Source organism: Caldovatus sediminis, from assembly GCF_014644455.1.
In the GTDB taxonomy this organism is placed as follows: domain Bacteria; phylum Pseudomonadota; class Alphaproteobacteria; order Acetobacterales; family Acetobacteraceae; genus Caldovatus; species Caldovatus sediminis.
The window spans coordinates 1-54,473 of the sequence record NZ_BMKS01000005.1; the positions used below are offsets into that span (position 1 = coordinate 1).

General features: G+C 75.9%; 54 protein-coding genes (1 of these 54 running past the window's edge). 26 read left to right on the plus strand and 28 right to left on the minus strand.

The window, feature by feature from the left end; all coding sequences use genetic code 11:
- Positions 1 to 137 precede the first annotated feature (137 nt).
- The 3 genes from IEX99_RS09430 to thrC are packed head-to-tail and all read right to left on the minus strand — an operon-like array spanning position 138 to position 4,174.
- Entirely contained in the window at positions 138 to 1,481 is a 1,344-nt protein-coding gene (locus IEX99_RS09430; protein ID WP_188899792.1) for a TldD/PmbA family protein, read from the minus strand.
- Positions 1,478 to 2,743: a M16 family metallopeptidase gene (locus tag IEX99_RS09435; protein WP_188899793.1), complete on the minus strand. Its 1,266-nt coding sequence runs from the start codon at positions 2,741 to 2,743 to the stop codon at positions 1,478 to 1,480. The genes IEX99_RS09430 and IEX99_RS09435 overlap by 4 nt, the downstream gene beginning before the upstream one ends.
- A 21-nt stretch (positions 2,744 to 2,764) precedes the next feature.
- Positions 2,765 to 4,174, minus strand: a complete 1,410-nt coding sequence (gene thrC, locus IEX99_RS09440) for a threonine synthase (RefSeq protein ID WP_188899794.1) — start codon at positions 4,172 to 4,174, stop codon at positions 2,765 to 2,767.
- Positions 4,175 to 4,340: 166 nt separating this feature from the next.
- Between thrC and IEX99_RS09445 the strand changes: the two genes are divergently transcribed.
- Together IEX99_RS09445 and IEX99_RS09450 are read left to right on the plus strand one after the other, a co-directional pair.
- Entirely contained in the window at positions 4,341 to 5,390 is a 1,050-nt protein-coding gene (locus IEX99_RS09445; protein WP_188899795.1) for a hypothetical protein, read from the plus strand.
- Complete coding sequence (locus tag IEX99_RS09450; RefSeq protein ID WP_188899796.1) at positions 5,387 to 6,520, plus strand: hypothetical protein; 1,134 nt, start codon at positions 5,387 to 5,389, stop codon at positions 6,518 to 6,520. Before IEX99_RS09445 ends, IEX99_RS09450 begins: the two co-directional genes overlap by 4 nt.
- Here the strand turns inward: IEX99_RS09450 and IEX99_RS09455 are convergent.
- From IEX99_RS09455 to IEX99_RS09520, 14 genes are all read right to left on the minus strand, one after another.
- Positions 6,508 to 7,311, minus strand: a complete 804-nt coding sequence (locus tag IEX99_RS09455; RefSeq protein WP_188899797.1) for a sulfotransferase domain-containing protein — start codon at positions 7,309 to 7,311, stop codon at positions 6,508 to 6,510. The two genes, IEX99_RS09450 and IEX99_RS09455, sit on opposite strands and share 13 nt — an antisense overlap.
- A gap of 111 nt (positions 7,312 to 7,422) precedes the next feature.
- Positions 7,423 to 8,922 (minus strand): carboxypeptidase M32, encoded by a 1,500-nt coding sequence (locus IEX99_RS09460; RefSeq protein WP_188899798.1) that lies wholly within the window; start codon positions 8,920 to 8,922, stop codon positions 7,423 to 7,425.
- Complete coding sequence (locus IEX99_RS09465; protein ID WP_229677908.1) at positions 8,919 to 9,635, minus strand: SURF1 family protein; 717 nt, start codon at positions 9,633 to 9,635, stop codon at positions 8,919 to 8,921. The genes IEX99_RS09460 and IEX99_RS09465 overlap by 4 nt, the downstream gene beginning before the upstream one ends.
- Before the next feature lie 59 nt (positions 9,636 to 9,694).
- Positions 9,695 to 10,087, minus strand: a complete 393-nt coding sequence (locus IEX99_RS09470; protein ID WP_188899800.1) for a DUF983 domain-containing protein — start codon at positions 10,085 to 10,087, stop codon at positions 9,695 to 9,697.
- A gap of 18 nt (positions 10,088 to 10,105) precedes the next feature.
- The gene (locus IEX99_RS09475) at positions 10,106 to 11,008 is read right to left on the minus strand and encodes a cytochrome c oxidase subunit 3 (protein ID WP_188899801.1); all 903 of its coding nucleotides are present in this window, start codon (positions 11,006 to 11,008) and stop codon (positions 10,106 to 10,108) included.
- Positions 11,009 to 11,171: 163 nt separating this feature from the next.
- The gene (locus tag IEX99_RS09480) at positions 11,172 to 11,825 is read right to left on the minus strand and encodes a cytochrome c oxidase assembly protein (protein WP_188899802.1); all 654 of its coding nucleotides are present in this window, start codon (positions 11,823 to 11,825) and stop codon (positions 11,172 to 11,174) included.
- A gap of 15 nt (positions 11,826 to 11,840) precedes the next feature.
- Positions 11,841 to 11,981: a hypothetical protein gene (locus IEX99_RS09485; RefSeq protein ID WP_188899803.1), complete on the minus strand. Its 141-nt coding sequence runs from the start codon at positions 11,979 to 11,981 to the stop codon at positions 11,841 to 11,843.
- Positions 11,978 to 12,961 (minus strand): heme o synthase, encoded by a 984-nt coding sequence (locus tag IEX99_RS09490; RefSeq protein WP_188899804.1) that lies wholly within the window; start codon positions 12,959 to 12,961, stop codon positions 11,978 to 11,980. The genes IEX99_RS09485 and IEX99_RS09490 overlap by 4 nt, the downstream gene beginning before the upstream one ends.
- A 45-nt stretch (positions 12,962 to 13,006) precedes the next feature.
- Entirely contained in the window at positions 13,007 to 14,599 is a 1,593-nt protein-coding gene (gene ctaD / locus IEX99_RS09495) for a cytochrome c oxidase subunit I (RefSeq protein WP_188899805.1), read from the minus strand.
- 26 nt (positions 14,600 to 14,625) lie between these two features.
- Entirely contained in the window at positions 14,626 to 15,576 is a 951-nt protein-coding gene (gene coxB / locus IEX99_RS09500) for a cytochrome c oxidase subunit II (protein WP_188899806.1), read from the minus strand.
- Between the two features lie 432 nt (positions 15,577 to 16,008).
- Positions 16,009 to 16,446, minus strand: coding sequence for a phasin family protein (locus tag IEX99_RS09505; RefSeq protein ID WP_188899807.1), 438 nt, complete (start codon positions 16,444 to 16,446; stop codon positions 16,009 to 16,011).
- Between the two features lie 165 nt (positions 16,447 to 16,611).
- Positions 16,612 to 17,238, minus strand: a complete 627-nt coding sequence (locus tag IEX99_RS09510) for a TetR family transcriptional regulator (RefSeq protein WP_229677909.1) — start codon at positions 17,236 to 17,238, stop codon at positions 16,612 to 16,614.
- A 27-nt stretch (positions 17,239 to 17,265) separates the two neighbouring features.
- Complete coding sequence (proC, locus tag IEX99_RS09515; protein ID WP_188899808.1) at positions 17,266 to 18,084, minus strand: pyrroline-5-carboxylate reductase; 819 nt, start codon at positions 18,082 to 18,084, stop codon at positions 17,266 to 17,268.
- 114 nt (positions 18,085 to 18,198) lie between these two features.
- Positions 18,199 to 19,476, minus strand: a complete 1,278-nt coding sequence (locus tag IEX99_RS09520; protein WP_188899809.1) for a cation:proton antiporter — start codon at positions 19,474 to 19,476, stop codon at positions 18,199 to 18,201.
- A gap of 372 nt (positions 19,477 to 19,848) precedes the next feature.
- Between IEX99_RS09520 and IEX99_RS09525 the strand changes: the two genes are divergently transcribed.
- From IEX99_RS09525 to IEX99_RS09555, 7 genes are all read left to right on the plus strand, one after another.
- Positions 19,849 to 20,232 carry a hypothetical protein gene (locus IEX99_RS09525; protein ID WP_188899810.1) on the plus strand — a complete coding sequence of 128 codons (384 nt, stop codon included), beginning with the start codon at positions 19,849 to 19,851 and terminating at the stop codon, positions 20,230 to 20,232.
- A gap of 101 nt (positions 20,233 to 20,333) precedes the next feature.
- The gene (gene hrpB / locus IEX99_RS09530) at positions 20,334 to 22,850 is read left to right on the plus strand and encodes an ATP-dependent helicase HrpB (RefSeq protein WP_229677910.1); all 2,517 of its coding nucleotides are present in this window, start codon (positions 20,334 to 20,336) and stop codon (positions 22,848 to 22,850) included.
- Positions 22,851 to 22,990: 140 nt separating this feature from the next.
- Positions 22,991 to 24,118, plus strand: a complete 1,128-nt coding sequence (locus IEX99_RS09535) for a S1C family serine protease (protein ID WP_188899811.1) — start codon at positions 22,991 to 22,993, stop codon at positions 24,116 to 24,118.
- A gap of 78 nt (positions 24,119 to 24,196) precedes the next feature.
- Positions 24,197 to 24,874, plus strand: coding sequence for a winged helix-turn-helix domain-containing protein (locus IEX99_RS09540; RefSeq protein ID WP_188899812.1), 678 nt, complete (start codon positions 24,197 to 24,199; stop codon positions 24,872 to 24,874).
- Positions 24,875 to 24,894: 20 nt separating this feature from the next.
- The gene (locus IEX99_RS09545; protein ID WP_188899813.1) at positions 24,895 to 26,415 is read left to right on the plus strand and encodes a sensor histidine kinase; all 1,521 of its coding nucleotides are present in this window, start codon (positions 24,895 to 24,897) and stop codon (positions 26,413 to 26,415) included.
- 58 nt (positions 26,416 to 26,473) lie between these two features.
- Positions 26,474 to 26,740: a hypothetical protein gene (locus IEX99_RS09550; protein WP_188899814.1), complete on the plus strand. Its 267-nt coding sequence runs from the start codon at positions 26,474 to 26,476 to the stop codon at positions 26,738 to 26,740.
- A gap of 105 nt (positions 26,741 to 26,845) precedes the next feature.
- A complete protein-coding gene (locus IEX99_RS09555; RefSeq protein ID WP_188899815.1) occupies positions 26,846 to 28,060 on the plus strand; it encodes a YbfB/YjiJ family MFS transporter in 1,215 nt (404 codons plus the stop codon).
- On the opposite strand, the gene IEX99_RS09560 is transcribed toward IEX99_RS09555, so the two are convergent.
- Together IEX99_RS09560 and IEX99_RS09565 are read right to left on the minus strand one after the other, a co-directional pair.
- Positions 28,055 to 29,461: an amidase gene (locus tag IEX99_RS09560; RefSeq protein ID WP_188899816.1), complete on the minus strand. Its 1,407-nt coding sequence runs from the start codon at positions 29,459 to 29,461 to the stop codon at positions 28,055 to 28,057. The two genes, IEX99_RS09555 and IEX99_RS09560, sit on opposite strands and share 6 nt — an antisense overlap.
- Positions 29,458 to 29,667 carry a hypothetical protein gene (locus IEX99_RS09565; protein ID WP_188899817.1) on the minus strand — a complete coding sequence of 70 codons (210 nt, stop codon included), beginning with the start codon at positions 29,665 to 29,667 and terminating at the stop codon, positions 29,458 to 29,460. Before IEX99_RS09565 ends, IEX99_RS09560 begins: the two co-directional genes overlap by 4 nt.
- A gap of 370 nt (positions 29,668 to 30,037) precedes the next feature.
- Here IEX99_RS09565 and IEX99_RS09570 point away from each other — a divergent pair, with 370 nt between their 5' ends.
- On the plus strand, positions 30,038 to 31,228 hold the full coding sequence (locus IEX99_RS09570; RefSeq protein WP_188899818.1) for a CaiB/BaiF CoA transferase family protein: 1,191 nt from the start codon (positions 30,038 to 30,040) through the stop codon (positions 31,226 to 31,228).
- 197 nt (positions 31,229 to 31,425) lie between these two features.
- Here the strand turns inward: IEX99_RS09570 and IEX99_RS09575 are convergent, their stop codons facing one another.
- The gene (locus IEX99_RS09575; RefSeq protein ID WP_188899819.1) at positions 31,426 to 31,881 is read right to left on the minus strand and encodes an STY0301 family protein; all 456 of its coding nucleotides are present in this window, start codon (positions 31,879 to 31,881) and stop codon (positions 31,426 to 31,428) included.
- Between the two features lie 351 nt (positions 31,882 to 32,232).
- Here IEX99_RS09575 and IEX99_RS09580 point away from each other — a divergent pair, with 351 nt between their 5' ends.
- The 5 genes from IEX99_RS09580 (at position 32,233) to IEX99_RS09600 (ending at position 36,673) form a co-directional block, all read left to right on the plus strand.
- Positions 32,233 to 32,760, plus strand: a complete 528-nt coding sequence (locus IEX99_RS09580) for a CHAP domain-containing protein (protein ID WP_188899820.1) — start codon at positions 32,233 to 32,235, stop codon at positions 32,758 to 32,760.
- A 277-nt stretch (positions 32,761 to 33,037) separates the two neighbouring features.
- Complete coding sequence (typA, locus tag IEX99_RS09585; RefSeq protein ID WP_188899821.1) at positions 33,038 to 34,867, plus strand: translational GTPase TypA; 1,830 nt, start codon at positions 33,038 to 33,040, stop codon at positions 34,865 to 34,867.
- A gap of 165 nt (positions 34,868 to 35,032) precedes the next feature.
- Positions 35,033 to 35,365, plus strand: coding sequence for an AbrB/MazE/SpoVT family DNA-binding domain-containing protein (locus IEX99_RS09590; protein ID WP_188899822.1), 333 nt, complete (start codon positions 35,033 to 35,035; stop codon positions 35,363 to 35,365).
- Positions 35,289 to 35,753, plus strand: a complete 465-nt coding sequence (locus IEX99_RS09595) for a PIN domain-containing protein (RefSeq protein WP_188899823.1) — start codon at positions 35,289 to 35,291, stop codon at positions 35,751 to 35,753. The genes IEX99_RS09590 and IEX99_RS09595 overlap by 77 nt, the downstream gene beginning before the upstream one ends.
- Positions 35,754 to 35,842: 89 nt before the next feature.
- Positions 35,843 to 36,673 carry a hypothetical protein gene (locus IEX99_RS09600; RefSeq protein ID WP_229677911.1) on the plus strand — a complete coding sequence of 277 codons (831 nt, stop codon included), beginning with the start codon at positions 35,843 to 35,845 and terminating at the stop codon, positions 36,671 to 36,673.
- Positions 36,674 to 36,676: 3 nt separating this feature from the next.
- On the opposite strand, the gene IEX99_RS09605 is transcribed toward IEX99_RS09600, so the two are convergent.
- Entirely contained in the window at positions 36,677 to 37,135 is a 459-nt protein-coding gene (locus IEX99_RS09605; RefSeq protein ID WP_308421481.1) for an STY0301 family protein, read from the minus strand.
- Positions 37,136 to 37,287: 152 nt separating this feature from the next.
- On the opposite strand from IEX99_RS09605, the gene IEX99_RS09610 reads away from it, so the two are divergent.
- Together IEX99_RS09610 and IEX99_RS09615 are read left to right on the plus strand one after the other, a co-directional pair.
- Positions 37,288 to 38,145 carry an alpha/beta hydrolase gene (locus IEX99_RS09610; RefSeq protein WP_188899826.1) on the plus strand — a complete coding sequence of 286 codons (858 nt, stop codon included), beginning with the start codon at positions 37,288 to 37,290 and terminating at the stop codon, positions 38,143 to 38,145.
- Between the two features lie 337 nt (positions 38,146 to 38,482).
- Positions 38,483 to 39,265 (plus strand): 3-ketoacyl-ACP reductase, encoded by a 783-nt coding sequence (locus IEX99_RS09615; protein ID WP_188899827.1) that lies wholly within the window; start codon positions 38,483 to 38,485, stop codon positions 39,263 to 39,265.
- Positions 39,266 to 39,276: 11 nt separating this feature from the next.
- Here the strand turns inward: IEX99_RS09615 and IEX99_RS09620 are convergent, their stop codons facing one another.
- Positions 39,277 to 40,212 (minus strand): sugar ABC transporter substrate-binding protein, encoded by a 936-nt coding sequence (locus tag IEX99_RS09620; RefSeq protein ID WP_188899828.1) that lies wholly within the window; start codon positions 40,210 to 40,212, stop codon positions 39,277 to 39,279.
- A 235-nt stretch (positions 40,213 to 40,447) separates the two neighbouring features.
- Here IEX99_RS09620 and IEX99_RS09625 point away from each other — a divergent pair, with 235 nt between their 5' ends.
- Entirely contained in the window at positions 40,448 to 41,170 is a 723-nt protein-coding gene (locus IEX99_RS09625; RefSeq protein WP_188899829.1) for an AzlC family ABC transporter permease, read from the plus strand.
- Positions 41,167 to 41,469, plus strand: coding sequence for an AzlD family protein (locus IEX99_RS09630; protein WP_188899830.1), 303 nt, complete (start codon positions 41,167 to 41,169; stop codon positions 41,467 to 41,469). Before IEX99_RS09625 ends, IEX99_RS09630 begins: the two co-directional genes overlap by 4 nt.
- A gap of 82 nt (positions 41,470 to 41,551) precedes the next feature.
- Here the strand turns inward: IEX99_RS09630 and IEX99_RS09635 are convergent, their stop codons facing one another.
- A complete protein-coding gene (locus IEX99_RS09635; protein WP_188899831.1) occupies positions 41,552 to 43,969 on the minus strand; it encodes a mechanosensitive ion channel domain-containing protein in 2,418 nt (805 codons plus the stop codon).
- A 200-nt stretch (positions 43,970 to 44,169) separates the two neighbouring features.
- Between IEX99_RS09635 and IEX99_RS09640 the strand changes: the two genes are divergently transcribed.
- The 4 genes from IEX99_RS09640 (at position 44,170) to IEX99_RS09655 (ending at position 47,160) form a co-directional block, all read left to right on the plus strand.
- Positions 44,170 to 44,364 (plus strand): twin transmembrane helix small protein, encoded by a 195-nt coding sequence (locus IEX99_RS09640; protein ID WP_188899832.1) that lies wholly within the window; start codon positions 44,170 to 44,172, stop codon positions 44,362 to 44,364.
- A 181-nt stretch (positions 44,365 to 44,545) separates the two neighbouring features.
- A complete protein-coding gene (locus IEX99_RS09645) occupies positions 44,546 to 45,295 on the plus strand; it encodes an electron transfer flavoprotein subunit beta/FixA family protein (RefSeq protein WP_188899833.1) in 750 nt (249 codons plus the stop codon).
- 3 nt (positions 45,296 to 45,298) lie between these two features.
- The gene (locus IEX99_RS09650; RefSeq protein WP_188899834.1) at positions 45,299 to 46,234 is read left to right on the plus strand and encodes an electron transfer flavoprotein subunit alpha/FixB family protein; all 936 of its coding nucleotides are present in this window, start codon (positions 45,299 to 45,301) and stop codon (positions 46,232 to 46,234) included.
- Between the two features lie 17 nt (positions 46,235 to 46,251).
- On the plus strand, positions 46,252 to 47,160 hold the full coding sequence (locus IEX99_RS09655; RefSeq protein ID WP_188900139.1) for a 3-hydroxybutyryl-CoA dehydrogenase: 909 nt from the start codon (positions 46,252 to 46,254) through the stop codon (positions 47,158 to 47,160).
- 128 nt (positions 47,161 to 47,288) lie between these two features.
- Here the strand turns inward: IEX99_RS09655 and IEX99_RS09660 are convergent, their stop codons facing one another.
- Together IEX99_RS09660 and IEX99_RS09665 are read right to left on the minus strand one after the other, a co-directional pair.
- A complete protein-coding gene (locus tag IEX99_RS09660; RefSeq protein WP_188899835.1) occupies positions 47,289 to 47,756 on the minus strand; it encodes a hypothetical protein in 468 nt (155 codons plus the stop codon).
- Positions 47,757 to 48,117: 361 nt separating this feature from the next.
- On the minus strand, positions 48,118 to 48,753 hold the full coding sequence (locus tag IEX99_RS09665) for a RecX family transcriptional regulator (RefSeq protein ID WP_188899836.1): 636 nt from the start codon (positions 48,751 to 48,753) through the stop codon (positions 48,118 to 48,120).
- Between the two features lie 502 nt (positions 48,754 to 49,255).
- On the opposite strand from IEX99_RS09665, the gene IEX99_RS09670 reads away from it, so the two are divergent.
- Positions 49,256 to 49,867, plus strand: coding sequence for a PRC-barrel domain-containing protein (locus tag IEX99_RS09670; protein WP_229677951.1), 612 nt, complete (start codon positions 49,256 to 49,258; stop codon positions 49,865 to 49,867).
- Positions 49,868 to 50,085: 218 nt separating this feature from the next.
- Complete coding sequence (locus tag IEX99_RS09675; RefSeq protein ID WP_188899838.1) at positions 50,086 to 50,850, plus strand: metallophosphoesterase family protein; 765 nt, start codon at positions 50,086 to 50,088, stop codon at positions 50,848 to 50,850.
- A 4-nt stretch (positions 50,851 to 50,854) separates the two neighbouring features.
- On the opposite strand, the gene IEX99_RS09680 is transcribed toward IEX99_RS09675, so the two are convergent.
- Positions 50,855 to 51,178, minus strand: coding sequence for a 2Fe-2S iron-sulfur cluster-binding protein (locus IEX99_RS09680; protein ID WP_188899839.1), 324 nt, complete (start codon positions 51,176 to 51,178; stop codon positions 50,855 to 50,857).
- 77 nt (positions 51,179 to 51,255) lie between these two features.
- Positions 51,256 to 52,425 carry a zinc-binding dehydrogenase gene (locus IEX99_RS09685; protein ID WP_188899840.1) on the minus strand — a complete coding sequence of 390 codons (1,170 nt, stop codon included), beginning with the start codon at positions 52,423 to 52,425 and terminating at the stop codon, positions 51,256 to 51,258.
- Positions 52,426 to 52,601: 176 nt separating this feature from the next.
- Here IEX99_RS09685 and IEX99_RS09690 point away from each other — a divergent pair, with 176 nt between their 5' ends.
- Positions 52,602 to 53,609 (plus strand): isopenicillin N synthase family dioxygenase, encoded by a 1,008-nt coding sequence (locus tag IEX99_RS09690; protein ID WP_188899841.1) that lies wholly within the window; start codon positions 52,602 to 52,604, stop codon positions 53,607 to 53,609.
- Here IEX99_RS09690 and IEX99_RS09695 read toward each other — a convergent pair.
- A protein-coding gene (locus IEX99_RS09695; protein ID WP_188899842.1) for an Ldh family oxidoreductase crosses the window boundary here: on the minus strand, positions 53,594 to 54,473 show its 3' portion. Its footprint extends 203 nt past the window's final position; the window shows 880 of its 1,083 coding nt (coding positions 204–1,083); its start codon lies beyond the right edge, outside the window; the stop codon is at positions 53,594 to 53,596. The genes IEX99_RS09690 and IEX99_RS09695 overlap by 16 nt on opposite strands.

Consider the following 54,473-nt stretch of genomic DNA (forward strand, 5'->3'; position numbering starts at 1 on the left):
TGCTGCCATCACTGGAACAGCCTCGTCGATCAGCCATGGCGCATCATGTCCATCGGCCTGCGCGAATGGGCTCATGGGTTCCGATCAGTGGGAGTTGGTATCACGCTACATCCTCGACCGCGGACGGATGTCGGGGGCTACGCCCCCGCCATGGTCAGCCCCTCCACCCGCACCGTCGGCGAATCCGTCCCGCGCCTGAACGCCAGATCGTCCGCCGGGGTGAGGTGCAGGAGCATGTCCTTGAGGTTGCCGGCGACGGTGATCTCGCTCACCGGCTCGGCCAGCGCGCCGCCCCGGATCATGAAGCCCGCGGCGCCGCGGCTGTAGTCGCCGGTGACCATGTTCACGCCCATGCCGATCATCTCGGTCACGAACAGCCCCTCGGCGATGTCGGCCATGAGCTGCGCCGGCGTCAGCGGCCCGGGGGCGAGCCAGAGGTTGCTCGGCGCCGGCCCCGGCGGGCCGGAGGTGCCGCGGCTCGCATGGCCGGTCGAGGCCATGCCGAGCTGGCGCGCGCTGCGCCAGTCGAGCAGCCAGGTGGTCAGCACGCCGTCCTCGACCACCGCGCGCGGCGCGCCCGCCATGCCCTCGCCGTCGAAGGGGCGCGAGCGCAGGCCGCGGCGGCGCAGCGGGTCGTCGCGCACGACGAGGCCCGCCGCCATCACCCTTTGGCCGAGCCGGTCCTTGAGGAAGGAGGTGCCGCGCGCCACCGCCGCGCCGTTGATCGCGGCCGCGAGGTGGCCGAGCAGCGAGCCCGCCACGCGCTGGTCGAACACCACCGGCAGGCGCGCGGTCTTCGGCCGGCGCGGGTTGAGCCGCGCCACCGCGCGCTCGCCGGCGCGGCGGCCGATGGCGGCGGCGTCCTCCAGGTCGGCGCGGTGCACCGCGTTGGAGAAGTCGTAGTCGCGCTCCATCGCCGTGCCCTGCCCGGCCAGCGCGGTGGCGGAGACGGAGTGGCCGGTGCGGACGAAGGCCCCGGCGAAGCCGTTGGTGGCGGCGAGCGCGACCAGCGTGCGCGACCAGCCGGCCTCCGCCCCCTCGCTGTTGGTCACGCCGGGCACCGCGAGCGCCGCCTCCTCGGCGGCGGCGGCGCGGGCGATCAGCTCCTCGGCGGAGGGCTCCGCCGGGTCCTCGAGGTCGAGCGCGGAGGCGAGGGCGGGGTCGCCGTCCGGCGCCTCGGCGAGGCCGGCGAAGGGGTCCTCCGGCACGGTCCGCGCCATCGCCACCGCGCGCTCGGCCAGGGCCGGGAAGCCCTTCGGCGAGGGGTCGGTGGTGGAGACGACCGCCTGCCGCCGCCCGACGAACACCCGCAGGCCGAGGTCCACGCCCTCGGCGCGCTCGAGCTGCTCGATCCTGCCGAGCCGCCGCTGCACCGAGAGGGACCGGCCGTTGACCAGGACCGCATCCGCCGCGTCGGCGCCGGCGCGCCGCGCGGCGGCGACGAGCTCCTGCAGCGTCGCGACGGGATCGGTCGTCGTCATGCCGCCAGCCTCTCCGCGATCTCGGCCACGCGCGGCACCTTCCCGCCCGGCCCCATGGCGGCGAGCGTCGGCCGCCCGCGGAATGCCAGCGCCGCCGCCTCCTGCACCTGCCCGATGGTGACGGCCGCGATCCTCGCCTTCGTCTCCTCGACCGGGATGACGCGGCCGTGGACCTGGAGCTGGCGGGCGAGCTGCTCGATCCGGCTGCTCGTGGATTCGAGCGACATCAGCAGCGAGGCGCGGAGCTGCGCCTTGGCGCGCCGGAGCTCCTCCTCCGTCACGTCGCGCTGGACCTTGCGCAGCTCCTCGAGCGTGACGGGCATCAGCTCGCGGGCCTCCTCCTCGCCGGTGCCGGCGTAGATCGCGAGCATCCCCGAATCGCGGAAGGGCGAGGCGAAGGCGTAGATCGAGTAGACCAGCCCGCGCTTCTCGCGGATCTCCTGGAACAGCCGCGACGCCATGCCGCCGCCGAGCAGCGTCGAGAGGAGCTGCGTCGGCCAGTAGAGCGGATGCCGGTAGGGCACGGCGGGGAAGCCGAGCACGATGTGCACCTGGTCGAGATCGCGCTCCTCGCGGAACTCCCCGCCCTCGTAGCGGGCGGGCTCGGGCGGGGGCGGCGCCGCCTGCGGCAGGTCGGCGAAGTGCCGGCGCACCAGCTCCACCACCGCCTCGTGCTCCAGCGCGCCGGCGGCGGCGACGACGACGTGCTGCGGCCCGTAGTGGCGGCGCATGTAGCCGACCAGCGCCTCGCGCGGCATCCCCTTGATCGTCTCCTCGGTGCCGAGGACCGGGCGGCCCATCGGCTGGCCCGGATAGGCGGTGGCCTGGAAGTGGTCGAAGACGATGTCGTCCGGCGTGTCGTGCGCCTGGCCGATCTCCTGCAGGATCACGCCGCGCTCGCGCTCCAGCTCGTCGGGGACGAAGGTGGAGTGGGTCAGGATGTCGCCGAGGATGTCGGCGGCGAGCGGCAGGTCCTCCTTCAGCACCTTGCAGTAGTAGGCCGTCTGCTCGCGCGCGGTGTAGGCGTTGAGGTGGCCGCCGACGTCCTCGATCTCGCGCGCGATGGCGGCGGCGTCGCGCCGCTCCGTGCCCTTGAACGCCATGTGCTCGAGGAAGTGGGAGACGCCGTTCTCCTCGGGCCGCTCGTTGCGCGTGCCGGCGCCGACATAGGCGCCGATCGAGACGGTCTCGACGCGCGGCATGTGCTCGGTGACGACGGTCAGGCCGCCGGGCAGGCGGGTCAGGCGGACGGATTCGCTCAATTCTTCTGTCTTCTTCCGGTCTCAGGCGGGGTCGTTGCGGCGGGCGTGGGCGCGCACGGCGGCCTCGATCGCGCCGAGGTCGGGCGGCAGCACGCGGCAGCGCTCGGGTCGTTCATATAGGTCGGCCAGGCGTGGCGGCAGAGGGGGGCGACGGCCCGTGGCCCGCTCCACCGCGTCCGGGAACTTCGCCGGGTGGGCGGTGGCGACGGCGACCACGGGGACCGCCGGGTCCTCCGGCGCCAGCGCCCGCGCCGCGGCAGTGCCGACGGCGGTGTGCGGGTCGGCGAGGTAGCCGCTCCCGGCGTGCAGGCGCCGGATCTCGGCAAGCGTGCCCGCGTCGTCGAGGGCGAGGCCCTGGAACAGCGCCGTCGCCGCGCGCCAGGCGGCGTCGGGGACCGGCATGCGGCCCTCGGCGCGGAAGCGGCGCATCGCCTCGCGCGTCGCCGCGGCGTCGCGGCCGAGCAGCTCGAACAGCAGCCGCTCGAAATTGCTCGAGACCTGGATGTCCATCGAGGGCGAGAGGGAGGGCTCCACCGGTCGCACCGACATGTCGTTGGCGGCGAGCCAGCGCGCCAGGATGTCGTTGCGGTTCGAGCCGACCACCAGCCGCGCCACCGGCAGCCCCATCCGCCGCGCCGCCCAGGCGGCGAGGACGTTGCCGAAATTGCCGGTCGGGACGCTGAACGCCACCTCCCGGTCCGGCGCGCCGAGGGCGAGCGCCGCGTAGGCGTAGTAGGGGATCTGCGCCGCGACCCGCGCCCAGTTGATCGAATTCACCGCGGCGAGGCGCATCTCGCGCCGGAAGGGCGCGTCGGCGAACATCGCCTTCACCAGGTCCTGGCAGTCGTCGAAGCTGCCCTCGACGGCGATGTTCAGCACGTTGGGCGAGAGCACCGTCGTCATCTGCCGCCGCTGCACCTCCGAGGTGCGGCCGTGCGGGTGGAGGATCACGACGTCCACCGCCGCGCGGTCGCGGCAGGCCTCGATGGCGGCGGAGCCGGTGTCGCCGGAGGTGGCGCCGACGATGGTGATGCGCTCGCCGCGCCGCGCCAGCACATGGTCGAACAGCCGCCCGAGGAGCTGCATCGCCATGTCCTTGAAGGCGAGGGTGGGGCCGTGGAAGAGCTCGAGGGCGAAGGTCCGGTGGTCGAGCTGCACGAGCGGCGCCACCGCGGCGTGGCCGAAGCCCGCATAGGCCTCGCGCGCCATGGCGGAGAGCGCCGCGAAGGAGAGGGAGGCGCCGCAGAAGGGGTGGACCAGGCGCGCCGCCAGCTCGGCATAGGGCAGGCCGCGCAGGGCGCGCCATTCCGCCGGCGACAGCACGGGCCAGGATTCGGGGACGAACAGCCCGCCGTCCTCGGCGAGGCCGGCGAGCAGCACGCCCTCGAAATCGCGCGGGGCGGCCTTGCCGCGGGTGGAGACGTATCGCATGGGGCCGGCACAGTAGGGGCCGGCCCTGCGGCGGGGAAGCCTGGCGCCGGCGCGGTGCCGGGCGGGCGTTCCGTCCGGGGCTGCCGCCGCGTCGCATTCCGCGCTATGGGCCACGGAACGCATCAACCGGCGCGGGCGAGCCGCGCCGCGCACGGTACGGGCGAGGATGGACTGCTTCCTGCACATCGGGGCGATGAAGACCGGCTCCTCGGCGCTGCAGACCTGCTTCGCCCAGGGCCGCGCGGCCCTGGCCGCGGCCGGGCTGTGGTACCCCGTCTCCGGCGACGCCTCGGAGGACCGCGCGCGGCGCGGCCTGGTCAGCGCCGGCAATGGCTGGCCGGTCGCCTGGCTGCTGCAGCCCTCCATGCGCCGCTCCGATTTCGACCGCGGCGCCTGCGAGGCCTACGTCGTCGAGGCCTGCCGCGCCGCCGGCCCCCGTCCCGTGCTGTTCTCGCACGAGATGGTCGCCGGCGCCCCGGCCGAGGAGATCGCCGCCTTCGCCCGCCTGGTCGCCGGCCAGGGCCGGCGGCTGCGCGCGATCCTCTTCGTGCGGCATGTCCTCGACCACGCGGTGGCGCTGTACCAGCAGGTGCTCAAGCAGGGCCGCCTGCCGCTGAACCGGGCGCGCTTCGCCGACCTCGACGGCTTCGTCGCGCGGCACCGCACCGGCTTCGCGCGCCAGATCGAGACCTGGGCCGGGACGCTCGGCGAGACGAACCTCGCCGTCCTCTCCTACGACGAGCACCGCGCCGACATCCCCGGCGCCGTGCTGCGGATCGCGCTGCCGCCGGGGACGGCCGCGCCGGTCCTGCCGCCGGCGCCGCTCGTCAACCGCTCGCTCACCGGCCTCGAGATGCTGCTCTACGAGGCGCTCAACGCCGAGCCAGAGCCGGGGCCGCTCTGCCTCGCGGTGAGCGACGCGCTGACCAACGCGCCGGCCACGGAGCGGAGCGAGGTCTGGGTCGGCGCCGCCGCCTTCGAGGCCTTCCGCCGCCACAACGAGGCCGCCGTGGCGCGGATCAACGCGCGCTGGTTCGGCGGGCGGGAGGCGCTACGCCTCGCCTCGGGACGGGTGCGGATCGGCGAGGCGCCGCCGGTGCCGGCGCGGGACCTCGCCGCCCTCGCCGCGCGCGGCATCGCCGCGGTGCTGCACCGGGCCAGGGATGCCCGCGGCCGGGTTGGCGACGCGGCGGGCGCGGGCGCCGCCGCGCCATGAGGCTCGTCTCCACCGCCTGGATCCCCGCGACGCTCGAGGAGTTCGAGCTCGAGACCTGCCTCGGCGTGCATGTCGAGCATGGCCGCGCCTCCGCCGCGCATCCGCTGACCGTCCTGGTCATGGAGGGGTTCGCGAAGATCACGCCGCGCTACGCCGAGCACCTCGCCGCCGGGCACGTCCGTCTGGTGGACGCGGGCGCCGCGACGGAGGCGCTGGCCGCGCGGCTGCCCGGCCTCGCCGGCATCGCCAGCCGCTACGACGTGCTCTGCTTCCTGCGCTGGCCGCTGATCCGCGAGATGCTGGCCGGCGAGCCCTTCCTGCACCTCGACCTCGACCTGTTCTTCCAGCGCCCCTTCGCGGAGGTCGCGGCGCTCTTCGCCGGCCGGACCTGCCATTTCGGCAGCCCCTGCCTGGTGGCGGTGTCGGACCCGGCCTGGCTCGACGCCTATTGCGAGGCGATCGAGGCGGTCGCGCGGGACCGCGACGCGCTCGAGGCGGCGATCGGCTATCAGGGCCACCGCCGCCGCGCGCGCATCGCCAGCGACCAGGACCTGCTGCGCGGCCTCGAGCAGGCGGGGCGGCTCGGCGCGCCCGGCGCCGCCGCGCTCCGCCGCGACCATGCGGTGTTCGTCAACCCGCTCAACCCCCCGCACCCGCCCGGGGCGCCGCCCATCGTCGTGGCGCGACGGGACGGGCTGGACCTGTTCGACGGCCGGCCGGTGCTGTTCTGGCACCTGCAGAACAGCTTCGCGGACTATGTCGGCCGCTTCCTCTGCTTCGACCTCTGGCGCCGGCGTCGCCGCGGCCCGCCGCACCCGCCGGTCCGGCTCGGCAATCCGGTCGCCGCGCTGCGCCCGAGCGCCGAGAACGTCGCCTTCACCCTCCTCGACCAGCAGGCGCGCCAGCAGCGCCGCCAGGCGATCGCGCAGGGCGCGCTGACGCTCGATCGCATCCTCGGCATGACGGCGCGCGAGCCCACGGACTTCCTCGCCCGCTCGATCGCGACCCGGCACTTCGTGCTGCGCGGCGAGGGGCGCGCGCTGTTCTCGGCCGAGCACTGGTGGCAGCCAGGGGTCTTCGCGCCGCTGCCGGAGGGCGCGACGGCGCCGCCGGAGCCTCAGAGCCCGTAGCGCAGCATCGCCTCGCCGAAGCTGTCGAGGCCGCGGCGCACCTGCTCCGGGCTCAGCAGTTCCGGATAGCGGAGCTCGAGCGGCTCGGGCGAGACGAAGTGGTCGCCGAGGCGCGACCGCACGCCCTCCGGCGACATGTGCCGCAGCGCCGCCGCGATGTCCTGCTCGCGCCAGGGCAGGTCCAGGGCGCGGGCGGCGAGGCGGAAGCGCAGCAGCGGCTCGCGCGTCAGACGGTCGTAGGAGAGGACGAGGCCCGGTACCGTCCCCTGCGCGAGGAAGGCGTGCCACTCGGCGAGGTGCTGGAGCCAGGTGCCGTAGGCGTCCGCCCCGCCCTCCGCGAAGTTCGGCGCGCCGCCGAGCGCGCAGAACCGCTCGAAGTAGCGGGCGAACAGCCCCTTCTCGACGGCCTCCTCGAAGCTCCCGGCCCCCGCGCCGGTCCCCGGCACGGAGCGGTCGTTGGCGATGACGTACTTGCAGACCGAGATCGCCACGTCGAAGGGGTGGCGCTGGACGTAGAGGACGCGTCCGACCGCGTTCCACACCTCCGGGAACCGCCGCGCCACCGTCGCCGGGCGGCTGTGCGTGCGCGCCACCACGCGCTCCAGCGCCGCACGCGAGCGCGCGAAGAAGTCCGGATCAAAGCCGGTGTCGAGCTGATGGCCGGGGCGCACGGCGCCGCGCAGATGCGGCCCGAAGCGGCCGATCGCCTGGTTGTAGCCGCGCTCGGCGTTGGCGCAGACGCCGGAGGTGAAGGTGGTGCCGGAGCGCGGATAGCCTGCGATCAGGATCACGTTCCGCTCCGCCGTCCCCAAGGTCGCCATGCGCCGCCCCCGCCCCGCGTCCGGCGCACCATTCGCCGGCGCACGCCCGCGACGCAACCCTGCGGCGCCGGGATGGCGGCCTCAGCCCGCCGCCAGGTACCGCGCCCGCAGGTGGTGGAGGAAGTCCTGGGGGTCCAGCGGCTTGCCGGTCGCCGCGCGCAGCAGGTCCTGGAAGCCGAGCCGCGCGCCCTCGGCATGCACCTTCTCGCGCAGCCAGCCGGTCAGCGGCCGCACCTCGCCGCGCGCCAGCGAGGCGTCCAGCCCCGGCAGGTCGCGCCGCGCCGCGCCCATGAGCTGCGCCGCGGCCATGGCGCCGAGGGTGTAGCTCGGGAAGTAGCCGAAGGCGCCGTCGTACCAGTGGATGTCCTGCAGGCAGCCGCGCGCGTCGTCCGGCGGCGTCAGGCCGAGCAGCCGGGAAAACCCCTCGTTCCACGCCCCCGGCAGGTCGGCGACCGCCAGCGCGCCGCCGATCAGCGCGCGCTCCAGGCGGAAGCGCAGGATCACGTGCGCGGGGTAGGTCAGCTCGTCCGCGTCCACGCGGATGAAGCCGCGCTCCACGCGCCGCCACAGCCGCGCCAGGTTGTCCGGCGCGTAGGGCGCCGGGTCGCCGCCGAAGGCCGCGTGCAGCTCCGGCCCGAGGAAGGCGAGGAAGGCGTCGGAGCGGCAGGCCTGCATCTCCATGATCAGGCTCTGCGACTCGTGCGCCGCCATGCCCGCCGCCTCGCCCGCCGGCTGGCGCGCCCAGGCCTCCGGCAGGCCGCGCTCGTAGAGGGCGTGCCCGGTCTCGTGCAGCACGCCGAGCAGCGCCTTGGCGAAATTGTCCTCGGCGTAGAAGGTGGTGATGCGCACGTCGCTCGGGATGCCGCCGCAGAACGGGTGCAGCGACTCGTCGAGCCGCGCGTGGGCGTAGTCGAGGCCGAGCCGCTCCGAGAGCCGGCGGCAGAGGGCGCGCTGGGCGGCGACGGGGAAGGGCCCGCGCGGCGGGATCGGCGCCGGCCGCGCCGCCTGGATCGCCTCGGCGCGCGGCAGGGCGTCGCGCAGGAAGGCCTCGTAGCGGGCGAAGATCGGCTCCACCTCGGCGGCGGTGACGCCGCGCTGGTAGCCGTCCATCAGCGCGTCGTAGGGGTCGAGGCCGAGGGCGGCGGAGAGCGCCTGCGCCGTCTCGCGCTGCAGCCCCACCACCTCCTCGAGGTGCGGGCGGACCATCGCGAAGTCGGCGCGCGCCTTGGCCTCGCGCCAGACCTTCTCGCAGGCGCTGTTGGCCCGCGCCGTGGCCTCGACCAGCGCCGTCGGCAGCGCCGTGGCGCGCGCATGGGCGCGGCGCATCAGCGCCAGGTTGGCCTCGTCCCACGCGCCCTGCGCCTCGGCGGCGGCGAGGTCCTCGGCGACCTCCGGCGCGGTCAGCAGCTCGTGCGACAGGCCGGCGATCACCGCGAGCTGCTCGCCGCGCGCCGCGGCGCCGCCCGGCGGCATCATCGCGCTCGCGTCCCAGTGCAGCATGGCGGCCGCCTCGCCGAGCGCGGCGATGCGGGCGAAACGGGCCTTCAGCCGGGCATAGGCGGCGGCGCGGGGAGTGCTCATGCGGGGCCGGGATCCTTCAGGAGGCGACGGGCCCAGGCGAGGAAGACGAGGACGAGCGCGAGGGCAAGCCCGTACCAGGTGATCGCGTAGCCCAGATGCGGATTGGTCGGGCGCGGCAGGGCCGTGGCCGGGACGGGGAACGGGCCGCGGGCGGGGGCGTCGCCTTCGGCCAGCGCCACCAGCCCGAAGGGCTCGACCGCGGGCAGGCCCAGCGCGGCGCCGATCGCCCCCGGATCGAAGACGAAGAAGCGCCGGCGCGCCGGGTCGTCGGCCGGCGACACCCACTCCCGCGCCTGCCCGGGCCGGGCGTAGCCGACGACCGTCACCTCGCCCTCGGGCCGCGCGATGCCCGCGGCCGGGTCCGGCGCGGCGCCGTCGGGCGCGAGCGGCACCCAGCCGCGGTCCACCAGCAGGGCCGGGCGGCGGCCGCCCTCGCGCTCCAGCGGGGTGAGCAGGTGCGCGCCCATCCGGCCGTCGCGGACCGCGAAGCCGAGCAGCGCCTCGCGGCCGTGCAGGAAGCGCCCGACGGCGGCGAGCTTCGCGTAGGGCTCCGGGGGGCCGGCGAGGGCGTCGAGCGGGACGGGCGGCCCCGCCTCCATGGCCTCCAGCCGGGCGAGGAGGTCGGTCTTCCAGGCGAGGCGCTGCGCCTGCCAGGTGCCGAGGCCGAGCAGCGCCAGCAGCACGGGCAGGACGGCCAGCGCGGCCAGGAGCACCCCGCGCCAGGGCCGCCGCGGCCCCGCAGGCACCGGCGCCCGGCCGCCGCCCGGCCCGCTCACACCCCCCCGGCGGAGCGGCGATGGCGCCATTGCAGCGCGATCAGCGCCGCCTTGGCGACGCGCATGGTCAGCACCGAGACCGGCAGCACCACTGCCGGCCACAGCGCCGCGTGGACCCAGAGCGGCGGCTCGAACCGGAACTCGACCACGAAGGCGGCGAGCATCGCGAGCGCGCCGACCACGAAGATCGCCGCGACCGCCGGCCCGTCGCCCGCATCCTGCGCGCGCAGGTCGAGCCCGCAGACGGCGCAGCGCTCGCGGACGGCGAGCAGGCCGTGGAACAGCGCGCCGCGCCCGCAGCGCGGGCAGCGGCCGAACAGCGCCGCCGTCGAAAGCGGCGCGGCCCCGCCGGGGTCCGGCGGGGCCGCGGATGAGGGCTCGCCGGGCATCGCGCCCCGGAACGCGCCTCAGTGCGCGGCGATCTCGCCTGCACCCCACCAGTAGATGCAGACGAAGAGGAACAGCCAGACCACGTCCACGAAGTGCCAGTACCAGGCCGCCGCCTCGAAGCCGAAGTGGCGGCGCGGCGTGAAGTCGCCGCGGATGGCCCGCACCAGGTTCACGGTCAGGAAGCAGGTCCCGATGATGACGTGGAAGCCGTGGAAGCCGGTGGCGAGGAAGAAGGTCGAGGGATAGACCCCGCCCTCGTAGAACTTGAACGGCGCCACCGAGTACTCGTAGGCCTGGAAGCCGGTGAAGGCGATGCCGAGCAGGACCGTCAGCGCCAGCCCGGTGATCAGGCCCTTGCGGTCGTTCTCGAGCAGCGCGTGGTGCGCCCAGGTGACGGTGGTGCCGGAGAGCAGCAGGATCAGGGTGTTCAGGAAGGGCAGGTCGAACGGATCGAAGGTCTTGACGCCTTGCGGCGGCCAGACCGCGACCTCGGCGCCGGCGACGTGCTCCGGGTAGAGGGCGTAGTGGAAGTAGGCCCAGAAGAAGGCGACGAAGAACATCACCTCCGAGGCGATGAACAGCGCCATGCCGTAGCGCAGGCCGATGCGGACCACCGGGGTGTGCAGGCCGGGCGTCTTCGCCTCGCGGATCACGTCGCGCCACCACAGCGCCATGACGGCGAGGGTGGCGGCGAGGCCGACGAATAGCAGCCAGGTCTGGCCGTAGTGGCCGAGCAGGATGAAGCCGCTGACCAGCGCGGCGCCGGCGAAGGCGCCGAGGATCGGCCAGGGAGAGGGGTCGACCAGGTGGTAGGGATGCTTGTGCGGCGGCGGCGGCTCGTACTCGTCGGCGGCGCTCGTCGCCGCCGGGCCGTGCTGGGCCGGGATGGGGGTCGCGGTGGTCGCGGCGGTGCTGGCCATGGTCTGTCCTGGTCTCAGGCGGCGGGGCGGCGCAGGGGGCGGGCCGATGCCCGGGTGGTGCGTCGCAACGACATGTCGTGCTGGATGCAGGTCGGGCGCATGAATGCCGAAAAGCCGTGCCCGATCAAGCCCGGGAGCCGGGATGCCGGCGCGGCGGCGCGCATCAATTGGCCCGCGGCGCGGCGCCGCCGGGGGCGGCCGCGTCGCGCCGCCCGACATGCGCGCCGGCGTTCGCCAGCGCCCCGGCCCGTTCGGCGTCGGAAAGGCTGCGGAAGAAGCTGTAGTGGATGGTGATGGTGCGCACCTCCCGCGTGCTCGGGTCCTCGGCGAGGCGGGGATCGACCCAGAAGGCGAGCGGCATCTCCACCTCCTGGCCCGGCGCGAGGGTCTGCTCGTCGAAGCAGAAGCACGCGATCTTGTTGAAGTAGCGCCCGACCTTCTCGGGCGTGACGTTGTAGGTGGCGACGCCGGTGACCGGGCGGTCGGCGAGGTTGCGCGCGGTGTAGAAGGCCAGCGCCTCCTCGCCGACGCGCAGGCGGACCGGGCCCTGCGCCGGCGCGAACCGCCAGGGAAGGTCGGGGTGGGTGGTGGCGTCGAAGCGGACGGTGACCACCGCCTCGCCCGGCTGCCCCGGCGCGGCGCCGGCGGAGATCATCGGCGTGCCGCCGTAGCCGGTGACCTGGCAGAACAGCCGGTAGAGCGGCACCGCGGCGAAGGAGAGGCCGACCATGCCGAACACGACCGCGAAGGCGCCGGCGGCGAGCCGGCGGTTGCGGCGCGCGAGGTCGGCGGCGGGGCGGCGCGGCGGAGGCGGCATGGCGCGGCGTCTCCCTCAGGACAGTCCGGCGGCGCGCGAGAGCCGCGCGACGCTGATCAGATAGAACAGCACCACGAGCGCGAGCAGCGCGACGAGCAGCGCGATGTTGCGTCCGCGCCGCCGCCGCTCGAAGGCCTGGCGCTCCTCCGGCGTCATCCCGCGGCTCCGCCGAGGGCCAGCCGGTCGGCCGCGAGCGCGGCGAACAGCACGGCGAGGTAGACCAGCGAGTAGCGGAAGCAGCGCCGCGCCGGCGCGTCGCCGGTGAGGCTGCGCCCATCGGCGTCCTGCGCGTCGCGCAGCACCCGCCAGCCCTGGCGCAGGAAGCCCGCGCCGAGCAGTGCCGCCGCGACCGCGTAGGCGGGCCCGGCGAAGCCGAGCGCCCAGGGCGCGAGGCCGAGCGGGGCGAGCAGCAGGCAGTAGAGCATGATCTGCCGCCGCGTCTCGCGCGCCCCCGCGACGACGGGCAGCATCGGCACCCCGGCGCGGGCGTAGTCCTGGTGGGCGAAGAGCGACAGCGCCCAGAAGTGCGGCGGCGTCCAGACGAAGACGATGGCGAAGAGCACCAGCGGCTCGAGCCCGACGGCGCCGGTCGCCGCCGCCCAGCCGATCACCGGCGGGAAGGCGCCCGCCGCGCCGCCGATGACGATGTTCTGCGGCGTGCGCCGCTTCAGCCACATCGTGTAGACGAAGACGTAGAAGGCGATCGAGAGCGCGAGCACCCCGGCCGCCAGCCAGTTGGTCGCGAGCCCCATCACCACGACGGAGGCCGCGGCCAGCGTCACGCCGAAGCCGAGCGCCGCCTCGGGCGCGATGCGCCCGGCCGGGATCGGGCGGTCCGCGGTGCGGCGCATCCGCGCGTCGATGTCGCGGTCGTACCACATGTTGATCGCGCCCGCAGCGCCGGCGCCGACCGCGATGCACAGCACGGCCGCGAGCGCGAGCGTGGGGTGCAGCCGCTGCGGCGCCAGCAGCAGCCCGACGAGGCCGGTGAAGACGACGAGCGACATCACCCGCGGCTTGAGCAGCGCGATCCAGTCGCGGACCTCGGAAAGGTCCGCCGTCGTGCCGGGCGCGGAAAGCCGAAGGGGGGCGCCGCTGCCCCCCTTCGCCGCGTCCTCCACGGCGCTTTCGCTCATCGCCGCGTCTGCTCCGTCGCGTCGGGTGCGGTCCGCCGCGCGCGCTCAGCGCACGCGCGGCAGCTCCTCGAAGGTGTGGAAGGGCGGGGGCGAGCTCACCTGCCACTCGAGCGTGGTCGCCCCCTCGCCCCAGTAATTCTCGGCGACGCGCTCGCCCGAGGTGAAGGTGCGGTACACCACGTAGAGGAACACGCCGACCGAGATCATGGAGATGATCGAGCCGACCGAGGAGACGAAGTTCCAGCCCCAGAAGACGTCGGGGTAGTCCGGGTAGCGCCGCGGCATGCCCTGGGCGCCAAGGAAGTGCTGGGGGAAGAAGGTGAGGTTGGCGCCGACGAAGGCGAGCCAGAAGTGCACCTTGCCCCAGAACTCCGGGTACTGGCGGCCGCTCATCTTGCCGATCCAGTAGTAGAAGGCGCAGAACATGCCGAACACCGCGCCGAGGCTGAGCACGTAGTGGAAGTGCGCCACCACGTAGTAGGTGTTGTGCAGGATGGTGTCGAGCCCGGCGTTGGCGAGCTTCACCCCGGTCACGCCGCCGATGGTGAACAGGAAGATGAAGCCGATCGCCCACAGCATGGGGGTGCGCAGGTCGAGCGACCCGCCCCACATGGTGGCGATCCAGGAGAAGATCTTGATCCCCGTCGGCACGGCGATGACCATGGTCGCGGCCATGAAGTAGGCGCGCGTGTCGACCTCGATCCCCGAGGTGAACATGTGGTGCGCCCAGACGATGAAGCCGACGAAGCCGATCGCCACCATCGCGTAGGCCATGCCGAGGTAGCCGAACACCGGCTTCTTCGAGAAGGTCGAGACGACGTGGCTGATGATCCCGAAGGCCGGCAGGATCATGATGTAGACTTCGGGATGGCCGAAGAACCAGAACAGGTGCTGGAACAGCACCGGGTCGCCGCCGCCCTCCGGCCGGAAGAAGGCGGTGCCGAACATGCGGTCCGTCAGCAGCATGGTGATCGCGCCGGCCAGCACCGGAACCGCGAGCAGCAGCAGGAACGCCGTCACCAGGATGGACCACACGAAGAGCGGCATCTTGTGCAGCGTCATTCCCGGCGCGCGCATGTTGAGGATGGTGGTGATGAAGTTGGCCGCGCCCAGGATCGAGCTCGCCCCGGCGAGGTGGAGCGAGAACAGCGCCATGTCCATCGCCGGGCTCGGATGGTACTGGCCCGAGGAGAGCGGCGGGTAGATCGTCCAGCCCGCGCCCGGCCCCTCGCCGACGAACAGGCTCGCGCCGAGCAGCAGGAAGGACGGCACCAGCAGCCAGAAGCTGATGTTGTTCATGCGCGGGAAGGCCATGTCCGGCGCGCCGATCATGATCGGCACGAACCAGTTGCCGAACCCGCCGATCAGCGCCGGCATGACCACGAAGAACACCATGATCAGCCCGTGCGCCGAGACCCAGGCGTTCCACATCTGCCCGTCGGCGAAGATCTGCAGCCCCGGGTTCTGCAGCTCGAACCGCATCGCCCAGGAGATGCCGCCGCCGATCAGCGCGGCGATGATCGAGAAGACGATGTAGAGCGTGCCGATGTCCTTGTGGTTGGTCGAGAACAGCCAGCGGGCCACGAAGCCGGGCTTGTGGTCGTGGTGGTCGTGATGCGCGTGGGTCGCGGTCGCCATGATGCCTCTTCCCTGGGACCGCCGGACTACCGGCGGACCTCCGCGGTCTGCTGGTTCGCCGGGGCGCCTTCCGCCACGGCCGGGGCCCCGCCGGGCGGCAGGCCCTGCGCGGCGCGCTGCCGCGCCCGCTCCACCCAGGCCTGGAACTCGGGTTCCGGCACGGCGCGCACCTCGATCGGCATGAACCAGTGGTTCGTGCCGCAGATCTGGTTGCACTGGCCGTAGTAGACGCCCGGCCGGTCGGCGCGGAACCACGTCTCCAGCGTACGGCCCGGGATCGTGTACTTCTGCACGCCGAGCGAGGGCACGAAGAAGGAGTGGATCACGTCCTGCCCCGTGGTCAGCACCCGCACGTTCTTGCCGACCGGCACCACCAGCGGCTCGTCCACCGACAGGGCGCGGAGCTGGCCCGGCCGGATCTCGTCGTCCGGGATCGGCCGGCTGTCGAAGGCGAGGTCGCCGTGGTCGGGATACCGGTAGTGCCAGTACCACTGCCGCCCCTGCACGTTGATCGTGAGGTCGGCGTCACGCGCGCGGTCCTGGTAGTAGATCAGCCGGAAGGACGGGATCGCGATCACGATCAGGATCAGCACCGGGATCACCGTCCAGGCGATCTCGAGCATGGTGTTGTGGCTGGTCTTGGACGGCGTCGGGTTCGCCGCCGCGCGGTAGCGCCAGAGGCACCAGCCGAGCAGCGCGGTCACGAACGCGGTGATCGCGATCATGATCCCGAGGACCATCGTGTTCAGGTCCGAGATCGCGGTCTTCACCGGCCCGCCCGAGGGCTGCAGCCCGAGGCCCCAGGGCACCGGCGCGCCGACGCCTTGCGCCGGCTCGGCCCCGACGCCGCCCGAGGACTGCGCCAGCGCCGCGCCCGCGGCGAGCAGCCCGATCGCCAATCCCGCGGCGAGACGCGCGCCGACGCGCCGCACTCCCGCCGTCCCGAAGCGCCACCCGCCCTCGTTGGAAACCCGCATCCCGTATCCCGTCGTCGTCGTCCGCAACCGTCGGGCCGCATCGCGGTCCCGCGCCCGTGCGTGATTCCGCCCGCGTCCGATCCCGCTCAAGGGGGGCCGCCGCGCCCGGCCGGCCCGCGCGGCGCGCCCGGCCCGCAGGCGGCGGGCAGGCGCGGCGCGCGCGGACCATAGTCGCGCCTCACCGGCGCGGCAAGCCGGGGGTGCGGGAGAGCGCCGCCGGGCCGCGGTCCGCCGCGTGCGGCCTCGCACCCTGCCCGCGCCACGGGCTCCCGGCTCGCCCACGCCTGCCGGCGCGGCGAGGATGCCCCGGCATCCCCTCCGCCGGGGCAGCCCGGCGGCCTAGCCGGGACGGGCGAGGGTGACGCGGGTCGGCGCGCCGCAGCCCGGCCGGTCCGACCACCCGGCCCCCCCGGTCGCGCGCGCCGTCGGGCCTCAGCCCGGCTTGTTCATCATCGCCTTCACCTCGTCCATCGCCTCGGCGAAGCGGCGGTTGAGCACCGCCAGCGCCTCGGCGTTGGACTTCTGGATCAGGTCGGCGATCTCCTTGAGGTTGGCCACGGCGCGCTCGTAGGCGGCCTTGAGCAGCTCCGCCTGCTTCGCCGCGCGGGCCTGCGGCGACTCGCCGGCGGCGGCGAGGCTGCGCATCGCCTCGGTCGTCTCCGACATCGCCTGCTGCAGGATCTCCATGTGCCGCCGCGCCACCGCCTGCGCGCCTTCCAGCGCCACCCGGTTGGCCGCCGACAGCGCCTCGAGGTTGCGCCGCTGCGCCTGCGTCAGCGCCTCGAGGTCCGGCATCGCCGGCAGGCGGAAGTCGGCGAACATGCGCAGCACGTCCATCTCGGGCCTGGATCCGGGGGAATCGGAGGGCATGGGCGGCTCCATCCTGACCTGGGCCGCGGCCGCCAGGGCCGCGGCGGGCGGGAACGACGGGCGATCCTAGACCGGCCCCGCCGCGCCGAGGAAGCCGGCCGCGCCCGGCGCGCGCCGCGGCGCCGTGCCGCATGGCTCGGCCGGCCCGGTCGGCGCGGCGCCGCCTCAGGCGCTCCCGGCGCCCTCCCCGCCGTCGCCGAGGCCGAGCGTGCGGACCACCTGCTCGGCGCGGCCCAGGAGGCGGTCGAGCGCCGCCATCGTGTGCGCCAGATCCTCCGTCGGGTCGTCCTCCCAGGCGCGCAGCGCGGCGAGCCACACGCCCGCCAGCCCCTGCGCGCGCAGCAGCCCCGCCGGGCCGGCGGACCCGATCTCCGCCGCCTCCAGCATCCACGCCATCGAGGCGACGAGGCCGGGTCCCAGGGCGAGGGCGAGCAGCGGGTCGCGCCGCAGGTCGCGCAGCAGCCGCAGCACGCCGGGCCGATGCGGCTGCAGCGCGTCGAAGCGGCGCATCAGCACGTCGAACAGCCGGTCGCGCGCGCTGCCGCCCTGCCCGGGCAGCGTGCCGCGCAGCACTTCCTGGTCGGTCAGGCGCAGGTGAAGCCGCAGCGCGTCGAGCGGGGCGGGCAGCGCGCGGCGCAGGGCGGAGAGCGGCAGGCCGCTCTCGGCGGCGAGGCGGCGCATGGTCAGCCGGTGCCAGCCCTGCGCCGCCACGGCGCGCCAGAAGGCGGCGTGCAGCCGCGCCTCGGCCTCGGGCGAGAGCGGCGCGTCGGCGGGGTGCGCGGTGGCGCTCATCGGCGGCGTGTCCCGCGTCGCCGCCGCCTAGCCCGCCAGCTCGCGCGCCCGCGCGGTGGCCGCGGCGATGGCGCGCGACATCAGCGCCGGCCAGGCGTCGGGCGCCATGAGCACGGCGAGCGCCCGCTCGGTCGTGCCCTTCGGGCTGGTGACCGCCCGGCGCAGCTCGGCCGCGTCCTGCCCGCTCGCGGCGAGCAGCGCGCCGGAGCCGCTGACCGTGCGCCGCGCCATGCGCCGGGCGAGGTCGCGCGGGATGCCCTGCTCGACCGCGGCCTCCTCCATCACCTCGGCGAGCAGGAAGACGTAGGCCGGGCCGCCGCCGGAGACGGCGGTGACGGGATCGAGCAGCGCCTCCTCCTCCACCCAGGCGACCTCGCCGATGGCGGAGAGCAGCGCGTCGCACAGCGCGCGCTGCGCGGCGGAGACGCCGGGCCCGGCGCAGGCGACGGTGAAGCCCTGGCGCACCGCCGCCGGGGTGTTGGGCATGGCGCGCACCACCGCCGCGCCCTCGCCCACGCCGCGGCGGATCGCCGCCACCGTGCGCCCGGCCATGATCGAGAGGAAGACGGTGCCCGGCGCGGCGAAGCGGGCATAGGCGGGCAGCGCCGCCTCGGCCTCCTGCGGCTTGATCGCCAGCACCACGGCGGCCGGCGCGAAGCCGGCGGGGATCGCCGCGGGCGCGGCGACGACCTCCACCTCCCCGCGCCCGGCGAAGGCGGCGGCGGCCGCGGCCCGCGGCTCGACCACCACGGCGCGGGAGAGGCCGCGCTCCAGCCAGCCGGACAGCATCGCGCCGCCCATCTTGCCGCAGCCGACGAGAAGCACGGGGGGGAGGGGCTCGCTCATGCGCGCAACGTCGCGCGGGCCGGGCGCGGATGCAAGGCGCCCGCATGCCCGCCGGGCAGCGCGGCACCGGCCGGCCGCGGCGGGAGCCCGCGCCGCCGTCGCCGGCGCGAGGGCCTACCCCCCGGCGCGCGGCGCCGCCGCGGTCGCCCCCGTGCCGGCCGCGGCCTGCGTGCCGCCGCGCCAGGCGAGGGCGAGCCGCGCCAGCGGCGCCGCGGCGAGGGTGCAGACGATCGCCATCGCGACCAGCGCGGAGAACGCCGTCCGGCCGATCAGCCCGGCGTCGAGCAGCACGGCGAGCACCACCACCTCCATCAGCCCCTTCGCCTGCAGCAGCGCCCCGAGCGCGAGCGCGAAGGACCAGCGCTCCCCGGCGGCGCGCGCCGGCAGGGCGGCGCCGGCGACCTTGCCCGCCACCGTCGCCGCGGTGGCGGCGGCGAAGACCGCGAGGAACGCCGCCGAATCCGGCTCGATCAGCGCCTTCAGCCCGGTCGCCATGAAGAAGAACGGCAGCAGCACGATCGCCGCCGCCGGCTCGAGCCGCGCGAGCAGCGCCGCCCGGCTGCCGCGCGGCATGACGGTGCCGGCCGCGAAGCCCCCGACGATGTAGCCGATCCCGATCGCCTCCGCGGCCGCGCCGGATGCGAGGGCGGCGGCGACGGCCGCGACCAGCATGCGCCCGCCGTCGTCGCGCCCGGCGCCCGCCGCCTCCAGCCGCGCGAGCAGCGGCCGCACCAGCCAGACCAGCGCCCCGCCCCAGGCCAGGGCGAGGGCCAGGGTGGACAGCGCGCCCGCTCCGCGGCCGGCGGAGAGCGCCAGCACCACCGCCAGCACCAGCCAGAGCGCGGCGTCGTTGAGCGCGGCGAGGGCGAGCGAGACCTGGCCGAGCCGCGTTCCGGTCCATTCCGCCTCGCGCAGGATCGCCGCCAGCACCGGCAGGGCGGTGCAGGCGACGCAGGCGCCGATCGCCGCGGCGAAGCCCAGGCCGTCGCCCCGCGGCCCGACCGCGCCCGGCACCGCCTCCGCCATCCAGACCCCGAGGCCCATGCCGAGCCCGAAGGGGAGGAGAAAGCTGCCCAGGGCGGGGGCGGCGAGCCGCCGCGCCTGGCCGCGCAGCGCCTGCGGATCGAGGTGCATGCCGGCGACGAGGACGTAGAGCATCGCCCCGACATTCGCCACGCCCTGCAGCGCGGCGAGGACCTCCGGCGTGAACACCGCGGCGTGGAATTCGGGCGCGGCGCGGCCGAGCAGCGAGGGGCCGAGCGCCACCCCGACCATGATCTGCACCACCGCGAGCGGCGCCGCCCGGCGCACCCCGCGCAGGCGCCAGAGCAGCCACGGCACCAGCACGAGGGCCGCCGCGATCGCGAGCAGCGGGACCCGGGAGGCGGGCATCGGATCTCCTGTGCGGCGGCCGCGCGGACGGCCGGAGGGATGGGCGAGGCGCGACCGGCCGGCGGTGCCGGGCCGGGACCGAGAGGCGCGTCCCCGGGCAGGGCCGGAGACGCGGCGAGTATCCGGATCGAAGCCCGGGCATGCAACGGCGCCCGCCGCGGTGCCGCCGGCCGGGGCGACGCCGGCGCCGCGCGGGACGAGGACGCCGCCGCGCGCCCTCCGGCCGGCACGACAGGGGGCGGCCGCAGCCTCCCGCGCCGCGGGCCGCTGCGCCGGCGAGGGCGACGCCCCCGCTGCCAGGACCGGCGACGCCGCCTATCTTTCCCGCGGCATCCACGCCGGATCGCCGCGGACCGGGGAAAGGGCAGACGCGTGGCGGCGGACGACCCCCGAACATCCGATCGCGCCGGGCCGCTCGAATTCGAGATCCGTCGCGACTTCGTCGAGGTCAGCATGGACCTCGCCCGCCTGGTCGCGGCCTTCGGGCCGGACATGCTGCTCCAGGTCCCGGCCGCGTTCCGCGGCGCGCGCAACGCCCTGACCGCGCGCGAGCTGATCTCCCTCCACGCCGCCCGCGCGCCGGGCTTCGTCGCCGAGCTGCCCACCGCGGACCCGCTGCGGCGCATCGCCTTCCGCGTCGAGGGCGCGCGCGAGCAGGGCTTCCTCGACGCCATGCGCGCCGTGGTGCGCGAGGTGCTGATCGAGCCGCGCGGGATCGGCGCGGTGCCCGCCGCGCCGCAGCGCGGGCGGCGGTAGGGTGGCGCAGCGCCGGGCGGCGGGGCGGGCCGCGACGCCGCTCGCCGCCGCGCGCCCGCCTCCGCTGTGACAAGCGCCCTCGCCCCGGATAGATCGGCCGCGTGCAAGCCCCCGCCCTGCCCGCCCTGCCCGTCGCCGAGGCGCTCCCGGCCCTGCGCGCCGCGCTGCGCGCGGGGCCGAGCGCCGTCCTCGTCGCCCCGCCCGGCGCCGGCAAGACCACGCTCGTCCCGCTGGTGCTGCGCGAGGAGCCCTGGGCGGCCTCCGGGAGGATCCTCGTCCTCGAGCCGCGCCGCGTCGCCGCCCGCGCCGCCGCGCGGCGCATGGCGGCGCTGCTCGGGGAGGCGGGGCCGGGCGGCACGGTCGGCCTCGCCACCCGGCTGGAGCGCCTGGTCTCGCCGGCGACCCGCGTCGAGGTGGTGACCGAGGGCCTGCTGGTCCGCCGCCTGCAGTCCGATCCCGGCCTCGAGGGCGTCGCCGCGGTGCTGTTCGACGAGGCGCACGAGCGCCATCTCGACACCGACCTCGCGCTCGCCCTCTGCCTCGACCTGCAGCGGGCGCTGCGGCCGGAGCTGCGCCTGCTCGCCATGTCGGCGACGCTCGACGCGGCCGGCTTCGCGCGCCTCCTCGGCGACGCGCCGCTGGTCGAGAGCCGGGGCCGCGCCTTCCCGGTCGCCGTCCGCCACCGCGCGCGCGACCTGCGCGACCCGCGCGACCTGCCGGAGGCGATGGCCGCCGCGATCCGCGAGGCGCTGCGCGAGCATCCCGGCGACCTGCTCGCCTTCCTGCCCGGCTGGGGCGAGATCCGCCGCACCGCCGAGCGCCTCGGCGGGATCGAGGCCGAGGTGCTGCCGCTGCACGGCGAGCTGCCGCCGGCCGATCAGGACCGCGCGCTGGCGCCCTCGGAGCGGCGCAAGGTCGTGCTCGCCACCGCGATCGCCGAGACCTCGCTCACCGTCCCCGGCGTGCGCATCGTGGTGGATGGCGGCTTCCGCCGCGCGCCGCGGCTCGATCCGGCGACCGGGCTGACGCGCCTCGTCACGCTGCGCCTCTCCCGCGCCGCGGCGGAGCAGCGCGCCGGCCGCGCCGGTCGCGAGGCGCCGGGCGTCGCCATCCGGCTGTGGAGCGAGGCGCTGCACCGCGGCCTGCCCGCGCAGGACACGCCGGAGATCCTCGAGGCCGAGCTTTCCGGCCTGGCGCTCGATTGCGCCGCCTGGGGCGCCGAGCCCGCCTCGCTCCCCTTCCTCGATCCGCCGCCCGCCGGGGCGCTCGCCGCCGCGCGCGCGCTGCTGCGCGAGCTCGACGCGCTGGACGCGGAAGGGCGCATCACCGCGATCGGCCGCCGCATGGCGCGGCTCGGCACGCATCCGCGCCTCGCCCGCATGCTCGTCGCGGCCGAGGGCCCGGGCGAGGGCGCGCTCGCCGCCGACCTCGCCGCGCTGCTGGAGGAGCGCGACCCGATCCGCGGCCGCGACGCGCCGGCGGACATCCGCCTGCGCCTCGACCTGCTGCATGGCGGCGACCACCCGGCCGCCGACCGCGCCGCGATCCACCGCATCCGCCGCGCCGCCGCGCTGCACCGGCGCCGGCTCGGCCTGCACGGCGGCACGGCGCCGGAGGGCGATGCGGGCGCGCTGCTCGCCGCCGGCTTCCCGGACCGCATCGCCGCCCGGCGCGGCGTGATGGACGGCGCCTTCCGCCTCGCCTCGGGCCAGGGCGCGCGGCTCCCCGCGACCGATCCGCTCGGCCGGGCGCCGCTGCTCGCGGTGGCCGATCTCGACCTCCAGGGCACGGAGGCGCGCATCCGCATGGCCGCCCCGCTCTCCCGCGCCGCGCTGGAGGCCCGCTTCCCCGAGCGCTTCGTGCGCGAGGAGGGTGCTGCCTTCGACCCGCGCGCCGGCGCCGTCGTCGCCCGCCGCCGCCTGCGCTTCGGCGCGCTGGTGCTGGAGGAGGCGCCGCTGCCGCAGGCGGACCCGGCCGCCATCGCCGCCGCCCTGGCCGAGGCCGCCGCCGCGCGCGGCCTGCGCGACCTCGACTGGACGGACGCCGCGCGCCAGCTCCAGGCGCGCATCCTCTGGCTGCGCCGGGTGGAGGGCGCGGACTGGCCCGACGTCTCCGACACGGCGCTCGCCGCGCGCGCGCAGGACTGGCTCGCGCCGCATCTGCATGGCCGCGGCACGCGCCTCGCCGACCTCGCCGCGCTCGACCTCTGCGCGCTGCTCGCCGGCCTGCTCACCCGGGAGCAGCGCCGCCGCCTCGACGCCGCCCTGCCGGCCAGCGTCGCGCTGCCCGGCGGCCGCAGCGCCGCGATCGACTACGCGCGCGAGACGCCGACGCTCGCGGCGCGCGCGCAGCACCTCTACGGCCTCGCCGAGCTGCCGCGGCTCGCCGAGGGGCGGGTGCCGCTGCAGGCGGCGCTGCTCTCCCCGGCCGGGCGGCCGATCGCCGTCACCGGCGACCTCGCCGGCTTCTGGCGCGGCGCCTGGGCGGAGGTGCGCAAGGAGATGCGCGGCCGCTACCCGAAGCACGCCTGGCCGGAGGATCCGACACGGCCGCTGCCGCCGCAGGCGCCGCGACAGGGACGGCCGGACGGCCAGCGCCCCGTGCCGTCGGCCCGTTGAACGGCATGCGCCGCCCCCCCAGACTCCCGTCATCGGCGGCATCGCCGCGCCGATTCCGCACACCGGCCGTCCGTTGCCCGACCGGCCGTCCTGCCCGCCGAGCCGTCCCTGGTCCATTGATGCTGAGGATCCGCCGACCGATGCCCCCATCCCCTCCGCCCGCGGGAGCCGCCCGCCGCCGTGCCTTCCTCTCCGGAGCGGCGCTTGCCACCCTCGTGCTGGCCTGCTCGCCGGGGCCCGTCGCCACGCTGCTCGCGCCCGCCCCGGCGCAGGCGCAGCGCGGCCAGTGGGTGCCGGACTTCGCGGACCTCGCCGACCGGGTGCTGCCCGCCGTCGTCAACATCAGCATCACCGGCGAGCAGGCCGTGCAGATCCCCCCCGAGCTGCGCGGCACACCCGCGGAGCGCTTCCTGCGCGAGCGGCTGCGCGGCGCGCGCCGCATCATCCGGGGCGCGGGCTCCGGCTTCATCGTCGATCCGGCGGGCTACGTGGTCACGAACGAGCACGTCGTCGGCAACGCGACGCGCGTCACCGTCTCGCTGCAGGGCGGGCAGGAGTTCCCGGCCCGCGTGGTGGGCACCGACGACCTCACCGACCTCGCCCTGCTCAAGATCGACGCGCGCCAGCCGCTGCCCTACCTGACCTGGGGCAGTTCGGCCGCGCTGCGGGTCGGGCAGTGGGTGCTCGCCGCGGGCAATCCCTTCGGGCTCGGCGGCAGCGTGACGGCGGGGATCGTCTCCGCCCGCGGCCGCGAGATCGGCGCCGGGCCGTTCGACGACTTCATCCAGACCGACGCCGCGATCAACCCCGGCAATTCCGGCGGCCCGCTGTTCAACACGGCCGGCGAGGTGGTCGGCATCTCGACCGCGATCTACTCGCCGACCGGCGCCTATGCCGGCATCGGCTTCGCCACGCCCTCCGACCTCGCGCGGAGCGTGATCGACCAGATCCTGCGCGAGGGGCGCATCGACCGCGGCTGGCTCGGGGTGAGCGTGCAGGATCTCGACGGTGCCGGACCGCGGCCGGGCGCCGGCGTGCTCATCGCGGCGGTGGAGCGCGGCGGCCCGGCGGCACGCGCCGGCCTCCGCCCCGGCGACGTGGTGGTCGCGATCGAGGGGGAGCGGGTGGACAGCTCGCGCACCCTGGTGCGCAACGTCGCCGCGGTGCCTCCCGGCCAGACCGTGCGCCTGACCGTGCTGCGCGACGGGCGGGAGCGCGAGTTCCGGGTCCAGGTCGGCCGACGCCCGCCGCCGAACCGCGAGGGCTGACGCGGAGCGCGCCCGCCCTGGCTTCGGCGCCGCCCGCAACCGCGCTACCCTTGCCGCCACCGCTGCCGAGGAGCCACGATGCGCATCCTGCTGGTCGAGGACGATGCCGAGGTCGCCCGCTTCGTGAAGAAGGGGCTGCAGGAGGCCGGCCATGTCGTCGAGCACGCCGCCAACGGGCGCGACGGCCTGTTCCTCGCCGCCTCGGAGCAATTCGACCTGCTCGTCCTCGACCGCATGCTGCCCGGCGGCGTGGACGGCGTCCGCCTGGTCGAGACGCTGCGCAGCCAGGGCAGCCGCACGCCGGTGCTGTTCCTCTCCGCCCTCTCCGCGGTGGACGAGCGCGTGCGGGGTCTCAAGGCCGGCGGCGACGACTACCTGGTGAAGCCCTTCGCCTTCGCCGAGCTGCTCGCGCGGGTCGAGGCGCTCGGCCGCCGGCCCGCCACCGACGCGCCCACCACCAAGCTGCGCGTCGCCGACCTCGAGCTCGACCTCCTCTCGCGCACCGTCACCCGCGGCGGCAAGCGGGTGGAGGTGCAGCCGCGCGAATTCCGGCTGCTCGAGCACCTGATGCGCCACGCCGGGCAGGTGGTGACCCGCACCATGCTGCTCGAGAAGGTCTGGGACTACCACTTCGACCCGCAGACCAACGTGATCGACGTGCATGTCAGCCGCCTGCGCCAGAAGCTGGACAAGGGCTTCGACAAGCCGCTGATCCACACCGTGCGCAACGCCGGCTACATGATCCGCGCCGACTAGGCGGCCGGGGTCGCGGGCCCATGAACCACCTGCCCCCCCGCGCCCGCGCCGCCGCGGCGCCGGGCCGCGCGGCGCCGGACCGGGACGGCGGCGACGGGCTGTCGCCGGGGGCTCCGCCCCCCGGTCCGCTCCTGCGCCTGCTCCGCAGCGCCGGATTCCGCTTCGCGCTGCTCTTCGCCGCGCTGTTCGCGGGCTCGATCCTCGCCTTCGCCCTGGTGCTCTGGTGGGGCACCGCCGTCGCGCTCGACCGCCAGACCGACGCGCTGCTCCGCGCCGACGCGCTGGCGCTCGCGGAGCGCTGGCGCGAAGCCGGCGCACCCGGCACCGCGGAGGCGATCGAGGAGCGGCTCGCGGTGGACGTGGACGCCGCCTCCATCTACCTGCTGCACGGCCCCGACGGACAGCGCCTGGCGGGCAACCTGGACCGCTGGCCGCCGGAGATCGAGGACGCGGTCACGGCCTGGGCCAACCTCCTCGTCACCCATGACGGGCAAAGCTCGGAGGCGCGGCTCTACGCCACGACGCTGCCGGGCGGCTACCGCCTGCTGGTCGGGCGCGACGTCGCCGACAAGCTCGCGCTGCGCGAGCTGATCGCGGAGGGGCTGATCTGGGCGGCGGGCTTCGCCCTGTTCTTCGCCCTCTTCGGCGCCTGGCTGCTGCGCCGCGCGCTCGAGACCCGCCTGCGCCCGGCCTTCGAGACGGCGGCGGCGATCGCCGGCGGCGATCTCGGGCAGCGCGTCCGGCTCACCGGGCTCGGCGACGAGTTCGACCGGCTGGGCGCGACGATGAACGCCATGCTCGACCGGATCGACCGGCTGATGGCCGGCGTGAAGGGCGTCTCCGACGCCGTCGCGCACGACCTGCGCACCCCGATCGCGCGGGCGCGCGCCAAGCTCGAGGACGCGCTGCGCAGCACGCCGGAGCCGGGCACGCCGGACGGGCGGGCGCTCCGCGCGGCGGTGGAGGCCGGCATCGCCGACCTCGACGCCATCACCCGCGTCTTCCAGGCCCTGCTGCGCATCGCCGAGGCCGAGGCCGGCGCCCGCCGCGCCGCCTTCGCGCCGCTCGACCTGGTGCCGCTGCTCGCCGACCTCGCCGAGTTCTACGGCGCCGCGGCGGAGGCGCGCGGCCAGCGGCTGGAGACCGCGCTGCCGGACTCGGTCCGGCTGACCGGCGACCGCGACCTTCTGCTCCAGGCCGTGGCCAACCTGCTCGACAATGCGGTGAAGTTCGGCCCGGCCGGCGGCACGGTGCGCCTCTCCGCCCGCACGCTCGACGAGCCGGGTCCGGCCGGGGCGCCCCTCGCCGCCGAGGTGACGGTTTCCGACGAGGGGCCCGGCCTCGCCCCCGCCGACCGCGCGCGCGCCGGCGAGCGGTTCTTCCGCGCCGATTCCTCCCGCGGCACGCCGGGATCGGGGCTCGGCCTGTCGCTGGTGCTGGCGGTGGCGCACCTGCACCAGGGCGAACTGGCGCTGGAGGACGCCGAGCCCGGGCGGCGTCCGCCGGGGCTGCGGGCGAGGCTGCGGCTCGCCTCGGGATGACCGAAGCGTCATCCGCGGGACAGCGCGACGCATGGCGCCGCGCCGCAGTCTCCCGGCAATGCGTCGTGGGTTCGCCGCGGTCCTGCTCTGCCTCCTCGCCCCGCTGCCGGGCGCACCGGCCGAAGACACCACGCCGGTGCGGGTCACCACCGACACGCGGGAGTATTGCCTCGCCCTCGCCGAGCGCTTCGCGGCGCTGCGCGCGGTGGCGCCGCCGTCTGCGCTGGCGCTGGCGGCGGACGGAATGCGGCTGTGCGGCAACGGCCATGTGCGCACCGGCGTGGCCAGGCTGCGCCGCGCCATCCGACTCGCCAGGCCGGAGTGACCGCGCGGGCGGCCGCCGCCGCCCGGCGCCGCGCGGGCAGGACCCGCGGGCCGCGCCGCGCCGCGCCGAAGCCGGTTCTCCCGGGCCGCTCTCGGGCCGCGGCCGGTGAGTGCCGCCGGCATCCTCCGGCCGGCCCTGGCCGGGGCCTGCGCGACGGGTGCGGGCAACGGCCTGGCGCGCTTCGGCTTCGTGCCGCTGTTCCCGGCGATGGTCGCCGCCGGCTGGGTGGGGGGCGGCGAGGCGGCGCTGCTCGGGGCGGTCAACCTCGCCGGCTACCTGGCGGGGACGCTGGCCGGCTGGCCGCTGGCGCGCGCGGTGGGGGTGCCGCGGGCGCTGGACGCGGCGATGGCGCTGGTCGTGGCGAGCCTCGCCGCCTGCGCGGCGAATCTCGGCCTGTGGTGGTTCGTACCCTGGCGGACCCTGGCAGGCGTGGCGGGCGGCGTGCTGATGGCGCTGGCCGGACCGGCGGTGCTCTCCGTCGTGCCGCCGCCGAGGCGGGGCATGGCGAGCGGGGTGGTGATCTCGGGGGTTGGGAGCGGGGTGATGCTGGTCTCGCTCGCCGTGCCGGTGCTGCTCGGGCGCGGCGGGCTGCCGGGGGCGTGGCTCGGGCTGGCGGGGCTGGTGGCCGCGCTCTGGGCCTTCGCGCATCCGCGCTGGCCGCGCCCTGCGGCGGGCGAGGCGAGCGGGGACCGGGACGGCGCCCCCGGGGCCGCGGTGGCGCCGGCGCGGGCGATGCCGCGAATGGTGCGGCCGCTGGTCGCCTACGGGATCTCCGGCGCCGGGATGGTGGCGCCGATGGTCTACCTGGCCGACCTCGCGGTGCGCGGCCGGGGGCTGGGTGTCGCCGCCGGGGCGTGGATCTGGCTGCTGTTCGGCCTCGGCGGCGTGGCCGGGACGCTGGCCGGCGGGCGCATGTCGGACCGCATCGGCGGGCGGCGCGCCTTCGTGCTGTGGCTGCTGGTGCAGGTGGCGGCGGTCGGGCTCTGCCTGGCGCCGGCGGTGCCGGCGCTGACCGCCGGCGCCTGGCTCGGCGGCTTCGCGGGGATGGGGGTGACGGCGGTGGCGCTCGCCGCCGCGCGCGAGCGGGCCGGCGAGGCGGCCGGGCTGGCGTTCGCCCGCATGACGGCGAGCTATGCGGTGGCGCAGGCGGCGGTCGGCTTCGTCCTGGCGGCGCTGTTCGCCGCCACGGGGGAGAGCCACGCGGCGGTGTTCGGCGCCTGCCTCGCACTGTCGGCCGTCGCGGCGGCGGTCGCGGCGACGGACCTGCGCGGGCCGCCCCCGCCGCCCGACGCGGCGGACCGGACCGGGCGGCCGCTATAGCGGCGGCCGCCGCTCCGCCCAGCCCGCCGCGCGCTCGTATGCCGCCGCGGCGCGGTAGAGCAGCGCCTCCGACCAGTAGGGTCCGACGAGCTGCATGCCGATCGGCAGCGCCGCCGCCGCGCTCAGCCCGCACATCACCGAGACCGCCGGGTGGCCCGTCACGTTGAACGGCGTGCGCGCCTGGCGCGGGTAGGTCCGCTCCGTCTCCGCCGGGTCGTCGAGCCGGCTCGGCGGGTCCATGGAGGAGGCGCAGAGCAGCAGGTCCACCTCGCGGAACGCCGCCTCCACCGCCGCCACCAGCTCGCGCCGCCGGCGCTGCGCCTGCACGTAGTCCACGCCGGAGACGAACATCCCCGGCAGCAGGCGGCGCAGCGTCACCGGGGCGTAGTCGCCGGGGCGCGCGCGCAGCCAGGGCTCGTGCACCGCCGCCGCCTCGCTGGTGAGGATCACACGGTTCACCGCCGCGAAGTCGCCGAGCCTCGGCAGGGCGATGTCGCGCACCGCGGCGCCCTCGCGCGCGAGCAGGCGCGCCGCCTCCTCGAGCGCGGCGGCGACGTCGGCGGTGGCCGGCGTGTCGGTCTCGTGGAAGTGGCGGACGAAGCCGATGGAGAGGCCCCTGAGGCCGCGGTCGAGGTCGCGCGTGTAGTCCTCCGCCGGCCGCTCGACGCTGCCGGGGTCGAGCGGGTCATGCCCCGCCATCGCGTTCAGCAGCAGCGCGTTGTCCGCCACCGTCCGCGTCATCGGCCCGACATGGTCGAGGGTGAAGGAGAGCGGGAACACGCCGCGGCGCGAGACCAGGCCGTAGGTCGGCTTCATCCCGACGATGCCGCACTGCGTCGCCGGGTTGCGCACGCTCCCGCCGGTGTCCGAGCCGAGCGCCGCCGGCAGCATCCGCGCCGCCACCGCCGCGCCGGAGCCGGAGGAGGAGCCGCCCGGGTGGTGCGCCGGGTTCCACGGGTTGCGCGCCGGCGGGAAGGGCAGGTCGAAGGTCGGGCCGCCGAGCGCGAACTCGTGCGTCGCGAGCTTGCCCGGGAACACCGCCCCCGCCGCGCGCAGCCGCGCCACCACCGCGGCGTCCTCGCGCTTCAGGTTGTCGAGCAGGATCCGGGAGTGGCAGGTCGTCGGGTGCCCGGCGAGATCAATGATGTCCTTGAGCCCGACCGGCAGCCCGTGCAGCGGCGAACGCGGGCCGGAGCGGGCGATCTCCGCCTCCGCCGCGCGCGCCGCCGCCTCCGCCTCGTCCCAGAGCGGGCGGACGAAGGCGTTGAGCCGCGGCTCGAGCGCGGCCGCGCGGTCGCGGAAGGCGCGCAGGTACTCGACGGGCGAGAGCCGCCTGCCGCGGATCAGCGCCGCGGCCTCGGTCAGGGTGAGCTCGTGCGGGGCGGCGGGGAGCGTGCTCATCGGCCGCCCTCCTGCGCGGCGGGAACGCGGTAGGCCGGCATCGGCTCCGCCGCGGGGTCGGCCGGACGGGCGAAGCCCGTGCGCAGTCCGCGCGCGGCGGCGACGGCCTCGAGGACCGCCTCGCGGTGCTCCTCCCAGGCCCTGGCCAGGCCGGCGGCGCGCGCCAGGGCCTCGGCCTCGCGTTCCGTCGCCTCGTCCTTGCCCATCCCGGCTCGTCCTCTGCCCGTGCGGGCCGGATGGTGGCGCAAAAGAAGCGGGGGCGGAACCGGGCGGCTCCGCCCCCGAGGTGGCGCCGCGGAGCAAGGCCGCCCGCGCGGCGCGTCTGGGAGAGACGGAGGCAGGATCGCGCCCGGCCGCGGCACCAGGATGGCGCGCCGATGGCGCCGCGAGGGTCCCCGTGGCGGCTTTGCGGCACGCGGGGGCGCGGCGAGAGCCGTCTCGCTCGGCCGTGCGCGCCGCACGGCTCCCGCGCGTTGCCTGCCGGGCGGATTCGCGCTCCCGGCCGTTTCCGGCCGTCCGCGATCTGCTCTATCCGTCGCCGCGCCGTCCGCCCGACCGCCGCGAGGAAGGAACGCCATGCTGCCGCTCACCGGCCTGAAGGTGCTGGAGCTCGGCCACTACATCGCCGCGCCCTTCGCCACCCGCCTGCTCGCCGATCTCGGCGCCACGGTGGTCAAGGTCGAGCCGCCGGAGGGCGATCCGCAGCGCGGCTGGGGCTCGAAGCACAACGGCCATTCCGTCTGGTTCAGCGTGCACGGGCGGAACAAGCTCTCGGTCACGCTCGACCTGAAGAGCGCGGAGGGGAGGGAGAAGGCGCTGCGGCTCGCCGCCTGGGCCGACGCGCTGGTGGAGAATTTCCGCCCCGGCCAGCTCGAGCGCCTCGGCCTCGGGCCGGAGCGACTGCACGAGGCGAACCCGCGGCTCGTCATCGCGCGCGTCTCGGGCTACGGGCAGGACGGGCCCTATCGCGACCGCCCGGCCTTCGGGGCGATCGGCGAGGCGATGGGGGGGCTGCGCCACCTCACCGCCCATCCGGGGCAGACCGACCTGCCGCCGCCGCGCTGCGGCATCTCGATCAGCGACGACCTCGCCGGGATGTACGCGGCGATGGCGGTGGTCTCCGCCTGCTGGGGGCGCGACCGGGCGGGAGCGGAGGGGAAGGGGACGGTGATCGACGTGGACCTCGTCTCCTCGGTGTTCAGCCTGATGGAGGGGATGCTGCCGGAATACGGCCTGTTCGGTTGGGTGCGGCAGCCGGCGGGGGCGGCGATCCCGACCGCGGCGCCGACCAACACCTATCCCTGCGCGGACGGGAAGTGGCTGTGCGTGGCCGGCAACTCGGACCTGATCTTCCGCCGCCTGATGGCCGCGATCGGCCGGCCGGAGCTGGCCGAGGACCCGCGCTTCGCCACCAACGCCGACCGCTGCGCCAACGTCGCCGAACTGGACGCCGCGATCGCCGCCTGGACGCGCGGGCGGACGGCGGCGGAGGCCGAGGCCGCGCTGCAGCGGGCCGAGGTGCCCTGCTCGCGCCTCTACGACATCCGCGACTGCGCCGAGGACCCGCATTTCCGCGCCCGCGAGCTGGTGATGGAGGTCGAGGACCCGCTGCTCGGGACGGTACTGCACCCGGCGCCGCCCTTCCGCTTCCAGGGCGTACCGCCGCGGGCGATGGTGCGCTGGCCCGGCCCCGCGGCGGGGCAGCACAACGCGGCGGTGTTCGGGGAGATGCTGGGCGAGGGCGGGCCGGGTCGCCGGTCCGGGTAGCGCCGGGGCGGGCGACGGATGGCCCCTGATCGGACGTCGCGGGCGCCGTTTGGCGCCGCCGGCCTGGCGGGCGGCGCCCTGCCCTTCCGCCGCGCGAGAGCCGTTTCCGCTCGGCCGTGCCCGCTGCAACGGCGCTCGCTCGTTGTCCGCCGAACCGATTCACGCTCCCGGCCGTCTCCAGCCGTCCGCGATCGGCTCTATCGGCAGGTGACCGCCACCCCGCCCCCCGGACGCGAGGCGATCTCGCAGCGGTCCAGCTCGCGCGGGACCATCGCGCGCAGATAGGTGTCCGTGCGGGCGTAGAGGCAGACCAGCAGCAGGCCGCTGCCGTGCAGCGCCACCGGCCAGCCGCGCACATCGCTGCGGCCGTCGCGCCCCAGGCGATTCGGCTGCACCTCCATCGGCTCGGGCTCCTGCTCCTCGCCCGGCGGGCCGTCGAACATCCGCGCGCCGCGCAGCGGGACGGCGGCGGCGGGCGGCGGGCCGATCTGCTCGAAGCGCGGATCGCCGGGGCCGGAAGGCGCGAGGCGGTCGGGGCATGCCAGGGCCTGCGGCTGGCCGCGCGCCGTGCCGGCGAAGGACGGCAGCAGGAGCGGCACGGCGAGAGCGCAGGCCGCAGCGGCGAAGCGGAGACGATGCGGGGTGGCGGTCACCTGTCGGGTCCCGGTTGCGCTGGATCGCGGCCGGAACGCTGCCACGCGGCGGTGCGATGCGCCATGCCTCCGCGCGTCGCCGGGCAGGCGCGACCCGCTCCGGGCCGGACGGGGCGGCGGCGCGGCGCCGCCAGGCGCCCTTCGCCCCTTCCGTCGCCGTCGCCCGCCGCGGCCGCGCGAGAGCCGTTTCCGCTCGGCCGTGCGCGCTGCAACGGTTCTCGCTCGCTGTCTGGCTCCCGGCTGTTCCCGGCCGTCCGCGGTCGGCTCGAGAGCCCGGCCGGGAAGGCGCGCGCAGAAAGCCGTACCGCGGCGGCAACGGAATGCGCTATGCTGCGCCCGGGGGATCAGGGGATGCGTGTCCGGCTCCGCGAGGCCGCGCTGGCCGCGGCGCTGCTCTTGCTCGCCGCCTGCGGCTCCTCGCGCGGCACGCCGCGCGGGGTGCCGGGCTATGACGCCGGCGGAGGGCTGCAGCTCTCCTGCGTGCCCTTCGCCCGCGCGCGCTCCGGCATCCAGCTCGCCGGCGACGCCTGGCAGTGGTGGGACGCCGCGGCGGGACGCTACGACCGTTCCGGCGCCCCGCGCCCGGGCAGCGTGCTGGTGTTCGCCCGGACGCCGCGCCTGCCGCAGGGGCATCTCGCCGTGGTCTCGCGCGTCGTCTCGGCGCGGGAGATCCGCGTGGACCACGCGAACTGGGCGCCGGGCGGCAGCGCCAGCCGCGGCCGCGTCGCGCGCGACCAGCCGGTGCTCGACGTCTCGCCGCGCGGCGACTGGTCGGCGGTGCGCGTCTGGTACCCGCCGGTGCGGGACTACGGCCGGACGGTGTTCCCCACCCACGGCTTCATCCATCCCGTGATCCGGACCGCCGCCCTGCGCGAGTGATCCGCCCAGGCGGTCGCCCGCCGCCGGCCTCGGACGGCAGGGGGGGACGAGGGGCCGACGGCACCCGCGGCGGCCGGGGCGAAGCGGCACGTGCGTCCCGGCCCTGCGCCCGCTCGCCCGGGCTCGCTTTTCGCGGCGCCAGCGCCTATGTCCGGTGCACGCCTCTCCGCCGCCCCTCGTCGGTCGTCCGCCGGACCGCGCCGCGGTTCCGTCCGCTCCGCGCCGCTCCGCCGCGCCGGGGCCGGCCGGCCCCTACCCGGAAACCGAGCACTTCCTCATGGACCTCCGCAACGTCGCCATCATCGCGCACGTGGACCACGGCAAGACCACGCTGGTGGACAGCCTGCTGCGCCAGGCCGGCGCCTTCCGCGCCAACCAGCAGGTCGCCGAGCGCGCCCTCGACCGCAACGACCTGGAGCGCGAGCGGGGCATCACCATCCTCGCCAAGTGCACCGCCGTCTCCTGGCGCGGCGCCAGGATCAACATCGTGGACACGCCCGGCCACGCCGATTTCGGCGGCGAGGTGGAGCGCATCCTCTCCATGGTGGACGGCGCCATCGTGCTGGTGGACGCGGCGGAGGGCGTGCTGCCGCAGACCAAGTTCGTGGTCGGCAAGGCGCTGGCGCGCGGCCTGCGCCCGATCGTCGTCATCAACAAGGTGGACCGCGGCGACGCCCGGCCGCACGAGGTGCACGAGGAGGTCTTCGACCTCTTCGCCGCCCTCGGCGCCGACGAGGCGCAGCTCGACTTCCCGACCCTCTTCGCCTCCGGCCGCCAGGGCTGGGCGGACGACAGCCTGGAGGGGCCGCGCCGCGACCTCTCCGCGCTGTTCGAGCTGATCCTGCGCCACGTCCCGCCGCCCGGCCTCGACCCGGAGGCGCCGTTCGCGCTGACGGCGACGATCCTGGAGTACGACCCCTATCTCGGCCGCATCCTGACGGGCCGCGTCGAGCAGGGCCGGGCGCGGGTGAACATGCCGGTGCGCGTGCTGCGCGCCGACGGCGCGGTGGTGGAGACGGGGCGGCTGACCAAGCTGCTCGCCTATCGCGGCCTCGACCGCGTGCCGGTGGAGGAGGCGGAGGCGGGCGACATCATCGCCATCGCCGGCCTCGCCCAGGCGACCGTCCCCGACACCATCGCCGCGCCGGAGGTGGCGGCGGCGCTGCCCGCCATCCCGGTGGACCCGCCCACCCTCGCCATGACCTTCCGCATCAACGACGGCCCGCTCGCCGGCCGCGAGGGGAAGAAGGTGACCTCGCGCCAGATCCGCGAGCGCCTGTTCCGCGAGGCCGAGGGCAACGTCGCCATCCGCGTGCGCGAGAGCGAGGAGACCGACGCCTTCGAGGTGGCCGGCCGCGGCGAGCTGCAGCTCGGCGTGCTGATCGAGACCATGCGGCGCGAGGGCTTCGAGCTGACCATCGGCCGCCCGCGCGTGCTGACGCGCGAGAACCCGGAGACGGGCGCGCGCGAGGAGCCCTACGAGGAGGTGCTGGTGGACGTGGACGAGGCCCATGCGGGCGTCGTCGTCGAGAAGATGTCGCTGCGCAAGGGCGTGATGCAGGACATGCGCCCGCTCGGCGCCGGGCGGCAGCGGCTGGCGTTCCTGATCCCCGCGCGCGGGCTGATCGGCTACCACGGCGAGTTCCTGACCGACACGCGCGGCACCGGCGTGATGAACCGGCTGTTCCACGGCTACGGCCCCTGGGCCGGGCCGATCGAGGGCCGGCGCAACGGCGCGCTGATCAGCAACGCCGACGGCGAGGCGGTGCAGTACGCGCTGTTCTACCTGCAGGAGCGCGGCACGCTGTTCATCGGCCCCGGCGAGCGCGTCTATGTCGGGATGATCATCGGCGAGAACGCGCGCGGCGAGGACCTGGAGGTGAACCCGCTGCGCGAGAAGAAGCTGACCAACATCCGCGCCGCCGGCAAGGACGACGCGCTGCTGCTGACGCCGCCGCGGCGGATGAGCCTGGAGCAGGCGATCGCCTACATCGAGGACGACGAGCTGGTGGAGGTGACGCCGGGCGCGGTGCGGCTGCGCAAGCGGCACCTCGACCCGCACGAGCGGAAGCGGCAGGCGCGGCGGGGGGAGAGCGAGGCGGCGTAGCGGCGGGCTGATGGCGCCGGGGTAGGGTCGTTACCCCCGCCCCCTGCCCCCTCCCCCCGTTGTATCGCGAAGCGCAGGGATGGTGGCGCCGCATCGCCGCGCAACGCCATTGATCGGCGCGACGGCGGTCCGATATCCCTGCCCGACCAGGCGCGGAGGTGCGGCATGGGCGCAGTCACGGTGAAGGTGGACGCCTCGGGCCAGCTCGTGATCCCGAGGGACATGCGGGAGCAGCTCGGCATCCCCGAGGGCGGCGACCTGCGGCTGAGCGTGGAGGACGGCGAACTGCGCGCCGTCACCGTCGCGGCGGAGGTAAAGGAATTGCGCGACCTCGTCCGCCCGTGGCGGCGCGAGCACGGGTCGGCCGTGGACCAGCTGCTTGCCGAGCGGCGAATCGAAGCGGCGCTCGAAGCCGTCGAGGATGTGGACCGTGAAGCCGCGCACTCCGCGCGTGCGGCCATCTTTGCACAGCTTGGGCGCGTCGGTGACGGCTGCTGAGACAGCGACCGGCGTCGTGCTGGATGCGTCCGCCGTGCTCGCCATGCTGTTCGAGGAGCCTGGCGGCGAACGGGTGGCGGAAGCATTTGCCGACGCGGCGATCTCCGCGGTGAACCTTGCGGAGGTCCTCGGACGCCTGGCGCGGGACGGTGTGCCCGAGGACCGCCTCGCCACGATAGAAGCGCGACTACGGCGGCGGCTTCGTGTCGTGGATTTCGGCGCCGGCCTCGCCGGCGCAGCGGCTCGGCTGGCGATCGGCCGCGCAGGCTTGTCGCTCGGCGACCGCGCCTGCATCGCGACGGCGCAGTGGCTGGGCCTGCCGGCGCTGACGGCCGAGCGGATGCGGGCGCCGCTCGGTCCGGGTGTGGAAGTGAGGCTGATCCGATAGCGCCGGCGGCGCGCCGGCCGCGTCCGGCGGGGAGCGGCCGCGGCGAAACGGGTATGGCGCACCCCCGGCCCGGGCAGCATGCTTCCCCCATGCCCCCCGCCATCCTCCCCGCCGACACCATCACCAAGCTCCCCCCCGAGGCCGACGGCGCCGTCATCGTCTCCGGCTCGCATGGCGGCCGCTATCCCGGCTACCTCGCCGCCCGCGCCGGCGCGCGCGCCGTCATCCTGAACGACGCCGGCATCGGCCGCGACCGGGCCGGCATCGGCGCCCTCGCCTATTGCGAGGCGCTCGGCATCGCCGCCGCCACCGTCTCGCACCGCTCCTGCCGCGTCGGCGACACCGCCGACATGCTCGCCCGCGGCGCGATCAGCCACGCCAACGCCCCCGCCCGCGCCGCCGGCCTCGCCCCCGGCATGCCCTGCCGCGAGGCGGCGGAACGCCTCCGCGCCGCCCCGCACCGCCGCGTCGCCCACCCCCCGCCGCTCGGCGAGGCGCGCGCGGAGGCGCCCGAGGCCGCCGGCCACCCGCGCCGCATCCTGCTGCTCGATTCCGCCTCCCTCGTGCGGCCGGCGGAGGATGCGGGGCAGATCGTCGTCACCGGCTCGCATGGCGGCCTCGTCGGCGGCGATCCGGCGATGGCGCTGCGCGCGCCGGCCTTCGCCGCCGTGTTCAACGACGCCGGCATCGGCATCGAGGAGGCCGGCACCACCCGCCTCCCCGCCCTCGACGCCCGCGGCATCGCCGCCTTCACCGTCGCGGCCGACAGCGCACGCATCGGCGAGGCGGCCTCCTCCTTCCGCGACGGCGTGATCTCGCGCGTCAACGAAGCCGCCGCGCGGCTCGGCGCGCGGGTGGGGGAGCGGGCGGCGCCGCTCCTCCTCGCCTGGTCGCGCCTGCCCCTCGCCCGCGACGCCTGAGCGTCAGCGGCAGACCACCCGCACCCGGTCGTCCGGCCCGATCACCACCCGCCCGTGGCGCGCGCCGCGCGCGGCCTCGCGCCAGGTCTCCCTCGTGCAGCGGCGCAGCCCGGCGGGCAGCGGGGCGGTCAGGCCGCTCTCCAGCCCCTCGTAGAGGCAGACCAGGTGCCAGGTCTGCGGCGATCGCGGATCGAGGTCCCACCAGGCGCGCCGGCCGCCGCGGTCGGTGTCGTCGCGGAGCTGCGCGAGCCCGGCGGGGTCGCCGTCGAACAGGCTGGCGCCGCGCAGCCAGTGGCGCTCGGGCTGCGGGCAGGGGCGCCAGCCCTCGGGCACGCGCAGGCCGGGGCGGGGCTCGACATCCACGAAGGGCGGACAGGCGAAATCGGCCGCGGCCGCGCGGCCGGCGGCGCACCGAGCCGGGCGAGGGCGAGGCGCATCCGGCGCATGCGCCGAGCCCGCCACGCGCCGCCGGCCTCCGCCGCCGGATGCGGCGGCGATGGCACCCTGGACCCGCCGGCCGGGGCCCCGGCCAGGCGGCGCGGCGCGGTCGCGTCCGCGGCGCCGCCGACGTTGCGCTGGCCGAAGGAGCGCCCCTCCTGTATTCCGGCCGGCCCATGCCGCATCCCACGGAGATCCTCCCCACCGCGCGCGGCCGCGCGCTGCTCTGGCGCCCGGCCCGGCCGGCGCCGGGCGCGCCGGCGCTGCTGCTGCTGCACGGCGCCGCCGGCGGCGCCTGGATGTGGTGCGAGGGCTTCGCCGCCCGGCTGGCGGAGGCCGGATGGCTCGTCGCCGCGCTCGACCTGCGCCGGCGGCGCGCCGACGGGGCGGAGGCGTCGCTCGCCGACTACGCCGCCGACGCCCGCGCCGCGCTCGCCGCGCTGCGCCGGCCGGCGCTCCTGGTCGGGCATTCCCTCGGCGGGCTGCTCGCGCAGCGGCTGCTGGCCGAGCCCGCGGTGCGCGGCGCCGCGCTGCTGGCGCCGGTGCCGCCGGAGGGGCTGTGGTGGTCGAGCCTGCGCCTCGTCGCGCTCGACCCGCTGCTCGCGCACGGGGTGGCGCGGATGGCCGATGGCGGCGCGCACGGCGCCTCGCCGGCCGGCCTCGGCGCCGCGCGGGCTGCGCTGCGCGCCGCGCTGTTCCATCCCGACCTGCCGGAGGCAACGGCGCTGCGCCACCTCCGGCGCCTCACCCGCGAATCCGCCGTGGCGGTGCTGGAGGCGCAGGCGCCGCAGCCGCTGCTGCCCGCGGCGCTGCTCGGCCGGCCGGTGCTGGCGGTCGCGCGTGCCGGCGACCGGCTGATCCCCGCCGACACGGTGCTGCGCACGGCCGCCTTCCACGGCGCCGCGGCGACCCTGTTCGACGGGCCGGGGCACGCGATGATGCTCGACCTCGACTGGCGCGACATCGCCGACCACCTGCTCGGCTGGGCGGCGCGGCAGCCGCGCCTCGCCCCCGCGGAGGCGCTCGTCCCGTGACGTGTCGCGCCGCAGCCGGGGCGCGCGGCGGCTGAGGACGCGGGCCGGGCGGACGCGATCGGGAAGCGCGCGGCGCAGCCTCCTCCGCACCCCGGGGGGCGATGTCGCGCCGCACATCGGCCCGATCGACCGTAGCGCGGCCATGCCCGCCCGATCCCCGGCAGGACCTCGGGGAAACGTCCGGCTCGGCGGCGCTGCCGCAACCGGCGCGCCACGCCTGCTCGGCCGCGGGCGTGACGCGCCCGGTCCGGTGGGCGGGCGGCGAGGCGGAAGGTTTGCGCGGCGCCCGCCTGGCGGGGCAGGATCGCGCCCACCCGCCGACAAGGAGCCTCCGTCCATGAGCGCCCCCGCCCCCCGTCCCGCCGCCCTCGTCACCGGCGCGCGCCGCGGCATCGGCCGCGCCACCTGCGCCGCCCTCGCCGCCGCCGGCTTCGACGTGGTCGGCGCCGACATCGCCGAGGACGGCGCCGAGGAGACGCGCAAGGCGGTCGAGGCCGCCGGCGGGCGCTTCGTCTTCCACCGCGCCGACATCGCCGACCTCGCGGCGCAGGAGGCGCTGCTGGACGCCGCCTGGGGCGCCTTCGGCGGCCTCGAATGCCTGGTCAACAACGCCGGCGTGCAGGTCGCGGTGCGCGCCGACATGCTGGAGACGACGCCGGAGAGCTGGGACCGCCTGCTCGGCATCAACACCCGCGCCACCTTCTTCCTGTCGCAGAGGACGGCGCGGCGGATGATCGCCGAGGGCGCGCCGAGGCGCGGCCACCGCAGCCTGGTGTTCATCTCCTCGGTCAACGCCGTGGCGGCCTCGACCAACCGCGCCGAGTACTGCGTCTCCAAGGCCGGGGTCTCGATGATCGCCAGGCTGTTCGCGCTGCGCCTCGCCGAGCACGGGATCAACACCTACGACATCCGCCCCGGCGTGATCCGCACCGACATGACCGCGGCCGTCGCCGAGCAGTACACGCGCCAGATCGCGCAGGGCGCGGTCGCGCCGATCCGCCGCTGGGGCGAGCCGGAGGACATCGGCCGCGCCATCGCGACCCTCGCCGCCGGCGCGATGCCGTTCAGCACCGGCCACGCCTTCCCGGTGGACGGCGGGCTCCTGGTGCCGCGGATGTAGGCGGCCGCCGGTCAGCCGCCGCGCACGATCGCGTCCCACTCCGGCAGCGGCCGCTCCGCGACCGGCACCAGCCAGGCGGCGTGGTTGCCGCGGTGGATCACCTGCGCCGGCAGCAGGATCTCGGGCGGCACCGGCAGGCCGCGCAGGTGGCGGATCGCCGCCATCGCCGCGAGGGCGCCCATCCGGAACCCGTCGTAGTCCATGGTCGCGAGCAGCCGCCCCTCGCCGACCGCGCGCGCCGCCTCGACGGTGCCGTTGTTGCCGACGACGAGCGCGCGCCGCCCCTGCTCCTCCAGCGCGTCGAGGGCGCCGAGCGCCATCAGGTCGTTGGTCGCGATCACGCCCTCGATGCGCGGATGCGCCGCCATCAGCGCGCGCATCGCCTCGCGCCCGCCGGGCCGCAGGTAGCGCCCCGGGGCGGTGCCGAGCAGCGCGATGCCGGGATGGCGCGCGATCTCCTCGCGGAAGCCGCGGCCGCGGTCGCGGCTGGTCGGCGCCGTCTCCGGCCCCTCGATCAGCACCACCCGGCCCTCGCCGCGCAGCGCCGCGATCAGGTGGGCGGCCGCGGCGCGCGCCATCGCCACGTCGTCGGCGCCGACGAAGGTGACGAAGCGCCCGCGCATGCGGTTGACGAAGCCGACCAGCGGGATGCCGGCGGCGTTGATCTCCGCCACCGGCCCCTCCATCGCCCGGTCGTCGGCGGGGGCGAGGAGGATCGCGTCCGGCCGCGTCCCGCTGAGCGCGCGGCGGACCAGCGCGGCCTGCTCCGCGGGGTCGTCGGGCGTGGCGGGCACCTGCGGCAGGGTGACCGCGCCGAGCGCGGCGGCGGCCCGCTCCGCGCCGAGCAGGAAGGCCCGGTAGTTCGGGTTCACGCCGTTCTTGGTGAACACGGCGATGCGCGGCCCCGAGGCCCGCGGCGGGCCGCCGTGCTGTGCGGAGATCGGCACCCTGTCCCTCCCCCATCGGACGCGCCGCGGCGACCTTACGAGGCCGGCGCGCGGGCGCCCAGCCCGCGGCCCGAGGGAGGGCGCGCCGCCGCGCCGCGGCCGCCCCGCCAGGCCCGGATCGCTCCGGCCGGATCCGAGCGGTTCGGACCCGGTCCCGTTCGCGCCGGCGATTCGCGCCCTGGCGTGCCCGCCTCCGATGTGCACACTCGGGGGCGATCGCGGGCCAAGAGGCGCCATGCTCCGACCTTCCTTCACCGGCGCGGGCGTGCGCCGCGGCCTGCGCGTGGCCTTGCCGCTCGTCGTCGGCACCTTTCCGTTCGGCCTGGTGGTCGGCGTGGCCTCCAGCGGCCGCGGGCTCAGCCTGCTCGAGACGCTGCTGATGAGCGGTCTCGCCTTCGCCGGCACGGCGCAGCTCGTGGCGCTCGAGCTTTGGGCGGAACCGGCGCCGCTGCTCGCGGCGGTGTTCGCCACCTTCGTCGTCAACCTCCGCATGGCGCCGATGGGCGCCGCGCTGGCCGCCTGGTTCGACCGGGTGCGCGGCTGGCGGCTGTGGGCGACGCTCGGGCTGCTGACCGACCAGGGATTCGCCCTGGCGGCGACGGAGCAGCGCCGCGGCCTCGGCCGCGATGCGGGGTTCCTGTTCGGCGTCGGGCTGCTGCTCTGGCTGTTCTGGATCGTCGCGGTGGGGGCGGGACACGCGCTCGCCGGCGCGGTGCGGCTGGCGCCGGCGCATCCGTTGTTCTTCGCCCCGGTCGCGGTGTTCGTCGCGCTGCTGGTGCCGCTCTGGCGCGGCGTGCGGCAGGACGCGGCGCCCTGGGCGCTGGCGGCGTCGGTGGCGCTGGCGCTGCACGGGACGGGCCTCGGCCCGCCCTGGCCGCTGCTCGCGGGCGCCCTGTCCGGCGCGGCGCTCGCCGCGGCGCGGGAGGCGCGGCACGGGGCGCCGGCGCCGCGCCGATGACGCTCCGCCCCGACGCGCTCGCCGTCATCCTCGGGATGGCGGCGGTGACCTACCTGTGCCGCGCCGGCGGCTACGTGGTGCTGCGCGCGGCGCGCCCGCCGCGCCTCGTCGAGGCGATGCTGCGCCACCTGCCGGGGCCGCTGTTCGTCGCCTACGTCGCGCCGGCGATGGCGGCGCAGGACCTCGCCGCCTGGATGGGGGCCGCGGCTGTGGTCGCGGTGCAGGCGGCGACGCGCAACCTCGCCGCCTCGATCGCGGCGGGGGTGGCGACGGTCGCGCTCGCGCGCGGTGCGTTCTGACGCCCGGCGGCCGGCGCCGCGGCGAGCGCGGGCGGCAGGCTGCCGCCGCCCTGCCAGGCCGCGCACGGGAAGTCGCGCCGCGCTACTCCGTCGCCCGGCGCGGCGCGAGGAGCTCGCCGGGCCCGCCCGGCGCGGCATCGCCGGAAGGCCGCGCCCAGGGCCAGGCGGCGAAGGCGATCCCCTCGGCCTCGAAAACCTTGCGGATCCGGCCGTTGAACTCGCGCGCGACGTTCCAGCGCTGCAGCGGGTCGGTCTTCATCCGGGCGCGCACCGTCACGCCCGAATCGGACAGCCGCTCCACGCCCCAGACGTCGATGTCGTCGCGGATCACCGCGCCCCACTTCGGGTCGGCCCGCATCTCCGCCGCCACGCGCCGCATCGCCTCCGCCGCCTTGTCGGTGTCCGCGCCGTAGCTCACGGTCAGGTCGAGCACCGCGAAGGCGAAGTCGCGGGTCATGTTGGTCACCGTCGTGACGGCGCTGAACGGGACGATGTGCACGCTGCCGTCGAGGGCGCGCAGCTTGATCGAGCGGATCGAGAGCTGCTCGACCACGCCCGAGAGCCCGCCGAGCTGCACCACGTCGCCCACCGCCACCGCGTCCTCGAACAGCAGGAACACGCCGGTGATCACGTCCTGCACCAGCTTCTGGGAACCGAAGCCGATGGCGAGGCCGACCACGCCTGCGCCGGCCAGCAGCGGCGCGACGTTGACGCCGATCTCCGAGAGCGTGTTCAGCACCACGAAGACGGCGATGACGATGAACAGCGCCGTCCGCAGCATCGGCAGCAGCGTGCGCACCCGCGCCGAGCGCGCCGCCTGGGCGTCGCGCGAGAGGCGGGCGAGGTGACGCGCGATCGCCGCGTTCGCCGCCTCCCACGCCGCGATCGCCACCACCACCGTCAGCCCGATCGAGACCAGCGAGGCGAGCAGCCGGTTGCCGAGCTGGCCGCGGCCGAACCACTCGAAGGCGTCCACCCCCCAGCTCTCGAGCAGGAACAGCAGGGCGATGAAGACGATGATGCCCGAGACGATGCCCTTGAGCACCGGCAGGTAGCGGTTCGCCCGCGCCTCCAGCCCCGGGTAGCGGCCGGCGAGGTCGGGGCTGATGCGGAAGGCGCGGCCGATCAGCCGCCGCGCCCCGGAATCGGCGAGCTTGGCGAGCGCCGCGATCAGCAGCGTCATCGCCGAGACGCGCATCAGGCGCTGGAAGCCGTCCTCGATCTCCAGCGCCCAGACCCCCCAGGCGGCGAACAGCCAGAGGATCGCGAGCAGGTGCCAGACCTCGGCGAAGCGGTCGCGCAGCCCGCGGAAGAAGCGCCGCGCCCGCTCCGGCGACTCGCCCTCGGCGAGCGCCGGCGCGCGGAGCAGGTCGGCCACCGGCGCGCGGTTCTGCAGGATGACCACCACCAGCAGCAGCGAGACGGCGAGGAGGGAGACGCGCAGGATCGCGTCATAGGCCCCCCAGGGCAGGCCGAACTGCAGGCCGATCTCGGCCGCGGCCGCGCCGAGCACCAGCACCAGCAGGATGCGCCGCAGCCAGATGGTGACGTAGGCCGCCGTCTCGTCGCTGCAGGGGACCAGGCGCAAATGCGCCGAGGCCGGCGAGAGCAGCATGCGCGAGGCCGCCATCGCCGCCCGCAGCGCCACGTAGGAGTGGTTGGCGGTGAGCATGACGAGCTGCGTCGTCGGCAGCGGCTGCACCACCCCGATCAGGCCGTAGGAGACGCCGGCGAAGGCCGCGATCGGCACCAGGTCGAGCGCCAGCCGGCCGACGACGAGCGGCACGCGCCTGAGCCAGTTCCAGGCGCTGCCCGGGCGCGGCGCCATCGCGTCCAGCGCGTCGCGCGGGCGGCGCAGCATGCGCCAGACCGCCCACTCCGCGAACAGGCCGAGCCCGAACACGAGCGCGACCTTCCAGGAGGCGTCGAGCACGCGGCGCCGGGTCACCGGGTCGCGCGCCAGCTCGGAGACGGCGGCGGCCACCGCGGGCAGGTCGGTGAGCGCCTGCGCAGCGGCGACGAGCTCGTCGGACAGGGCGGAGAGGCGCTGCGAGGCGCCGCTCAGCAGCTGCGCGCCGAGCGTGTTCGGGGCGAGCAGCGCCGGCTCCGCGGCCGCGGGGGCGGCCGGAGCCGGGGCCGCGGGCTCCCGCGCCGGCGGGGCTCCGGCGGGGGGCGCGGCGGCGCCGCGCTCGGCGGCGGCGAGCGCTTCCAGGATGCGGATCAGCTCGGCGCGCCGGGTGTCGTCCTGGAGCAGGCGCAGGAGCTGCTGGATGTCGGCAGGGACCGGCGCGCCGGCCGCCGCGGGCGACGCCGGGGCCGCCCCCGCCGCGCCCTGCGGGGCGCCGCCGCTCCCCGCCCCGACCGGCGCCGGCGGGGCGGGGGGCGGCGCCGGCGCCTCCTGCGGGGCGGCGGACGCCGCGGCCGCGCGCGGCGGCGCTTGGTCCTGCGCGCGCGCGCCCTGGCCGCCGGCCAGGGCGACCGCCGCCAGGGCGGCGACCATCAGTGCGAGCAACGGGACGACGCGAAGCGCCGGCCGGCGCGAAACGCGGGCGGGGTGGCGGAACGAGTTCATCGCGGCCGGTGGACCCCATCGGGGGTGCCCGGGTCAAGCCCGCCCGTCGCCGCGCGGCGGGCAGGCATGCGCCGGCGCGGCAGCCGGCGGCATTGCCATCGCTGCCCGACGCCCCAGCTTAGCGGCCCATGCAGACCCTGCTCACGATCCTGCTCGTCCTCGCCATGCTCGCCGTGCTCGCCACGCTGTTTGCCGGTATCGCCGGCCTGGTGCGCGGCAACGGGGACGCGGCGCGGTCGAATCGGCTGATGCGCTGGCGGGTGATCCTCCAGGGCGTCGCGCTGGCGCTGTTCGTGCTCCTGATGTTCGCGCTGCGGAACTGACCGCCGCGGCGCCCCGGCAGCGCCCGGCCGGACCGGGCGACTTTACACCCTGGCCGCCCCGGCCCTATGTTCCGGCGCCATTGTGCAATGCGAAACGACGCCGCAACGGCGGCGTCGCCGCAGGCGGCGTTGGGCTCTCGGGGGTGCGCCGCCGCCCCAAGCGCAGGACACGGCCGAACCCATGAAGCTCCTCGTCCCCGTCAAGCGGGTGGTGGATTACAACGTGAAGGTCCGCGTGAAGTCGGACGGCACCGGCGTCGAGACGGCGAACGTCAAGATGTCCATGAACCCGTTCGACGAGATCGCGGTCGAGGAGGCGGTGCGCCTCAAGGAGAAGGGCATCGCGAGCGAGATCGTCGCCGTCTCCATCGGCGTCGCCGCCGCCGCCGAGCAGATCCGCACCGCCCTCGCCATGGGCGCCGACCGCGGCATCCTGGTCGAGCACGACGGGGCGCTGGAGCCGCTGGCGGTGGCGAAGATCCTCAAGGCCGTGGTGGCGAAGGAGCAGCCGCAGCTCGTCATCCTCGGCAAGCAGGCGATCGACGACGACATGAACGCGACCGGCCAGATGCTCGCCGCCCTCCTCGGCTGGCCGCAGGGCACCTTCGCCTCCCGCCTCGAGATCGCCGACGGCAAGGCGACGGTGACGCGCGAGGTGGATGGCGGGCTGGAGACGGTCGAGCTCAGGCTGCCGGCGATCGTCACCACCGACCTGCGGCTGAACGAGCCGCGCTACGCCTCGCTCCCCAACATCATGAAGGCGCGCAAGAAGCCGATCGAGACGCTGAAGCCCGCCGACCTCGGCGTGGACCCCGCGCCGCGCCTGACCGTGCTGAAGGTCGAGGAGCCGCCGAAGCGCCAGGCCGGCAAGAAGGTGGCCTCCGTGCAGGAGCTGGTGGACAAGCTGCGCAACGAAGCGAAGGTGATCTGAGTCATGGCCGTCCTGGTGCTCGCCGACCGCTCGGGGTCGGCCATCAACCAGCCCACGCGCAGCGCCGTCGCCGCGGCGGGGCAGATCGACAGGGAGGTGCACCTCCTCGTGCTCGGCGCCGAGCAGGCGGAGGCGGCGGCGAAGCTGCCCGGCGTGGCGAAGGTGCTGAAGGCCGAGGGCGAGGCCTACGCGCACGCGCTCGCCGAGCCCACCGCCGCGCTGCTCGTCGCGCTCGCGCCGAACTACACGCACTTGCTCGCCCCGGGCAGCGCGCAGGGCAAGAACATCATGCCGCGCGTCGCCGCCCTGCTCGACGTGCAGATCGTCAGCGACATCGCGGGCGTGGTGGACGCCGACACCTTCCGCCGCTTCTTCTACGCCGGCAACGCGCTGGCGACGGTGAAGAGCGCGGACGCGAGGAAGGTGCTCACCGTGCGCGCGGCGAGCTTCGACCCGGTGCCGGCCGAGGGCGGCCCCGGCGCGCCGATCGAGGCGGTGCGGCCGGCGGAGGACCCGGGCCTCTCGCGCTTCCTGCGAGCCGAGCTCGCCAAGAGCGCGCGGCCGGAGCTGACGGCGGCGCGCATCGTCATCTCCGGCGGCCGGGCGATGGGCTCGGCCGAGAACTTCCGCATCCTCGAAGGGGTCGCCGACAAGCTCGGCGCCGCCATCGGCGCCTCGCGCGCCGCGGTGGACGCGGGCTACGCGCCGAACGACCTGCAGGTCGGCCAGACCGGCAAGATCGTGGCGCCCGACCTCTACATCGCCGTCGGCATCTCCGGCGCCATCCAGCACCTCGCCGGCATGAAGGACAGCAAGGTGATCGTCGCGATCAACAAGGACGAGGAGGCGCCGATCTTCCAGGTCGCCGACTACGGCCTCGTCGCCGACCTGTTCAAGGCCGTCCCCGAGCTCGAGGCCGAGCTGGAGCGCACCAAGTGAACCATGAGGTGAAGCCGATGCCCGCGGAGGCGCCGGCGAGCGTCGCGCCGCCGGAGATCGCGAAGGTCGGCGTGATCGGCGCCGGCCAGATGGGCAACGGCATCGCCCATGTCTGCGCCCTCGCCGGCCTGCCGGTGGCGCTGGTGGACATCAGCGCGGCGCAGCTCGGCAAGGCGATGGCGACCATCGCCCGCAACATGGACCGCCAGGTCGGCCGCAAGCTGATCGCCCCGGAGGACAAGGAGGAGGCGCTGGCGCGCATCGCCACCGGCACCGACTACGCCCTGGTCGGCGACTGCGACATGGTGATCGAGGCGGCGACCGAGAAGGAGGAGGTCAAGCGGCAGATCTACCAGCAGGTCTGCCCGCGGCTGAAGCCCTCGGCGATCCTCGCCTCCAACACCTCCTCGATCTCCATCACCCGCCTCGGCGCCGCGACCGACCGGCCGGAGCGGTTCATCGGCATGCACTTCATGAACCCCGTGCCGGTGATGAAGCTGGTCGAGGTGATCCGCGGCATCGCCACCGACGAGCCGACCTACCAGGCGACCCTCGCGCTCGCCCGGCGGCTCGGCAAGCAGACGGCGACGGCGGAGGACTTCCCGGCCTTCATCGTCAACCGCATCCTGGTGCCGATGATCAACGAGGCGGTGTACGCGCTCTACGAGGGCGTGGGCACCGTCACCAGCATCGACACCGCGATGCGGCTCGGCGCCAACCACCCGATGGGGCCGCTCGAGCTCGCCGACTTCATCGGGCTCGACACCTGCCTCTCGATCATGCAGGTGCTCTACGAGGGGCTGAGCGATTCGAAGTACCGCCCCTGCCCGCTGCTGGTGAAGTACGTCGAGGCCGGCTGGTACGGCCGCAAGACCGGCAAGGGCTTCTACGACTACAGCGTGGACCCGCCGCGCCCGACGCGGTGACCGAGGCCGCCGGCCCGCGCGGAGGGCGTCCTCCCCGCGCGGCTGACGTGCCCCCTTCGTGCCGCGGGCGCGGCGGCACGAGGAGGGGGCCGTGCCCCGCGCCGCGGTCTCGCGGCCGCCGGGCGCGGTCAGGCCTCCAGCAGCAGGTCGTCGACGTGGGTCTGGTCGCCGGTCAGCTTGCCGCGCGCCTGCCAGTGGTAGAAGTGGTGGTTGCTCTTGAGGTTGTCGCCGTAGCCGTACTTCGAGACGATCAGGTCGAACCTGTCCTTGCCCGGCGCGAAGACGATCAGGCTCTCCATCCGCTCCAGGTATCTTTGCTGGGACTCCGTGGTGCCGGCGCCGGCGCCGTCCGAGAGTCCCATCCTGCGGCCGAGGATCGTGTTGAAGTCGAGCCAGATCAGGTCGAGGTCGCCGCGCAGCGAGGGCGGCACCGCGTTGCGGAGCCGATCCGACACCTTGCCGCGCGGCGCCCAGTAGCCGAGGACGGTGCCGACCATCCGGTTGACGCCGAGGCGCACATTCCAATCGTCCTGGAAATTCCTGACGATACCGCCGAAGATATTGCCGACCGGTCCGCAATATTCGTGGACGGTCACGTTCTGGGTTCTTCTCAGGTCATCCACAACGGACCGAAGCTTGTTCCGGCTGCCGCTCCAGATCGAGCGGTGGCGCGCATATTTCGAGTCGTTCTTCGGGTTGGTATTGATGCTCGTGATCGTCATCGGTCCCGTGCTCCTCCCTGGCTCGGTCCCATGGCGCCGCGCTGGCAGCATCTGAAGAACCTGTAAACCATGGGCTCCCGCAGGGGCAACGGGTTCTTCCTCCGTTCCTGATCTGCTCCCGCGCGGTTGCCCCTCGCTTGAGCGCGGGCGCCCTCATGGGCCGGCCCGCCGCCACGCGACAGGCCGCGCGCGGCACGGGGCGCGGCCCGTCCCGGGCGGAGCGTCCCTCCCCCGCTCAGTCCCGCCGGCTGGCGAGGAGCCGCTCCTCCGCCTCCGCCGGCGCCATGCGCAGCGCCGTCTCCGCCACCTCGCGCGCGAACCCCGCCCGCGCCAGCGCGCCGAGGGCGCGGCGGCGCGCCTCCTCGTCCGCCTCCTCGCCCGCCGGCGCGGCGAAGGGTCCGATCCGCCGGCGCCGGCACAGGGCGAGCGCCGCCGCCAGTTCGGCCGCCTCGTCCTCGGGCAGCGCCGCGCGCGCCGTCGCGTGATCCACCCCGCGCGCCGCGAGATGCGCGGCGATCGCCCGGCGCGAGCGGCCGGCGCGGTGCAGCCGCCGCGCCCGGGCCGCGGCGAAGGCCGCGTCGTCCACCGCGCCGGCGGCGGCGAGGCGCCGCGCCACCGCCGCCGCCGCGGCGCGGCCGAGGCGCACGCGCGCGGCGATCTCCTCGGGCGCCAGCGCGCCTTCCCCCTCGGCGCGGCGGGCCCAGCGCTCGACCCGCCGCTCCAGCACGCGGCGCAGCCCCGCCTCGGTGGCGGCGAAGCGGGCGAGATGCCGCAGCGCCGCCTCGTGCAGCCGCGCCTCGTCCGGCGGCGGGCCGCAGGCGGGGGCGCGCCGCCCGTCGCCCCGCCGCGTGTCCTCGCGCACTTGTGCCATGCCGGCACTCTGCCATGGTCCGGCGCCCCTGCGAAATCCGCCGCCGCCTTCACGCGACCGCGCCGCCGTGCCGCGCGGCGGCCTCGCGCTCGCCGGCCGCGAGGTGCGGCTGCCCGAACCGTTCCGCCTGCCGTCCCTGGCCGACCGCTGTTCTGGATGATCGACGCCTTCCGCGCCGGCCTCACCGGCCACGCGGGGCGCGCCGGGGCTCGGCCTGGCGGCCCTGGCGTTGCTCGATGCGGCGCTGTGGTGGGGCGCGCTGGTCCTGCTGCGCCGCGGCTGGCGGCTGCGGAGCTGAACGCGGCCCGGCCAGCCGCGACCGGCCGGGTTGATCGCCGCCCGCGTCCCGCCGGACGGACGCCGCGGGCCGCGCGTGGCACGGACTGCCCTGCGATCCGGGACCTGTCGAAACCTTGCGTCCCGAGGGGGCGTTTCTGGCGCGTGCCTCCGGCCGCCGCTGCGGCCGAGGTTGATGCGACGGAAAGAACAGGCAGAAGGCGTGATGCTCATGCTTACCCGCAAGACGCTGCTCGGCATGACGGCCGCGGCCGGATTCGCCGCCGTGCCGGCGCTCGCCCTCGGGCAGACGACGACCGGCGGCAGCTCGGCGCAGCCGCAGACCACCCAGACCATGCCGCAGCAGGGCCCGCTCTCCGGGGCGCCCGGCGCCGCCACCACGGCCCCGACCGCCGCGCCGACGGCGCAAGGCCTCGCGGTGGACCGCGCGCAGCTCCGCGAAGGCCGGCGGGCGAGCAAGGTGATCGGCTCGACCGTCTACGGCGGCAGCGGCAACGACAGCATCGGCTCGGTCGACGACCTGATCATCCCGCGCGGCGGCGGGAATCCGGTGGCCGTGCTCTCGGTCGGCGGCTTCCTCGGCATCGGCGCCAAGCTCGTCGCCGTGCCCTACGAGCGGCTCCAGTTCGACGCGGAGCGCGAGCGCTGGGTGCTGCCCGGCGCGACGCGGGAGTCGCTGGAGGCGCTGCCTATCTTCGCCTACGACACCGATCGGGCCACCGGCACCGCCACCGGCGCCGACCGCCCGGCGGCGCGTCCCGACGCCATGGGCGGCGGCATCGCCCCGGCGAGCCCGCCGCCGGCGCGCACCCAGTAACCGCGCGCCGGCGGGGCGACGGCCGGGCCTCTCCCCGGGGCCCGGCCGGAGCGCCGATCCCGCCGCCACCGCCGGAACTCCGGCGTTCCTCCTTCGGCGGGTGCCGCTCCCCCTGGTCCAGGCGCGACGCGCCGCGAGGCGCGCACCGGGCGCGATCGCGAGGGCCGCTTCCCGCGAAGCGGGCCGCGGCTACACTCGGCGCCGAGAGGGGGCGGAGCATGCGCATCGCGGTGATCGCCGACATCCACGGCAACCTGCCCGCGCTCGAGGCGGCGCTCGACGACATCGCCGCGCGCGGCGTCGCGATGGTGCTGAACCTCGGCGACTGCGCCTCCGGCCTGCTGTGGCCGCGCGAGACCGCGGCGCTGCTGATGGCGCGCGGGATCCCGACGGTGCGCGGCAACCACGACCGCTGGGTGGCGGAGCAGGAGCCCGCGGCGATGGGGCGGCAGGACGCCTTCGCCCATGGCGAGCTCACCCCCGACCAGCGCGCCTGGCTCGGCGGGCTGCCGACGCGGCTCCTGCCCGCGCCGGGCGTGCTCGCCTGCCACGGCACGCCGGGGAGCGACACGGCGAACCTGCTCGAGGAGCCGGCGGACGGCCACCTGCGTCCCGCCGCGCCGGAGGTGGTGCGCGCGCGGCTCGGCGCCGATGGCCTCGCCGCGCGCGTCGTGCTCTGCGGCCACAGCCACCAGGCGAGCGTCGTGCACCTGCCGGACGGCGGGCCGATGGTCGTGAACCCCGGCAGTCTCGGCTGCCCCGCCTTCCGCGTGACGCGCCCGCCGCACCCCCACCGCTCCGAGGCGCGCTCGCCGCATGCGCGCTACGCGATCCTGCACCTGCCGGAGGACGGCGGCGCGCCGGGCGCCGACCTGATCGCGCTGCGCTACGACTGGGAGGCGGCGGGCCGCCGCGCCGAATCGCTCGGCAGCCGCGCCTGGGCCTACGCGCTGCGCACCGGCTTCATCCCGGACGGGGTCTGACGCGTCAGACCTGCCGGTCGGGGATGCGCACCACCAGCCCGTCCATCTCCTCGGTGACGGTGAGCTGGCAGGAGAGGCGGCTGTTGGGCAGCCGCTCCGCGGCGGTGCCGAAGAGCATCTCGTCCTCCGCCTGCTCGGGCGGCGGCAGGCGGTCGGCCCAGTCCTCGTCCACATAGACGTGGCAGGTGGCGCAGGAGCAGCAGCCGCCGCACTCGGCGACGATGCCGCGCACGCCGTTCTGCGTCGCGCCGAGCATGAGCGTGGTGCCGACCGGGAGGTCGAGCGTGCGCTCGGCGCCGTCGGGCTGGATGAAGGTGATGCGCGGCATGGGCGGCGGCGGGCTCCTCGCTGAGGCTGGTGCGAAGCCGGGGTCGGCGGCGGCGCGGGGCGACGGCGGGCGCGGCCTCAGGCCTCCAGCAGTTCCGGCCAGGGCACGATGGTGGACTTCACCGTGCGCATCGCCATCGCGTCCGCCACGGCGCGCGCCACGCCGTCCCGGTCGAAGGGATAGAGCGCCTGCATCTCGTACCACGGATACCTCTCCCGCGCCTGGTGGAGCATCTGCACCCCGAGCGCGAGGTCGTTCTCGGTGAAGGCCCAGGAGCCCATGATGGTGATGTCCTTGGCGACGAAGCGGTGCCAGTTGGTCATGATCGGCCCGGCGTCGGTGAACTGGCCCATCTCGATGTAGAAGCCGCAGTCGCGCAGCATCTCGATGCCCTCCGGCCCGGCGCTCGGGTGGCCGGTGCAGTCCATCACCACGTCGGCGCCGAAGCCGCCGCGGGCGCCGCCGATGATCTCGCGCACGCGGGCGATGCGGGCCTCGGGCGTGGCGTACTCCTCGATGTCCACCGTCGCCTCGGCGCCGAACCTGCGGGCGAGGGCGAGGCGCGGCGTCTCCGGCGCGCCGACGCAGATGATCCGCCCCGCGCCCATCTCGCGCGCCGCGGCGATGGCGAGGATGCCGATCGGGCCCGACCCCTGGATCACCACCGTGTCGCCCCACCTGAACCCGCCCATGCGCTGGGCGCGGGCGAAGCCGCGGATGGTCGAGGTGATCGGCTCGGCGAGCGCGCCGAGGCGCAGCGGCATGTCGTCGGGCAGCCGGTAGATCTTCGTCCCCGGCAGCGCCTCGAGATCCACGTACACGTATTCCGCGAAGCCGCCCCAGAGGTGCGGCGGACGGTCGAAGCCGAGGTAGCGGCCGTAGTAGACCGGCGTCTGGCAGCGGTTGGAGTGCTCCGGGTAGTGCTTGCAGTAGTAGCACGCGCCGCAGGGCATGAAGGGCGGGATCATGACCTTCGACCCGACCGCGATCGGCTGGTCCATCCAGTCGGTGGCGAGGTCGGGGCCCTTCTCGACGACGATGCCCGCCATCTCGTGGCCGAGGGTGAAGGGCCAGGGCAGCGGCTTCGGCCAGTGGCCCTTGAGGATGTGCAGGTCGGTGCCGCAGACGCCGCAGGCGCCGATCCTGATGAGCGCCGCCTTGCGGCCGACGCGCGGCCAGGGGACCTCGCGGATCACCGGCGCGGCGCCGGGGCCGTCGAAGGTGGAGACGCGGATGGTGCGGGTCATGGCGGGACTCCTCGCGCGCGGCGCGGCTTCGGGCGGAGGCTAATCACGTCGGCGCGCGGGCGGCAAACCCGGCGTCCGGCCGGTGCGGCGCGGCTTGCCGCGCCCGCGGCCGAAGGGCAACCTGTGCCGGAGCCGCGGCACCGCCGCGCCGCGCGATGCACGGAGCAGCAGAGAGCATGACCGCCGTCGGCCCGGAGGGCCGCATTCCCGTCCTCGACATCGGCCCCTACCTCGCGGGCGCGCCGGGCGCGCTCGAGCAGCTCGCGCGCCACGTCGCGCGGAGCTGCGAGGACACCGGCTTCCTCGTCCTCGCCAACCACGGCATCGAGCCGCGGCTGATCGAGGAGTGCTTCGCCGCCGCCCGGCGCTTCTTCGACCTCCCTGCGGAGCGCAAGCTGCCGCTGAAGGTCGGCGAGCTGAACATCGGCTACCTGCCGCCGGGCACGCAGACCATCCGCACCTCGCGCATCCACGACAACCGCAAGCCGAACCTCAACGAGAGCTTCTACATCGTGCGCGACCGGGCGCCGGACGACCCGGACATCCTCGCCGGCAAGCCCTTCGTCGGGCTGAACAAGTGGCCGGACGGGATGCCGGAGTTCCGCGCCGCGACGACGGCGTATTTCGGGGCGATGCAGACCCTCGCCCACCGCATGCTGGCGGTGTTTTCGGCGGCGCTCGGCATGCCGCCGGACTATCTCTACCGCGATTTCCGCGACCCGACCTGCACGCTGCGGCTGATCCGCTACCAGCCGCAGCCGAGGGACGCCGAGGACCAGTTCGGCTTCGCCCCGCACATCGACACCAACCTCACCACCTACCTCGCGCAGTCGGAGGTGCCGGGACTGGAGGTCCGCACGAAGGAAGGCACCTGGATCCGCCCGCCGGCGATTCCCGGCACCTTCGTCGTGAACTCGGGCGAGATGCTCGGCCGCTACTCCAACGACCGCTTCGCGCCGACGCCGCACCGCGTGATCAACCACAGCGGCCGCTTGCGCCACGCCATCCCGTTCTTCTACGGGCCGGACAACGACGCGGTGATCGAGGTCGTGCCGAGCTGCATCGGGCCGGGCAACCCGCCGCGCTACGGGCCGCTGCTCTACGCCGACCACCGCCGCAGGCTGAACGTGACCAACTTCGCCCACCGCCAGGCGGCGGCCGGCGCCCCTCAGGCGAGCACGTAGGCGGCGCCGGAGCGCTCGCAGATGCCGCGGATCAGCCGGTCGAGGCTGTCCGGGATCGGGATGCCCTCGCGCAGGCGGCGCTCGCGCTCCATCTCCTCCGGGTCGCCCGCGACCAGCACCGGCTTCGCCGGGTCGGCGGGCGGCGTGGCGTGCAGGATGTCGATCACCTCGTCGAGGTCGGACTCGAACGCGCCCTCCTCGCGGAAGGCGCGCTGGTCGAGCGCCAGGAAGAAGTGGCCGATGTTGTCGGGCCGGCCCGGCCGGTGGTCGCGCTCGCGGACCGGCGAGAAGGAGGCGCCGGTCAGCGTGCCGCCGAGGATGTGCACCATCATCGCGAGCCCGTAGCCCTTGTGGCTGCCGAGCTCCGGCGTGCCGCCGAGCGGCGTCAGCCCGCCCGGCTTCTCCTTGTAGAGGATCTCCATCCCGCGCTTCGGGTCGGTGACGATGCGGCCGTCGCCCTCCACCACCCAGCCCGGCGGCATGGCGCGGTTGTTGAGGTCCCAGACCTTGATCTTGCCCGCCGCGGTCGTCGTCGTCGCCATGTCCAGCACGAAGGGGCGGTTGCGCCTCGCGGGCGCCGCGAAGGCGAGCGGGTTGGTGCCGAGCACCGGCATCGCCGCGCGCGTCGGCACCATGGCGATGCCGCGCGTCGCGCTCGTCACCATGCCGATCACGCCGCGCCGCGCCGCGATGCGCGCATAGACCCCCGCCGCGCCGAAGTGGTGCGAGTTGCGCACGCCGACCACGCCGACGCCCGCGGCGAGCGCCTTGTCCACCGCGAGGTTCATCGCGAAGCTCGAGACCGGGTGGCCGAGCCCCGCGTCGCCGTCCACCAGCGCGGTGCAGGCGTTCTCGCGCACGATC

Bases quoted from the DNA above. Each gene is read 5' to 3' on its own strand.
- IEX99_RS09430 (WP_188899792.1), bottom strand. From the start codon at position 1,481: ATGACGACGACCGATCCCGTCGCGACGCTGCAGGAGCTCGTCGCCGCC.
- thrC (WP_188899794.1), bottom strand. From the start codon at position 4,174: ATGCGATACGTCTCCACCCGCGGCAAGGCCGCCCCGCGCGATTTCGAG.
- IEX99_RS09445 (WP_188899795.1), top strand. From the start codon at position 4,341: ATGGACTGCTTCCTGCACATCGGGGCGATGAAGACCGGCTCCTCGGCG.
- IEX99_RS09450 (WP_188899796.1), top strand. From the start codon at position 5,387: ATGAGGCTCGTCTCCACCGCCTGGATCCCCGCGACGCTCGAGGAGTTC.
- IEX99_RS09460 (WP_188899798.1), bottom strand. From the start codon at position 8,922: ATGAGCACTCCCCGCGCCGCCGCCTATGCCCGGCTGAAGGCCCGTTTC.
- IEX99_RS09470 (WP_188899800.1), bottom strand. From the start codon at position 10,087: ATGCCCGGCGAGCCCTCATCCGCGGCCCCGCCGGACCCCGGCGGGGCC.
- IEX99_RS09475 (WP_188899801.1), bottom strand. From the start codon at position 11,008: ATGGCCAGCACCGCCGCGACCACCGCGACCCCCATCCCGGCCCAGCAC.
- IEX99_RS09480 (WP_188899802.1), bottom strand. From the start codon at position 11,825: ATGCCGCCTCCGCCGCGCCGCCCCGCCGCCGACCTCGCGCGCCGCAAC.
- IEX99_RS09485 (WP_188899803.1), bottom strand. From the start codon at position 11,981: ATGACGCCGGAGGAGCGCCAGGCCTTCGAGCGGCGGCGGCGCGGACGC.
- IEX99_RS09490 (WP_188899804.1), bottom strand. From the start codon at position 12,961: ATGAGCGAAAGCGCCGTGGAGGACGCGGCGAAGGGGGGCAGCGGCGCC.
- ctaD (WP_188899805.1), bottom strand. From the start codon at position 14,599: ATGGCGACCGCGACCCACGCGCATCACGACCACCACGACCACAAGCCC.
- coxB (WP_188899806.1), bottom strand. From the start codon at position 15,576: ATGCGGGTTTCCAACGAGGGCGGGTGGCGCTTCGGGACGGCGGGAGTG.
- IEX99_RS09505 (WP_188899807.1), bottom strand. From the start codon at position 16,446: ATGCCCTCCGATTCCCCCGGATCCAGGCCCGAGATGGACGTGCTGCGC.
- IEX99_RS09510 (WP_229677909.1), bottom strand. From the start codon at position 17,238: ATGAGCGCCACCGCGCACCCCGCCGACGCGCCGCTCTCGCCCGAGGCC.
- proC (WP_188899808.1), bottom strand. From the start codon at position 18,084: ATGAGCGAGCCCCTCCCCCCCGTGCTTCTCGTCGGCTGCGGCAAGATG.
- IEX99_RS09520 (WP_188899809.1), bottom strand. From the start codon at position 19,476: ATGCCCGCCTCCCGGGTCCCGCTGCTCGCGATCGCGGCGGCCCTCGTG.
- IEX99_RS09535 (WP_188899811.1), top strand. From the start codon at position 22,991: ATGCCCCCATCCCCTCCGCCCGCGGGAGCCGCCCGCCGCCGTGCCTTC.
- IEX99_RS09540 (WP_188899812.1), top strand. From the start codon at position 24,197: ATGCGCATCCTGCTGGTCGAGGACGATGCCGAGGTCGCCCGCTTCGTG.
- IEX99_RS09545 (WP_188899813.1), top strand. From the start codon at position 24,895: ATGAACCACCTGCCCCCCCGCGCCCGCGCCGCCGCGGCGCCGGGCCGC.
- IEX99_RS09550 (WP_188899814.1), top strand. From the start codon at position 26,474: ATGCGTCGTGGGTTCGCCGCGGTCCTGCTCTGCCTCCTCGCCCCGCTG.
- IEX99_RS09560 (WP_188899816.1), bottom strand. From the start codon at position 29,461: ATGAGCACGCTCCCCGCCGCCCCGCACGAGCTCACCCTGACCGAGGCC.
- IEX99_RS09565 (WP_188899817.1), bottom strand. From the start codon at position 29,667: ATGGGCAAGGACGAGGCGACGGAACGCGAGGCCGAGGCCCTGGCGCGC.
- IEX99_RS09570 (WP_188899818.1), top strand. From the start codon at position 30,038: ATGCTGCCGCTCACCGGCCTGAAGGTGCTGGAGCTCGGCCACTACATC.
- IEX99_RS09580 (WP_188899820.1), top strand. From the start codon at position 32,233: ATGCGTGTCCGGCTCCGCGAGGCCGCGCTGGCCGCGGCGCTGCTCTTG.
- typA (WP_188899821.1), top strand. From the start codon at position 33,038: ATGGACCTCCGCAACGTCGCCATCATCGCGCACGTGGACCACGGCAAG.
- IEX99_RS09590 (WP_188899822.1), top strand. From the start codon at position 35,033: ATGGGCGCAGTCACGGTGAAGGTGGACGCCTCGGGCCAGCTCGTGATC.
- IEX99_RS09595 (WP_188899823.1), top strand. From the start codon at position 35,289: ATGTGGACCGTGAAGCCGCGCACTCCGCGCGTGCGGCCATCTTTGCAC.
- IEX99_RS09600 (WP_229677911.1), top strand. From the start codon at position 35,843: ATGCCCCCCGCCATCCTCCCCGCCGACACCATCACCAAGCTCCCCCCC.
- IEX99_RS09610 (WP_188899826.1), top strand. From the start codon at position 37,288: ATGCCGCATCCCACGGAGATCCTCCCCACCGCGCGCGGCCGCGCGCTG.
- IEX99_RS09615 (WP_188899827.1), top strand. From the start codon at position 38,483: ATGAGCGCCCCCGCCCCCCGTCCCGCCGCCCTCGTCACCGGCGCGCGC.
- IEX99_RS09625 (WP_188899829.1), top strand. From the start codon at position 40,448: ATGCTCCGACCTTCCTTCACCGGCGCGGGCGTGCGCCGCGGCCTGCGC.
- IEX99_RS09630 (WP_188899830.1), top strand. From the start codon at position 41,167: ATGACGCTCCGCCCCGACGCGCTCGCCGTCATCCTCGGGATGGCGGCG.
- IEX99_RS09635 (WP_188899831.1), bottom strand. From the start codon at position 43,969: ATGGTCGCCGCCCTGGCGGCGGTCGCCCTGGCCGGCGGCCAGGGCGCG.
- IEX99_RS09640 (WP_188899832.1), top strand. From the start codon at position 44,170: ATGCAGACCCTGCTCACGATCCTGCTCGTCCTCGCCATGCTCGCCGTG.
- IEX99_RS09645 (WP_188899833.1), top strand. From the start codon at position 44,546: ATGAAGCTCCTCGTCCCCGTCAAGCGGGTGGTGGATTACAACGTGAAG.
- IEX99_RS09650 (WP_188899834.1), top strand. From the start codon at position 45,299: ATGGCCGTCCTGGTGCTCGCCGACCGCTCGGGGTCGGCCATCAACCAG.
- IEX99_RS09655 (WP_188900139.1), top strand. From the start codon at position 46,252: ATGCCCGCGGAGGCGCCGGCGAGCGTCGCGCCGCCGGAGATCGCGAAG.
- IEX99_RS09665 (WP_188899836.1), bottom strand. From the start codon at position 48,753: ATGGCACAAGTGCGCGAGGACACGCGGCGGGGCGACGGGCGGCGCGCC.
- IEX99_RS09670 (WP_229677951.1), top strand. From the start codon at position 49,256: ATGCTCATGCTTACCCGCAAGACGCTGCTCGGCATGACGGCCGCGGCC.
- IEX99_RS09675 (WP_188899838.1), top strand. From the start codon at position 50,086: ATGCGCATCGCGGTGATCGCCGACATCCACGGCAACCTGCCCGCGCTC.
- IEX99_RS09680 (WP_188899839.1), bottom strand. From the start codon at position 51,178: ATGCCGCGCATCACCTTCATCCAGCCCGACGGCGCCGAGCGCACGCTC.
- IEX99_RS09685 (WP_188899840.1), bottom strand. From the start codon at position 52,425: ATGACCCGCACCATCCGCGTCTCCACCTTCGACGGCCCCGGCGCCGCG.
- IEX99_RS09690 (WP_188899841.1), top strand. From the start codon at position 52,602: ATGACCGCCGTCGGCCCGGAGGGCCGCATTCCCGTCCTCGACATCGGC.